Source organism: Laedolimicola intestinihominis (assembly GCF_040096155.1).
Taxonomy (GTDB): domain Bacteria; phylum Bacillota; class Clostridia; order Lachnospirales; family Lachnospiraceae; genus Laedolimicola; species Laedolimicola intestinihominis.
This window is the reverse complement of sequence record NZ_JBBMFE010000010.1, coordinates 57672-115342: the sequence shown is the minus strand read 5'-3', so window position 1 is coordinate 115342 and position 57671 is coordinate 57672. Positions and strand designations below refer to the sequence as shown.

Below are 57671 nucleotides of genomic sequence, written 5' to 3'. Positions count from 1 at the left end.
CCACAAAGTAGACACGCAGATACAATACTGCTTCTTCCAATATATCGGCAGGGGTTTGTAATCCGCTCATCATGAAATGAGAAAAGCAAAAGCCAAAGACACCAAGGACAACGCTTAAGATCAAAAAGCTGATCAGGGACGTTGACACAATGGTTTTCATTTTACCATAATTTTTTGCACCAAAATAGCGGCTTACAAGCACACCTGCGCCCACACCAGCACCAAGCGCCACACAAATAAAAACATTGGTCAGTGCAGCACAAGCACCAACAGCCGCAAGTGCCGAGGAGCCAACAAATTGACCAACTATTATGGAATCGGCCATATTGTATACTTGTTGAAAAAAACTGCCAAGGATCATCGGCATCGCAAAAACAGTCAGCGCTTTAAGGGGTGGATCTGTGATCAAATATTCATCTTTCGACATGATTATATTCCTTCCAAAAATCGTTTATCGCAAATTTTATCGTAAGTCAAGAAATTAGTGCAACATTCAAACGGCATCTTTGCGATATGCAATTCACCGCTGTTGCATTATAAAGTTGAATTGCTATAAATAACCAACAATCAATGTAACGATTGCTGCCAAAATCGCTTTACCCATATAATCACACTCCTTTGTCAAATTCCGATAATATTATTTCCTCAAAACTGACAAATATGGATGAAATCCTTCAAAATGCCAGTTCCGGCAATGCTGATATCGGTATTTTGCCACAGGCCTGTTCAGATAAAAATCTTCTCTGCATCCCTTATCTTAAGGAGCAGCTCTATGTCTGTATCCCGAAAGAACACAAATTGGCAGAATATTCTCAGCTGAGTCTTTCACAGCTTAACGGTTTTAACTGCCTTCTTCGTGATGAAATCGGTTTCTGGACAAATCTGGTAAAGAGCAAAATGCCAGCATCCCGCTTTCTGATACAGACAGATGAATTTGAGTTTGAAGAATTGGTCAGGACTTCCACATTATTATGTTTTTCCAGCAGTAAAGCACCCGGCTCAGAGCAGACTCTGAAAGGACGGAAACGGATTCCCTTAACTGATCCTGAAGTAAATGTTACCTATCACCTGATTAGTTCCGCTAAGAGTACTATTTTACAATCTGTTTCGCCCACTTTTGAATTTCGTTATCAGAAGTAATCTGTTTTTCTTCATTAAAGCGTACATTGAGTCCCGCATGAACCGTTTTTTTTAGACATAAACCAATAAAATATAACACAAAATGCTAAAGCAAACACAACACCAAAAACATTTTGAATCACTCTAAGACTAACCGCTCCTTGTAGTCCATAAGTCTCTGCAGCAATGGCTAAAGCACCAAATGTGTTAAATACTGCCTGCCAGCCATATTGTGCTGAAAATCCTACACCGATTCCACCAAGAATTCCTATATATGCATAGATTGACGAAGGAAGCAGAAAATATAATACTGTAAAACATATAACACCTGCAATATTTCCGACAATCCTTTTACGGACTCTGTAGTGCATATCTTCCATAAACGGCAAAATCGTGGACATGGCCGCAATACCAGCCCACATTGCACGTGGCATATTACAAAGTTCTGCAATGCAAAGGACAATCGGTACGCATAAAATCTGACATATCTGCCATTTTGTTCTGGAAGAAGTGATATCAAATTCTTGTATCAGATCTTTCAGATTTCTTTTATAGGTTCTGTTTTTATGATTTCGATAAAATACGAAGCAGGTAAGTGCAGCACCTAAAGCCATTCCGACTAATCGCATCTGATAGCTTTTTCCCCTAACATCATAACCATATAGCAGCAGATACCCAAGAACCAATGTAGATTGATTAAACATGAATGGATTATGGCATCCGAACAGAATCAACACAGCCAGTGCCGCAATATTTAACAGCATTCCCAATACCGGTGAAAACTGATTTGCTAAATGCGGACATACAGTCATAATTACAAAGAACAAAGCCAAAAGCATCGTAGATTGTCCGGTGTGGATCCCCAGATCCGCATTCCGAAATACCATAAGGCATAATAAAACTACTACACCCACAATACTATTCTCATTTCCAAATAAGATACTGAAAATAGTAACAAATAAAAAACAAAATGTCATTGTAACAGCTATCTTTACCAAATATACCAGTATATGATATGATTTTTCTTTCACTGTTTCACTCTTTTTCAACAGGTTTTTAGAACCTGCCTGATTTAACTGCAACTCCTGATAAAATGTCATGTAATTCCTCCTCTATCTGTTTTTCTTAAACTTATATGGCCTCATCTTTCTGTATTGGAAGCTCTACAACAAATCTGCATCCACCATATTCACGGTTTTCTGCTTTGATTGTTCCTCCGGCACTATCTACAATCCGTTTCACAAGTGCAAGGCCGAGACCATTTCCTTCTGCTTTGTGAGAACCGTCTGCCTGATAAAATTTATCAAATATTCTGGTTTTCACATCATCCTCTATTCCCGGTCCTTCATCTTCCAGAATGAACTTAACAGAATCCTGTTCTTGTTTCAGAAACATCGTAATTGTCCCCTTTGAAGGGCTGAACTTAATCGCATTATCCAAAAGATTTATCCAGATATGCATAAAAAGTCCTTCATTTCCAGTATATTTAACTTCCTCCAATTCTACCTGAAAATCAATTTCTTTTTCTGTCCATTTTGTTTCCAATGAAAGAAATGCCTGGCGGATCTGTTCATCCAGACGATATTCTGTTTTTTTCATTGGTATATTCTGATTCTCTAACTTGGATAACAGCAAAATATTACCAACCAATCCGGAAAGTCTTTGGGTGTTAAATAAGATTTTTTCTACATATTCCTCTTGATCCGGAGACAGTTCTTCTCCCTGAAGCAGCATTGTATATCCTTCAATGGCATTAATCGGGGTCTTAAACTCATGAGAAACATTAGATACAAAATCCATCTGCAGCACCTCTGTTGCACGAAGTTCTTTTGTCATAACGTTAAAACTTTGATAAGATTCTCCAACTTCTGCGATACGGCTGTTCGTTTCCAAATGCTGTTCAAAATCCCCCTGAGAAACTTCCTTCATTGCTTTACTGAGTCTGGTAATTGGTTCCAGTAACTTTGCATTAATAAAGGAAGTGATCAGCCCTGCAATCAATGTATTGAAAATCAAAAGCCAGCCAAGCACAGGTATGCTGCTCGGCAGATTAAAAAAATGATTCAAAAAAGCAAATAATAAAGCAGATATGACTGTTGAAAATACAAGTGCCAGCCAGATTGCACCAGTCAGACAGGATCGGATCCGCAATCCTTTTTCTTTCTTTTGTTCCATTATTTTTTCACCACCTTGTATCCAATTCCACGCATTGTTACGATTTCAAAATCAGGGTTATCTTTAAAACGCTCTCTGATTCTTCCTATATGTACCTCTATCGTATGTGGGTCTGCCTCCGTCTCGTATCCCCATACTTCATCCATCAACTGTTGTTTTGTAAATGTTCTGCCTGGCGAGGCTGCAAGCTTATATAAAAGCAGGAATTCTTTTTTAGGCAAAACAAGACTTTCCTTATCAGTTGTAACCGTCATTGCATCATAATCAAACTCTGTTGAACCGATCACAATTTTGTGTTCATTCAGTATCTGTGCACGGCGAAGCAGTGCTCCAACTCTTAAAACCATTTCATTCACATTTACCGGTTTTACCATATAATCGTCACTTCCCGAAAGAAATCCCTGGCGCATATCATCAAAGGAACCTTTCGCAGTAATCATAAGTACTGGTATCTGATATCCTGCTGAACGGAGTTCCGACACCAGTTCATAACCATCCATAACCGGCATCATAATATCGGAAATGATCAGATCAATATACTCTTTATCCAATATTTCTAATGCCAGTGCTCCATCCGATGCACTTTTGACCTGATATCCATTCTTCTCAAGCACTTTTTGGAATAGCTGGCTTAATTCTTTATCATCTTCTACAATCAATATTTGAAACACGTTTTCCTTCCTCCTTATTAAAACAGATACCTTGCCCATCCAAGCAGATGCTGTACCAAAAGTACGTTTCTCTGACGCTTCTTTGTCAATTCAATTGGCTCTACATGATACGGATCACGATAGGTTCCATCTTCCAATACCTGTCGGGACACTCTTTCATATTCCATCATGCCTTCTTCCAACTGTTTATTAATCTCTTTGCTACGTATTACAAGCATCAGTTCCGTATCCAGATATGCACTTCTCATATCCATGTTAAAGGAACCGATTACGGATAGATCATCATCAATCAGGATGCTTTTTCCGTGGTAAGAATAGCCGCCTTCATACTCCCAGATATCAATTCCTGTATTTAAAATTCTGTTTCTGTTTCTCGCATAATCAGCAGAACCAAACGGATTTCCATTGTTGGCAACCGAATTGGTCATGATAGAAAAATCCGGAACTCTCTCCGCAATCTCTTTCCATGTATTATACATCATATCATTGCAAATAATATATGGTGTATGAATTTTCACGCGCTCTTTTGCATTTTTCATTAGTTCTCCCAGTTGATACCAGACTACTGGTTCCTTGGAACCTGTGTGGATAGGATTTGACACTAATGCAATCTTTTCTGTCTCAAAAGTTTCGTCCGTGTAATCGGTATCGCAGATTCTTTCCTTATTCTCTTCAAAATATTTCTGATAGCCGTTCTGCAGCTCTAAAACTGCGTTCCTTACAGATTTTCTATTTGCCAGTTTTTTATTGTCATGAAAATAACCACTGTCTTCTTGTTCCCATATCGTTTCAAAATACTCTAACAACTGGTTAACTGAATTTTCTTTCTCAGGTTCATCGCAAACCACTAACACGTCTCTGTCATAGTTCTTATGTCCCGGAAAATCACCCAGGAAATAATTGTATGTATTTCTTCCCCCAAGAATATATCTCTTTCCATCTGCAATCAAATATTTATCATGCATTCTACCCATCATTTTCCACGGTTTCAACGGATTGGCCTTATTATATAGTTTAATTTCAACATTCTCATGGGAAGATAATCCATAGAAATACGGATTTCCTTCCATATCAATCCAGCTCTCCATTCCATCTACTAACAGACGAATATGTACACCCCTGTCTGCCGCAGCATGCAGTGCTCCTAAAATCAATTTTCCACTTTCATCGGATTGAAATGCAAAAGTAGAAAGAATAATTTCCTTTTTTGCATTCTTGATCAAACGCACTCTTTGTAAAAGCGCTTCTGGATTCTTTTCTATGATTACTGCCCGTTCTGTATTTTCACTGCATTCGTTCCATGACCCATTTTTTGTTTCTTTTTTGGTTGTATTGGACACTTCCGGCTGCTTTTTATATGCAACGCAGATTCCGAGCAATTCATAAAAAGCCACACATAAAAAAATTGCCAGTATAACAAGAAGGATTTTACATGTTTTATACTTTTTCATTGTACATCACCTGATTCCTTTTTATTTCATACTTATACAATACATAGTCAATCTCAATTTAACCTCAACAAGGTTTGTTTTTTCATCCATGCAAAATCTTCTTTGTACAACAGACGGTTAGATATAGCAAAAACGGCCTTTCAAAAACAGTTAACTTCTAAATCAACTGTTTTTTGAAAGGTCGTTTCATCAGATTCTTATAGCAATCCAGCAAATAATCTCATAAATAATTGTCCCAGTCGCAAATATGCACTTCGTCCGGTTTGATATTGGTCTGTCACATCACGACATTCTCCCATCGTTCTTATCAGATCATTTTTTATTTCCACAACTGCCTGACAATCTGCCATAAAACAGCCGTTTTCAAAATGGTGATATAAACTTCGATAATCCAGATTAATTGTTCCACAGGTTGCCATACAGTCATCTGCCACACTCATTTTTGCATGACAGAAACCAGGAGTCCACTCATAAACACGAACACCATGTTTAACCAATCCATGATAAAAAGAACGAGTTATATTATAAATGAATTTTTTATCAGGGATACCAGGTGTGATAATTCTTACGTCTACCCCTCGCTTAGCAGCCAGACATAACGCATGCGTCATTTCATCTGTTATGATTAGATATGGAGTCATAAACCAACAATATTTTTCAGCTTTATTTATCATACTGATATAAACTTCTTCTCCTACTTGCTCATTATCCATAGGGCTGTCTGCATAAGGTTGAACAAACCCAGTTTGCTGTGCCGCATAATCATAGTGGAAAAGGTATTTACTAAAATCAGAATCATTAGCATCCTTATCACTTACTGCATTCCACATTTCCAAAAATGTCACCGTAAGCGACTGAACAGCATCTCCTTCTAAACGAATACCTGTATCTTTCCACTGTCCATACGGGTGTGTGTAATTAAAATATTCGTTTGCTAGATTATATCCACCTGTAAATCCGACTTTTCCATCAATAACTGTTATTTTTCTATGATCACGATTGTTCAAAAACAGATTTAAACCTGGCATAAACGGATTGAATACACGGCAATGAATTCCTATTGCCTCCATCTTTTTCACAAAATCTGTGCTAATAAAGCCTATAGAACCCATATCATCGTAGAATACTCTAACTTCCACACCTGCTTTTACTCGCTCTTCCAGAACATCTTGAATCTTATGCCATGCTTCAGCGTCTTCTATCGCATGATATTCCATAAAGATGAACTTCTGTGCTTTCTCCAAATCCTTAAGCTGTGCCTCTAATCCTTTCACTGCTTCATCAAAATACACAATATCCGTATTCTGATAGATTGGATACTGCGAATTTCTTTGTATGTAACTTGCTATATTTCCTGCTTTCGGAATTGTTTCTTTTATTCTGCTCAAACACTCCTGACTGTCCGGAAGCATTGGTAACAATTTGCTATCAATTTCTGCATATCGCTCACGCATTTTATGTGTGCCACCATTCAAACCAATCAACAAATACAGGCCTACACCCATAATTGGGAAAATTAGAATTAAAATGACCCAAGGCATTTTCATAGAGGATGTCTTATTTGATGCGTACAATCCCAAAACCAAGATCCCACTCAAAATCCTTGTAAATAAATTTATGATTTCTGCATATTCATTCAAGCGTGTTACGATAGTAATAATAAAAATCACTTCCAAAAGAATGCAGATTATGGAAAAACACAGTCGTTTTACCCCATTTTTTGTTTTTGCTTTGCCCTCTAAAGTATCTTGTTTCATATATATTCCACCTTCCTACTTGCTCAGTTTTCTCCCTAAATTTCGTGTAACATACCAATTTTGTCTTTTATTCTCTGCATTTCATTATCTGCTTCAATGATAGCTCTTGCAGAATGAAGTAATTCTTCACTTATCTCATCATAGCCAGGCATTTCTTCAATTTCTTTTTTATAGCGAAGTTGATGTTCCAATGTTGCCCAGAAATCCATACCATTGGTTCGAATCTGTAATTCTACACGCATAGGTGTTTTACCCTTAGCAAAAAATACTGGTATTTCAACAATCATATTCTTAACTTTTTCTCTTGAATCCTCCGGTACTTTCATGTACTCCCACATAAATGCTACCACATCGGCTGGCCTTATTTATATCATTTCACTCTTTTTTGAAATAGAACAACACCACAGCAACAACTCAAATCGACTTAAAATTCCAGACTATTCGCATTCAGCAAGAAATACTTCATTCCCATGATGACAAAACCTTCATCATTTCTCCAAGGCTTTTTGCTGCCATTTACAATGACGATCTTCTTGAAAGAGTCCGGGATATTACGCAGAGAATTGAACTCCTGCGTCTGTTTTTCTTCCGAAGTCATGTCATATGCAACCTGGATATAGTATCTCTGGTTTCCTTGATTCACCACAAAGTCAACCTCCAACTGCTTGCGAACACGTTTGCCCTCTTTATCCTTATCGAAGATATCCACGACACCCACATCAACATTGTAGCCACGGATCAACAGCTCGTTATAAACAATGTTCTCCATGATATGAGTAGGCTCCTGCTGTCTGAAATTCAGACGTGCATTTCTCAGTCCCAGATCCGTAAAGTAGTATTTCAGATTTGCACCGATATACTTTCTGCCCTTAATATCGTATCGGCTTGCCTTGGAAATCAAAAAGGCATCTGTCAAATAGTCGATATGCTTGGAGATGGTTTTATTAGCATAAGTCATCTGGCGCTCACTGGCAAAGGTATTGGCAATCTTTGAAGGGTTGGTCGGTGCGCCGATTGCAGATGCAAGCACATCAACCAGAATCCCAATCTCATCCACGTTCTGAATCTTATTTCTTTCAATAACATCCTTCAGATAGACATTTGCAAAGATGTTCTTCAGATAGTCCGCTTTCTGTCGTTCGCTCTGGAAACTTACGATCTGCGGCAATCCTCCGTAGATCATGTAGTCATCCCATGCATCATCATAATCGCCGTCATAGACAGAATAAAACTCTGCAAAGGAGAGAGGGTAGATTCTAATCTCATCACCTCTGCCACGGAATTCGGTCACAATGTCGCTGGACAGGAACTTGGAATTACTTCCGGTGACATACACATCAATATTACTCATGCGGAGCAGGCTGTTCAGCACTTCCTCAAATTGTGACATAAACTGCACTTCATCAAGAAACAGATAGTATTTGCCATCGTCTTTCATGGCATCTTTGATGTACTTGAAACACACCTTAGGATCTCTTAGTTCCTCATTTTCAATACCGTCCAATGCAATCTCAATAATATGATCAACATCAACGCCGTTCTCCAGTAAGTATCTCTTAAAGATGGTAAACAGCAAAAAGGATTTGCCACATCTACGAATGCCGGTAATCACCTTTATCATTCCATTATCTTTTCGCAGGGTCAGCTGCTGTAGGTAAGCGTCTCTTTTAATCTCCATCGTTACGCTCCCCCTTTCCGTGCATCTGCACACTTTTTAGTAATGAGATTCTATCACAGAGCGACGTGAATTTCAATATGTATTCCCATTTTATGTGCATCTACACACTTTTATGTAATGTTGATAAATATATTTTCAGATTTTTTTGATTGCAGTGTCTATAATCGACTACTCCAATCGTTATTATAGGTAAACAACAAAAAGAAGATGGTTTCGATGTTTTATTAAATATGTTCGTTAGTCTTTTACGTTGTATGAATGAAAGGGAGCACATTTTATGAAGGAGTCTTTCTTCTGGACTGCCAGCTGATGAAACTCCTCAGACAAGCATCATAGTTGGAAGTCATGAAGAGTTATATAAAGCATTAGAAAATGACAAGGTTGATCTGGTTCTAAGTGATCAGAGACGGGCATTCTCAGATTTATATAATAACGAAATACTCTCCGAGAGCCATATGTACATAGAAATTTCAAACCATAATCCTCTGAGCCGGCTGGAAATGATAGAAATCTCAGAACTAAAAAACATCCCCTGCATACTTGTAATCACTTCTGCCGGACAGCAGGAAGAAAAATCATATTATGAGGAGATTGTTGGAATAAAAGGAGAATACCTTTTCGCCGATTCCATTCAGGAGGCAAGACTTAAAATCATTACCGGACAGGGGTATATGCCTGTTACATGATACATCTCTATATTTTGTTTTTCACAAATCATTGCAATCTTCTCAATACTGCCACGATCGCTTGCTAAAACATTTCCAAAAATTACACTTTCAATGGATTTTTCTGGAAGGTCATAATACATTGCACTAGTCTTTTTCACTACTCTAACTTCTTTTTCATACTCCCATAAATAACTTTTGTCCTCTCTATACAATACCACATCCGGCATTTTATCATGAAGCGTAATTTCAAATCCCAGTTCTGTCAGCTTATTTACATTCTTCACTAAATCATTCGCAATAGTATCGCCCACATACAGACATTCTGAATAAGGAAGAATATGAGATGTGGCTGGAAGATACCTTGCGATTATTCAATGTTCCGATAGAAGATTTTATTCATTGAAAATAGAAATCACAAATTTTTAGAACCAAACTAGAACCACGACAAGAAAATTACACATTTGTAACCGAAAAAAGGCTTCCGGGGAAATCCCCAGAAGCCTTGATCCAGATAAGCGCCAAACCTCGAAAATGCCATGCATTTTCTCGGTCGCGGGCATTCGTTAAATGCCCGCATATTCAATAAAAAACAGCCCTTTTTGTGCAAGCACAAGGGGCTGTTTTTCATCGCCTATTCGGCGCTTATCTCATTGCTTTCGCGTAGATTACTCGATGATTGTAGCAACACGTCCAGATCCTACTGTACGGCCACCCTCGCGGCATTGGAATCGTGTTTTTTGTGGTGCTCACCGTGCTTTTTGTGGTTAAAATCGGTGTTTTTTCGCCAATTTAGTAGCTGGTATTTTTATTTGCCTGAGTTTTTGGCACCGTTTTGGCACCGGAAAGGGGCTGATTACACTTACAGACTGAAAGTTATAAACATCTTTGCAAATATACCATATCTCTTAACTGTACACCACACTCATAAATTGGGTGGTCATAATTGTTCGTAAAGAAATTCGGAATATTATGAGAACGGACAAATCCGCATTTTTCATAAAATGGTACGGTCAACGGACTGTCACCTGTTCCAACTTGCAAAACAGAATATTCATCTGCATATTTACTGGCAAGAAAATCAATTAGTGCTTTCCCATAGCCCTTTCCCTGATTTTCCGGATCGACTGCGATATTCTTGATTTCAAGTATTTCGTTACCTTCATCGGTGACAACACATTCAGCTTTTACATTACCATCTTCAAGTACATACATATTACCTTTTTCAAGATAGCGATCAACCATGCTCTCCTGTTCATCAGCTAATAGCAATAATGATATAAACTGCTTTTTATTTTCATTCACTTCTCTGATTTTCATATCCATTACTCCGTCAAACTTGAATTTTATCGTTCTTTCATACAATACACATAAGTCTGTACAATATTACGCATATAAATAAACTGATTATGTTTGCTCTATTTGTTTTATAGTTTGCATTTGCCGGATTTCATTTTTTTATTTTGTTATTTCAAGTAAAATCAAATACATGCAATGGGACAATAACAATAATAAGACTAAATAGTAAAGTCACTATCTTTAATATTTTACTTTTTTTCCAGAAAAAATAGTACATTGCAAACTGCAATATTATACTTATTGTAAAATAAAGTATCCACTTTAATTCCCATTGCACAATAGCTATTATTGATTCATAATCAAATTCAGTAAAAATTATGCACACAATAAATATCCAAAGAAAAAGTAAAAATACAATAAATTCGTATCCTGCTAATGCAAGTACTTTTTTTCTTATACTTGCATTTCGCATAAAAAAAACAACCCCAATAGATAATATACACAATAAAAATGTTCTATAATAATCCGAAAAAATTATTTCTGTTATCACATTCGTGTCTCCTATAAAAACTTCTGTTAAATCAGCACAATTTTTCAAATATTGATAGCAGCAATATTCCGATTTTACGCTCTCTGCAACTTCCCGACAAATTGGAATTTATCTAACTTTTCCTTGAAAGCCTAAATTCTTCAAAGCATCTTCTCCAAACTTTGCAAAGTCACCTTCTGCACCAAAAGAAAAGAAAGCTTCTTTACCACCAGTGGCAATAATATCTGCACTCTGATACCCCTGATACTCGGATAACATAATTACTAAACTGGCATAACTTCCTGTTCGTAAAAACCAGTTTTCAAAAATTAATAGTAGTGTTTTGGTGTCTCCTAATTCACGTATAATTTCGTCTTTGAATTCCACATTGGAGAACTTACGTTTATCAAATTCTTCTTTGATTTTATTTTTGATTTCATCTAATTCATATCGTTTTTTAGCATACATTTCGACTTTCTTGCTTGCCATTGAAAACGCTCCTTTCAAATTCCAGTTTATACACCCCTATTCTACTACAAAACCATCCTTTATGAAAGCCTCTTAATCTTCTCCCTGGCCTCATATAACTCCTTATCCTTCGCCATCAGGTATTGCAACAGAAAACTATAATCATCACCCGAAATCAGGCCACTGGCACCATATCCAATAATCAAACGAATGAATCGCTGCTCATTTTCCGGTAAAGAATCAAGAGTCTGCCAAAGCAGATAGACCTCTGTTGTCAGTTTTAATTCACTATCCATTTCTATATTTACCTCGCTTAAACTCATCTTTGACACTTAGTAAATGTCATTTGTATAGCAATCCTATCATACACTATAAGAAAAGTAAATGACATTTAGTAATTGTCAAAAGGTGAGCTATGTATAAGAACAAAATCGACAACATGAATAACCTCTCTGGTATTGCTATCCGTAATCTTCGTATAGAAAAAGGCTGGTCTCAACGAGAACTGGCTGACGCTTTGCAGCTTCTTGGCCTAGATTTGGACAAGAATGCTATCCAGAGAATTGAAGCCCGGAAACGGTTTGTCACGGATATTGAATTAACCTATTTTGCTAAAATCTTCGAAGTTGATTATTCCGTTTTACTGGATTCCCAAACAGAATGAAATCCCCCAGGACACTCTCCTGAGGGATTCTTCACTATCTGGCTCCTCTGCCACTACTACGATAACCTCTGTATTCTTCTCTCTCCTCCGTTCTTTTCTTTGCTTCCCGGAGCTGCATATCCACAAACCCTTTCACTTCTGTCCGTCTCCTCCATTCTTCCACCGCAGCCATATACCCTTTATACTCTTTTCTGGCTGCCTGATATTCCTGCATAAACTCCTGGACTGTTTCATATCCATGCTCCCGTACGATCCCGGACAGCCAGCGCTTCATGCTTGCCACCTGACGTTCCAATGAATCCACTTGCTCCTGCAGGCTTTTCCGCTCTTTTCGTTTGAATATTCCTGTCGCACTGACCAGTTCATTCCTTACCCGTCCCAGTTCAAGCTCCCTGTTGAAAATGGCTTCGTTCTGATCATCCAGCTTTCTTTGGATTGATTCAAGCTGTTGGTATTTGGCTGCAAGCGGGCTTCTTACCGGAAACTCCAGTCTTTCTTCTTTCGCCTCCGCTACTCTTTCCCTTACCCTCTCAATCAGCTCTTTCAGCTTGAAAACCGCCTCGAAAAGATATAGCAAAAACAGCTCTGGCCTTTTTCCTCTCCTATCAATACTCGCTTTTATCTCTTCCGAAATACACTCCCGCTTTATCTCCCGGATCTGCTCCTCTGCCGCTCCGCTGACCAATGCCTGATCCACCGTAGCATTCCACTCCTGCCCAGTATGCTCTCGGAATCTTACCTGCTATGGTAAGATATCCCTGCTGTGCCAGCTCGGTATTCATTCTCTTAACCAGCTTGTAGGCATGAGATTTTGAACAGTTTAGCTCCCTTGCTACATCTTCGACATTCATCATATACTTGTAATCTGCCATTCATTCTGCCTCCCTTCTCCGGAACGATTAAGGAAGAAGAAATCTATCCGACACTACCGGACGGACTGAACGGAGCCCTGGATGGCAGCCGTGTAAAAACATATCTGAAGAATTCTATGTTCCCGCTGATGTATCTTTTCGGAAAAAACAGTATGCCGGACGTAGATAATCTACTTACATCTTTTTATCAGCTCGACGACGAGGCCAGAAAAGAAGTCGTAGACACCATACAACTCAAGCTTCAATATCACCGAGATCCGGAACGGGCAGAGCAAATCAAACAGATCAATGGCTGGTAAAATACCACCCGTGGTTCTATTTTGGTTCTATAAAAGCACCGGAGTTTTGATTTTTGGCACCGTTTTGGCACCGCTCAGCTCTATTTTTACACATACGGACGTAAAAAAGGCTTCCGGGGAATTCCCCAGAAGCCTTGATCCAGATAAGCGCCAAACCTCGAAAATGCCATGCATTTTCTCGGTCGCGGGCATTCGTTAAATGCCCGCATATTCAATAAAAAACAGCCCTTTTTGTGCAAGCACAAGGGGCTGTTTTTCATCGCCTATTCGGCGCTTATCTCATTGCTTTCGCGTAGATTACTCGACGATTGTAGCAACACGTCCAGATCCTACTGTACGGCCACCCTCACGGATAGCGAATGTAAGACCCTGCTCCATAGCGATCGGGTGGATCAGCTCGATGGTCATCTCTACGTTGTCACCAGGCATGCACATCTCTGTACCAGCCGGCAGGTTGCAAACGCCAGTAACGTCAGTTGTACGGAAGTAGAACTGCGGTCTGTAGTTGTTGAAGAACGGTGTATGACGGCCACCCTCGTCCTTTGTCAGAACGTAAACCTGAGCGGTGAACTTTGTATGGCAGGTGATGCTGCCCGGCTTAACGATAACCTGACCTCTTTCGATCTCGGTTCTCTGAACACCACGAAGCAGAGCTCCGATGTTGTCACCAGCCTGAGCCTCGTCAAGCAGCTTACGGAACATCTCGATACCGGTTACAACGGTCTTACGAGTCTCTTCCTTAATACCAACGATCTCAACTTCCTCATTCAGATGCAGAACACCACGCTCAACACGGCCGGTAGCAACAGTACCACGACCTGTGATGGTGAATACGTCCTCGACCGGCATCAGGAACGGCTGGTCTGTAGCACGCTTCGGATCCGGAATCCAGGTATCAACTGCATCCATCAGCTCCATAACCTTGTCTCCCCACGGTCCCATCGGATCCTCAAGAGCCTTCAGAGCGGAACCCTGGATGATCGGAGTGTCATCTCCCGGGAACTCGTACTCGTTCAGCAGCTCACGGATCTCCATGTCTACCAGCTCAAGCAGCTCCTCATCGTCTACCATGTCGCACTTGTTCATGAATACTACGATGTAGGGAACGCCTACCTGACGGGACAGAAGGATGTGCTCCTTAGTCTGAGCCATAACACCATCGGTAGCTGCTACTACCAGGATAGCGCCGTCCATCTGTGCTGCACCAGTGATCATGTTCTTTACATAGTCAGCATGGCCCGGGCAGTCAACGTGTGCATAGTGTCTCTTCTCTGTCTCATACTCAACGTGTGCGGTAGAGATGGTGATTCCACGCTCTCTCTCTTCCGGAGCCTTGTCGATGTTCTCGAAGTCTGTAGCTGTGTTACCAGCAACACGAGCTGCCAGAACCTTTGTGATAGCTGCAGTCAGAGTAGTTTTACCATGGTCTACGTGACCGATGGTACCGATATTACAATGCGGTTTTGTTCTGTCAAATTTAGCTTTAGCCATTTTGATTGTCCTCCTTGAATTCATTCACCCTGAGGGTAAAAGTTGATTTTTTCCTGTTTCGATATTAAAACTCGGCTACTTCTGATTATATTTCATAGAGCCTTATTTTTCAAGCAAAATTTAGGAATTTTGCTTATTTCTTTACCGCAATCCGGCTAAAAATACCGGATTGCAGTTATTTTTATAATTATTTCTTAGCAGCAAGTACTTTCTCCTGGATATTCTTCGGTACCTGCTCGTACTTCTCGAAGAACATGGAGTAGTTACCACGGCCCTGAGTCTTGGAACGCAGGTCTGTGGAATAACCGAACATCTCTGCAAGCGGTACATATCCGCGGATCATCTTACCGCCGCCGATATCATCCATACCCTCGATACGTCCACGACGGCTGTTGATATCACCGATAACATCACCCATGTACTCCTCCGGAGTAGTAACCTCAACCTTCATGATCGGCTCGAGCAGTACCGGATTACCCTTCTGCATAGCCTCCTTGAAAGCCATGGAACCAGCGATATGGAATGCCATCTCACTGGAGTCGACCTCATGGTAAGATCCATCGTATACGGTAGCATGAACACCGAGTACCGGGAAGCCTCCCAGAATACCGGACTGTGCCGCCTCTTCGATACCTTCGCCGACTGCCGGGATGTACTCCTTCGGAATCGCACCACCGACAACCTGAGACTCGAATTTGAACAGCTCTTCTCCGTTGGCATCCATCGGCTCAAAGCGAACCTTACAGTGTCCGTACTGTCCACGTCCACCGGACTGCTTAGCGTACTTGCTGTCTACGTCAACAGCCTTGGTGAAGGTCTCCTTGTAAGCTACCTGCGGTGCGCCTACGTTAGCCTCTACCTTGAACTCACGCAGCAGACGGTCTACGATGATTTCCAGATGCAGCTCTCCCATTCCGGCGATGATAGTCTGACCAGTCTCCTGATCGGTATGCGCACGGAAGGTCGGATCCTCCTCTGCCAGCTTTGCAAGAGCCTCGCCCATCTTGCCCTGACCTGCTTTGGTCTTCGGCTCGATAGCCAGCTCGATAACCGGCTCCGGGAACTCCATGGACTCCAGGATTACCGGATGCTGCTCGTCGCAGATGGTATCACCGGTTGTGGTGAACTTGAATCCAACTGCTGCAGCGATATCACCGGAATATACCTTGTCCAGCTCTGCTCTCTTATTTGCATGCATCTGAAGGATACGTCCTACACGCTCCTTCTTCTGCTTGGTAGAGTTATATACATAAGAACCGGAATTCATGGTTCCTGAGTATACACGGAAGAATGCAAGCTTTCCTACAAACGGGTCAGCCATGATCTTGAATGCAAGTGCAGCGAACGGCTCATCATCAGAGGAGTGACGCTCTACTTCATTGCCTTCCATGTCGGTACCCTTGATAGACGGAATGTCTGTCGGAGCCGGCATGTACTCAATGATAGCATCCAGAAGCTTCTGAACACCCTTATTTCTGTAAGCGGTACCACAGCAAACCGGAACAGCGGTACACTCACAGGTTGCCTTACGAAGAACTCTCTTCAGATCCTCAACCGGGATAGATGCTCCCTCGTCCTCAAGGTACTGCATCATCAGGTCATCATCCAGCTCGCAGATCTTCTCGATCAGCTCCTGGTGATAGAGCTCTGCTTCGTCCTTCATGTCCTCCGGAATCTCTGTGATGGAGATATCCTCGCCCTTCTCATCGTTGTAGATGTAGGCCTGCATCTCGAACAGGTCGATGATTCCCTTGAACTCGTCTTCCTTACCAATCGGAAGCTGCAGACAGATGGCATTCTTGCCAAGTCTGGTCTTAATCATATCTACTGCATTGTAGAAATCTGCTCCCAGGATATCCATCTTGTTGATGAATGCCATACGGGGAACATTGTAGGTATCAGCCTGACGCCATACGTTCTCAGACTGCGGCTCTACACCACCCTTCGCACAGAACACGCCGACAGCGCCGTCCAGTACACGAAGGGAACGCTCTACCTCAACCGTAAAGTCTACGTGGCCCGGGGTATCAATGATATTGATACGGTTCTCTAATGCGCCCGGCTTCGGCTTGCAGTGCTCCTGCAGCGTCCAGTGACAGGTTGTAGCAGCGGAAGTGATGGTGATACCACGCTCCTGCTCCTGCTCCATCCAGTCCATGGTAGCAGTACCTTCATGAGTATCACCGATCTTATAGTTTACACCAGTGTAATACAGAATACGCTCTGTCAGTGTGGTCTTACCAGCATCGATATGAGCCATGATTCCGATATTTCTGGTTCTCTCCAATGGATATTCTCTTCCAGCCACGGGATTTTCCTCCTCAAATAATTAGAAACGATAGTGAGCAAACGCCTTGTTTGCCTCTGCCATCTTGTGCATGTCCTCTTTTCTCTTTACAGATGCGCCTGTGTTGTTGGCTGCATCCATAATCTCATTTGCCAGACGCTCTTCCATGGTCTTCTCACCGCGCTTACGGGAGAACATGGTCATCCAGCGAAGAGCCAGAGCCTGACGACGATCAGCGCGAACCTCGATGGGAACCTGGTAGGTCGCTCCGCCGACACGTCTTGCCTTTACCTCGAGAAGCGGCATGATGTTGTTCATTGCCTCTTCGAATACTTCCAGAGCCGGCTTTTCTGTCTTAGCCTCTACTCTTTCGAATGCTCCGTAAACAATTTTCTGAGCCACGCCCTTCTTACCATCCAGCATGATGTTGTTGATAAGCTTGGTGACTACCTTGTTGTTGTACAGCGGATCCGCTAATACATCTCTTTTCTGAGTATGTCCTTTACGTGCCACAATACTTCCCTCCTTAATACATGCTTACCGAATCTGTGATTCAGTAAGATTCACTCTTAATTCTCAGGTACTCACATGTGTCTTTCTACTTGTGTCGTGCACGGCAAATCTATATACGACCCGCAGCCTAAGGGACGATATTTCATTCCGGCAATATAGACAATTGTCTATCCAACGAATAGTTCTGTTACTGTGAACACTTGGCGAGGTACTTTCGAGCCTAGTGTGAACGTACACCCGGACACTTGGCGAGGTCTTTCCGAGCCTAGTGACCGCGGTGTTTCCTTATTCTGACACTGGCTGTACCCTTCTCTGTTCACAGCGTGTTACCTGTACTAGTTACAAAACCAAACGACCTTTAAATTACTTTTTTGCGTCTTTCGGTCTCTTGGCACCGTACTTGGAACGTGCCTGTCTTCTCTTTGCAACTCCTGCTGTATCCAGGGTACCACGGATGATGTGATATCTGGTACCGGGCAGGTCCTTTACTCTACCGCCACGGATCATAACAACACTATGCTCCTGAAGGTTGTGTCCTTCTCCGGGGATATAGCTTGTTACCTCGATACCGTTGGAAAGACGTACTCTGGCGATCTTACGAAGAGCAGAGTTCGGTTTCTTCGGGGTAGCGGTCTTTACTGCGGTACAAACGCCACGCTTCTGCGGTGCGGATGTATCAGTTGCTTTCTTCTTCAGAGAGTTGAATCCTTTCTGAAGGGCGGGCGCTGTAGACTTCTTTACAGTTGTCTGACGTCCTTTTCTAACTAACTGGTTGAATGTTGGCATTCCTTTCACCTCCTGTGATGAGTGGCAGGCAATGTTGCCGGCCCTGTCAGGCTGCTGTGTCGGTAATTCGACTGTTTCAGGCGCGCAAAAATACTATACGCTTTTCGCGCACACTAGATTAGTATAATAAGAAAAACCCCCTGTGTCAAGGGGTTTTTCTGTAAAAAAACATTGGATTTTCGGGGCATTTTTGGGTATTTTTTCAGAGTTCATAGCGCTTTCCGGTACCGTCACCGAACACCGGTACCGGCAGCCCGTCGCCCGCCGTCTCGCAGATGTGCTGCGCGTTTTTTCGCCAGCTCTCCGTATCCTTATCGGGACGGGGTAGATGAATCGCCAGCACATCTCCCAGTTCCAGATACCGGGTTATCAGCCGCCTGGAGGAGGGCAGACCCATCAGTGGAAATGGGCCAATCAGCCAGTCGATCTTCTTCGACCAGACCGCTGTCCTTTCATATAGAATCTTTTCAGGCCTGGCGTCCCCCGGCAGCATCAGATGCTTTCCTCCAGCCTCCAGAAGGCAGACCAGATTCTGGATATCCGCAAACCGGTCGCCCATGTGAATGCTGTTGAACAGGGTCAGGCGCATACCCGGCAAGGTCATGACCCGGTATTTCTGCTCGGACGCGGCCACAGCCGTCAGCCGTCCCGCCTCCGGCTCCAGCGCCCGGATCCGCCGAATGGTCTCCTCCGTGGAAATGATGCGGAGATCCGGATTCATTTTCAGGGCCTCCGCCACGTCCTCCGGGCAGAAATGATCCGCGTGCTCATGGGTAAATACCAGCGTTCCCAGCTTCTTTTCCCGGATATCCCGCAGAAGCTCCTGCCGAATCGCCTCCGGCGTGTCAGGGTAAAGCCCGCCGGGCTGCCTTGCAAACACGTCGAAGCCGATGGCCGCGCAGCCCTTTTCTTCTATATTAAGAACCCGTATTACTACGCCCGCATTTCCCGTGTGCCAGGCTGTCATTTTCGTTCCCATCATTCATTCCGCCGTATCTTTAATTCATAAGTGCTTCCCTGATAATCTCACATACCGTGGGATGCGGGAAAATCGTCCGTCGAACCTGTCTCAGCGGAAGCTGCAGGTCAATCATCAGCGCCAGCGCATAGATATACTCCGACGCGTAGGATGACATCAGCGCCGCCCCGATAAGCGTTTCTTTGTTCTTATCCACAATCAGCTTGCAGATACCGTTGCTTAAGCCGTTCTCCGCCACATGGCGTCCGCTGAAATTGATGGATACCTTTTTCACCTCATAATTCCGGCCTGACGCCTTCGCCTGCTCCTCGGACAAACCTACAAAGGCCGCCTCCGGACTGGTGTAAACCACGCCGCTGATCGCATCATAGCTCATGGCGTCGTCCTCGCCCAGGATATGGTTCACAGCCACTTCGCCTTCCCGGTAGCCCACATGGGCCAGCATGACCTTGCCGTTCACATCGCCGATAGCATAGACATGCGGCACGTTGGTCTGCATATGCTCATCTGTCACGATGGCTCCCCGCTCGGTCTGTACGCCCAACTCCTCCAGGCCCTCGATCTGGCTGTTGGCACGACGGCCCACGCACATCAGAGCCTTATCATAAGCTGCCAGCTGAAGCCTTCCGTCCTTTTCATAAGTCACGACTCCGCCTGCCAGCTTTTTCACTCCGGAGGACAGATGGAAGGTCACACCCTTTTTCTCCAGCTCCTTCTGAAGCAGTTCGCTGACCTCCCGATCATTGCCGCCCAGGACCTTATCCAGCATCTCGATCACGGTTACCTTCGCTCCAACCTCCTGAAAATAAGCCGCCATCTCAAAACCAATGACTCCGCCTCCCACGACCAGAAGCTTCTTCGGGATCTCCTTCATATCCAGGATCTCGTCGCTGATCATGACCGTTCCGTCCGCCATACCTTCTTTCACACCTTCGATAGGCGGTACTGCAGGAGTCGAACCGGTAGCCAGAATCAAATTCTCCGCTGTATAGGTCTCTTCTCCTACGAACACCGCAGGTTTTCCATCCAATCTGCCAAGCTTCGCTGTTCCGTTTACTACTTTTACCTTGCTGCGGCGAAGGGCACTGCCTACGCTCTGCACCAGCATTTTTACAACCTCGTCTTTTTTTTCCACTACTGCAGCCTGATCCACGTGAACCGGACCCTCCGCCGTTACACCGTACGCTTCTCCGGCCCCCGATGCGTAATGGTACATTTTTCCCGCGTAAAGAAAGGTTTTTGTCGGGATACATCCCACATTCAGACAGGTTCCTCCCAGGCTCTTCTTTTCCACCAGCAGCACCTTCTTTCCATGGTGAGCTGCGTACTCAGCGCTGTTATACCCGGCCGGACCGCCGCCAACAACAATGACATCAAAATTCTGCATACCTCTTTTCCTCCTTGTTTTCGCTGTCGCATTGCATGTTACCCGTCCAAACCTTCAAAGGCTTCCGCCTTCCTGCCATATCCCGATTATACCTTTCGCCCGCGAGATTGTCAATTTTTTATCATGCATTTTCTTTAAATTTTGATAACCATACTTTCCCGGTGGAGTTGTCTTAAATTTCTGAAATTTCTTTTGTGGCAATAATGTCTACACCTGTCTCAGCCACGTCCGCCAGAATCACGTTACCGATCTGCACCGGGGCCTCCGCGGTCACGTTCTTCAGAGCCCGCATACAGGCCTGTACCTTCGCTTTCGGGATGTCGGTCCGCGTCTTCACCGACAGCATTTTCTCACGGCCGCCCCGAACCGGAATGATCGTCGTCACGGTGCGGGTGGGGTTCGTCACCTCTTTTTCGGCGTACTGCGCGCCCCGCTTACAGTGGTTGCCCTCCACCAGCGTCACCCGGCCAGCTTCCAGGCGGACGCGTAAGGAACATCCTTTCGGGCAAATAATACAGGTCAGGCGCCGCTCCTCTGTCTGTTTTATAGAAACCGCTGCGTTTTTCCCGGCCTCCGCCGCTTCTTCGGATACGGAATCCACCAGACCGTGGACATGCAGCACATTGCCGCAGGCGAAGACGCCGGGGATGGTAGTCTCCAGCTTCTCGTTGACCACCGGACCGTGGGTAGCCGGATCCATTCTCGCGCCCAGTTCCCGGGTCAGCTCATTTTCCGGGATCAGGCCCACAGAGAGAAGCAGGGTGTCACAGTCGTATTCCTGACCGGTGCCCGGAATGGGCTTGCCCTGTTCGTCCACGGCGGACACGGTCACGCCGCTGACCCGCTCCCTGCCTTTGATATCCACCACCGTATGACGCAGCAATAGCGGAATATCGAAATCCTCCAGACACTGGACGATGTTCCGCTGCAGGCCGCCGGATTTCGGGAGAATCTCAACCACAGCCTGCACCCTGGCTCCCTCCAGGGTCAGGCGGCGGGCCATGATGAGGCCGATGTCGCCAGATCCCAGGATCACGATTTTCCGGCCGGGCAGAAAACCTTCAATATTTACCAGGCGTTGGGCGGTTCCTGCTGTGTAAATTCCAGCGGGGCGAAAGCCCGGAATATTCAGAGCGCCCCGGGGGCGCTCCCGGCAGCCCATGGCCAAAATCACCGCTTTTGCCTGAACCTCGAAAAGTCCATCCTCCCGGTTCATGGCCGCGACCCTTTTGTTCGGCATAATATTCAGCACCATGGTTTGCAGCTTATAAGGAATCTGAAGTTCCTCGACTTTTTCGATATAGCGGGCCGCGTACTCCGGTCCGGTCAGTTCCTCCTGGAAGGTGTGAAGGCCAAAACCGTTGTGGATGCACTGGTTCAGAATGCCGCCAAGCCGATCTTCCCGTTCCAGAATCAGGATATCTGCTACGCCATTTTCCCGGGCTGCCAGAGCCGCCGCCAACCCCGCCGGGCCGCCGCCAACGATAACGATATCATAAGTCTGCATGATAAATCCTCCCTTCCTATAAGCTGTCCTTATTCTGACCACAGAGCAGCGTGGACGCGCCGCCCCGCTTGGTGATCTGCTCCAGCGGGATGTCCAATTCCCGGGACAGAAGCTCCATGACCCGCGGTGAACAGAAGCCGCCCTGGCAGCGGCCCATGCCCGCCCTGACTCTGCGCTTAACTCCGTCCAGGGATCGCGCGCCCAGAGGCCGATGAATCGCGTCCAGAATTTCCCCTTCGGAAATGTGTTCGCAGCGGCAGACGATATGTCCATATGCCGGATGCCGACGAATCCATTCCTGCCGTTCCCCGTCGGGAAGCTGCGTCGGATTCATAATGCCCTTTCTCCGGGAAATAAAATGTTCTTTCTCGGACAACTCCAGCTTTGACCGCACGATCTCCGCCACCATTTCACCGATGGCCGGGCTGCTGGTGAGACCGGGCGATTCGATGCCGGCGCAGTCAATGAAGTTCTCTGTACCCGGGACTTCACCGATGATGAATTCATGGCCGTCCTCGTGGGCGCGCAGACCCGCGAAGGAGGTGATAACATTTTTATAAGGAATCTCCTTTACGTAGCGGCCGGCGTTTTCCAGCACCTGAGCGAGGCCGTCTGCAGTGGTGTTCGTGGCCTCCGGATCCGCCACATCAATGGCAGTAGGGCCTAACAGCAGATTGCCGTGGATCGTAGGGGACACCAGGATACCTTTTCCATATTTGCCAGGCAAGGGGAAAATGGTATGGTTTACATGGGACCCGGTGGTTTTGTCCAGGAGACAGTAATCACCGCGGCGCGGCGTGATGTGGATCTTCCCGGAGCTTATCATGTTATGTAAACTATCCGCATAGACACCTGCTGCATTGACCACCAGACGGGTCTCATAGGAGCCCTGGCTGGTATGCAGAATCCAGCCGCCGCCCTGCCTCCGTTCCAGGCTTTGTACTTCCGTGTCAAAATGAAACTCCACACCGTTCATGGCCGCATTTTCCGCCAGGGCGATGTTCAGGCCGAAGGGACAGACAATGCCCGCCGTGGGCGCATAGAGAGCCGCATAGGTCTCCTCCGACAGGTTAGGCTCCATCTGCAGCAGTTCGTCGTGGTAAATGATACGAAGATCCGGGACGCCGTTCGCCTGTCCCCGGTCGTAGAGTGCCTGAAGGCCCGGCATGTCTTCCTCGGAGAGACAGACCACCAGGGAACCGATGCGCCGGAACGGGATATCCAGATCTTTTGCCAGATCGCCCATCAGCGCATTGCCGCGCACGTTGAGCTTTGCCATCAGACTGCCGGGCGCGGCGTCATAGCCGGCGTGGACGATGGCGCTGTTGGCCTTGGAGGTGCCGCAGCAGACATCCTCCTCCTTTTCCAGGACGCAGACGCGGGCCGCGCAGCGGGACAGCTCCCGGGCGGAGGCTGCGCCGGAGACGCCCGCGCCTACTATGATTACATCGTACATAGATACTCCTTTCTATTTTGTGCATATTTTCGCACATACAGATATCTCCAATAGAGCAAAAAAGGAACCCGACAAGCTCCCGCACCCTCATGCGTTCTTCCTGTCAGGTTCTCTTCTTTTATCCCAATTTTGTTTTCTTATAATCTTTTTACCCGCCAACGTAATTCTATCATTTTCCATTTACCACGGAATTGCCGCATACAACGCCACCGCCGCAATCGCACCGAGAATCGGCCCCACCAGCGGCACAATGCCGTAGTCCCAGTCGGAGCTTCCCTTTCCTCGAATGGGCAGCACCGCATGGGCCAGTCTCGGCCCCAGATCCCGCGCCGGGTTGATAGCGTATCCGGTCAGACCTCCCAGGGACATACCGATGGAAACAATGATACCGAAGACGATGAATTTACCAAGGCCATCCGTCAGTCCGGGCACATTTCCCATGCCCTTGATGGCAAAGACCAGCACAAAGGTGCCGATGGCTTCGCTTAAGATATTCAGGCCACGGTTCCGGATAGACGGCGCGGTGCAGAATACGCCCCGCTTGACGGCTGCGTCGTCGGTAGCGTCAAACTGGCCCTTGAACAGCAGATAGACCAAACACGCGCCTACGAAGGCTCCCGCGAACTGGGCGATGATGTAGCCGGGTACCATAAACCAGGCGAAGCTGCCGTCGATGGCCAGCGCCAGGGTCAGGGCCGGGTTGAAGGACGCGCCCGAGGCTGCCCCGAAGATACAGGCCGGAATCATGACCGCCAGGCCCCAGGCAAAGGTAATCTGGACGCTTCCCGCGCCCTTCATACCGGATTTATTGAGTGTCACATTGGCTACCACGCCGTCACCCAGAAGGATGAGCAGCATGGTGCCGAGGAATTCTGCGATATATGGCAGCATAAGATACCCTCTCTTTCATGGGCGCTCCGCCCTGCGAAGCGCCATATCAGTTTCATTGATTTGTTCACGCCCTTCGCTTTCGCAGTCGTTCACCTTATGTAAACCATAAACTTTTCAGTCTGTCTAATCCTCTTTTGCCCAGCCGTAAGCGTATTTCACAGCCTTTTTCCAGCCCTTAATCTTCTTCTCCCGCTCTTCCGCGCCGATCTGCGGCTCAAAAATCGCGTTGATGGCCCAGTTCTTCCGTACATCTTCCTTATTTGCCCAGTAGCCTACCGCCAGACCGGCCAGATATGCCGCGCCCATGGCCGTAGTCTCCACGCAGCTTGGACGGTTCACCGGAGCGCCAATAATATCCGACTGAGTCTGCATCAGGAAATCATTGGCGCTGGCGCCGCCGTCCACTTTCAGCGCAGACAGCTTAATGCCTGAATCCGCCTCCATAGCCACCAGCACGTCATTGACCTGGTAAGCCAGGGATTCCAGGGTTGCACGGATGATGTGGTACTTATTTACGCCGCGGGTGATGCCCACGATGGTGCCCCGGGCGTACTGATCCCAGTAAGGTGCGCCTAACCCAGTAAACGCAGGCACCACATAGCAGCCGTTGGTATCCGGCACCTTTTTCGCCATATACTCGGAATCCGGTGCGGAATCGATGATACGAAGCTCATCCCGCAGCCACTGAATGGCCGCGCCTGCCACGAAGATGGATCCTTCCAGGGCGTAATTTACCTTGCCGTCCAGGCCCCAGGCGATGGTGGTCACCAGCCCGTTGTCGGAAAATACCGGTTTCTCTCCTGTATTCATCAGCATGAAGCAGCCGGTTCCGTATGTATTCTTGGCCTCGCCCGGTTCAAAGCAGGTCTGTCCGAACAGAGCCGCCTGCTGGTCGCCCGCCGCGCCCGCAATGGGAATCGAACCGCCCAGGAAGGATGGATCCGTCTGACCGTACACACAGCTCGACGGTTTCGCCTCGGGCAGCATACCTCTGGGGATACCAAGCTCTGCCAGAATCTCATCGTCCCACTGCAGGGTGTTAATGTTGAACAACATGGTTCGGGATGCGTTGGAATAGTCTGTCACATGTACCGCGCCTTTGGTCAGTTTCCAGATAAGCCAGGTCTCCACGGTTCCGAAAAGCAGTTCGCCCTTTTCGGCCCGCTCTCTGGCTCCATCCACATGGTCGAGAATCCATTTTACCTTGGTTCCGGAAAAGTAGGCATCAATAACCAGCCCCGTCTTCTTCCGGAATTTCTCAGTCAGTCCTTTCTCCTTCAGGGAGTCGCAATACTCGCTGGTCCGACGGCATTGCCACACGATCGCGTGGTAGATAGGATCTCCCGTCTTCTTATCCCAGACAATGGACGTCTCTCTCTGATTGGTAATGCCGATGGCCGCGATGTCCGCCGCCGTGGCTCCGATGCGGCTCATGGCCTCCACGGCTACGCCCAGCATGCTTGCCCAGATTTCGTCCGCGTCATGCTCCACCCAGCCGGGCTTCGGAAAATACTGCTTGAATTCCCGCTGTGCCACGCTGCACATTTCTCCCCTTTCGTTGAACAGGATACACCGGTTGCTGGTGGTTCCTGCGTCCAATGCCATTACATACTTTGCCATAGTTTTCCTCCTTCAGGTTTCCTTGCTTCTATTTGCATCCTATGAAACTATTGTCTCACTTATTAATCATTTTCCGAATCCTGAAAATATTTTTGAAGCGCCTCCTTCGACAGTCCTTCACCGATGACAATCAGAATTTCCTGCCCCCTGGAAATGGGCTTTAACAGTGTCTCCCGGCGAGTGGCGTTAAGCTCCAGCCATCCATCCCCTACCGGCAGAAAGCCTTTAATCCGGAAAATATGTCCGCAGGCTCGATCCGCGAATACGGCGTGTACAGCCCCTAAAAGTTCCTCTTCGGTCATTTTCACATGCATAAAAAAGAAGGAATCAAAGACCTCCTCCTGCTGCGGCGCCTTGCAGTAATCAGACATCTGATAGCCCGCGCGCATCAGCCGTTCGAAATCTTCGTCTGTAAATTCAAACCAGTTGCTTCGTATTATCTCATTATCCAGCTGCCTGCTGCATCCGACTTTTTTAAGTGCCCGATTCAGGTGCGCCACGGTCGCGTCCATCTCCGCCGCACTGGCCTCCCGGGCCCGGCTTAAGAGCACCGCTCCGGCGTCCGCCGCCTCGGCAGCCAGCAGATAATCAGCCGCATCCGACAATTCCTGCGGCAGCTTCGCGTCCACGATGGCAAATACATTTCCTATCTCGTACCAGCGATCCAGAGGCTCCTCATGGAGAGCGTCAAAGAATTCATCCACGTCGTAGATACCCGAGGGCTCCACCAGCACCCGGTCATAGCCGCTCATGCCCATGGCGATAAGCTTGGTCTTGAATCGGCGTCTGTGGCAGTCTTTATCACAGCCGCCCGAAACCATTTCCAGCTCGCAGTTGTCGCCCTCCAGATCCTGAAGCAGCATCATGTCCACGTTCACCGCGCCGAAATCATTTTCCAGGATGCCGATGTTGTAGCCCTTTTTTATCAGCCACTGGGCGTACTGGCGGATGAAGGTGGTCTTGCCGGAGCCTAAGAAGCCTGTGATCAAATCTATTTTTACCATACTGTCCTCATTTCCTATTCTGCAAAATATGTGTCCAGGCCGTCCGCGATACCCCGGGCAATCTTCCACTGGTAATCATCGGAAGCCATCTTCAGATCCTCTGTCGGATTGGTCATGTAACCCATCTCCACGATGGTGACCGGAACCTGACACCAGTTGATTCCGCTCATGGTGTCCGTCTCCCAGACACGCTCCCTCTTACATCCGGTGGAAGCGCACAGGGCGTCCAGAATATCGCCTGACAGCTTTTTACTCTGTGCCGCCAGTCCGCCGTTGTAGGGATTGGAAGCCGTCTGGCAGATGGTCATGGCCCCGTGAACCGACGAGTCGGTGGAACCGTTCGCATGGATGCGCACAAAAGCATCCGCGCCCGCCTCATTGGCCATCTGCGCCCGCTCGCTGTTGCTGATATTTACATCATTTTCCGTGCGGATCATCAGAACCTGATAACCGCGGTTTGTCAGTTCCTCTTCCAGCTTCAAAGCCACCTGCAGGGTCAGCTGATACTCTGCCAGGCCGCTGGCCGCTCCCGAAGTTCCGGAGGCCACCTTCGCCTTCGTCTTGCCGGCTCCCGGTCCGATAGGCTCCTGCCCGGAATTGCCGTGGGCCTGATGTCCTGCATCGATAGCGATCAGATAACCCGATGGCAGCGCATCCTCTGTCACCAGATAAGCGCTGGCCACATAGCAGGTTTCCCCGTCCAGAAGAATCTTCGTCCATTCTCCCTCTTCGCCGATTTTCTGAATCTCTTCCCGGCGATTCAACACCGCCACGATATCAGATTCCGTGCTGGCTTCGCTCCGCACATTGACACGACTGCCGGCATACATGGATACCGGTTCCGTCTCCTGCGTTTCTTCCGGCTCTGTTTCCTCCGGCTGTTCTTCTTCCGTCTTTTCTGCCGTCTCTTCTGCAGGCTCCTCTGTGTTCTCCACCTGTGTTACGGTTGGCTCCTCCTCTTTCCCGGATCCGCAGCCGAGCATTCCTGTCACCGCCAGATTCAGAGCTGCAACGCCAAGTATTATAATTAATTTTTTTCCTGTCTTTATCATAATTCACCTCATTTCCCAGTATAAAGCATTTTCCGTAATTCTTCTACTATTTTCACCACTTCTTGAATCTGCCGCAAAATCGTATTAAAATAGGATCGGCTTATGAAATAAAATTTCGCAATAACGGAGGATCTCTATGAAAAATATTACACTGGGCACTACCGGCATTACCGTTCCCCAGAACGCCTTCGGCGCGCTTCCGGTACAGCGCGTGGACATGGACACAGCTGTGGCGATTCTGCGCCGCGCCTATGAGGGCGGCATGCGCTTCTTCGACACGGCCCGGGCCTACACCGACAGTGAAGAAAAGCTGGGCAACGCCTTCGAAGGCATACGCGACCGCATCTACATCGCCAGCAAGACCATGGGCCGCACCCCGGAAGCCTTCCGGGAGCAGCTTGACACCTCTTTAAAGCTCCTGAAAACCGACTATCTGGACATCTACCAGTTCCACTGTGTCGACCAGTGCTACCGTCCCGGCGACGGTACCGGCATGTACGAGTGTATGCTGGAAGCCAAAGAGCAGGGCAAGATTCGTCATATCGGCGTCACCGCCCATAAGCTTGGCGTGGCAAAGGAATGCATCGAATCCGGGCTTTATGAGACTCTGCAATACCCCTTAAGCTACCTCTCCTCTGAGAAGGAGCTCAATTTGATTCAGCTTTGTAAAGAACATAACATGGGCTTCATCGCCATGAAAGGGCTGGCCGGAGGCCTCATCAATAACTCCCGGGCTGCCTTTGCCTTCATGTCCCAGTTCGACAATGTGCTTCCCATCTGGGGCATTCAAAAAATGACCGAGCTGGAAGAGTGGCTTTCCTACATGGACGAGCCGCCCGCCCTGAACGCGGAGATCACTGCCTTTATCGAGAAGGAAAAAGCGGAGCTGAACGGGGAATTCTGCCGCGGCTGCGGCTATTGCATGCCCTGTCCCGCCGGCATTCTCATCAACAACTGCGCCCGCATGTCCCTGATGGTCCGCCGCGCCCCTTCCGCCAGCTGGCTGAGTCCCCAGTGGCAGGAGAACATGAAGAAGATCGAAGACTGTCTACACTGCAACCAGTGCATGGCACAATGCCCCTACGAGCTGAACACGCCGGAGCTGCTTCAGAAGAATTATGAAGATTATAAGAAGATTCTGGCCGGGGAAGTGAAAGTGAATTAAGTAGTTTCCATAAAATCAGGAGGAGTTTCTTTATACAAAACTCCTCCTAATTTATTAAAATTCAATCCCTTCCACCGCCTGCAACACGGCTTCTCTGTTCTTTTCATGCAGATATACCGGATTCAGGCGATTCTTTCGATATTGTAGATAACTGTTCTCCGCTGATTAAACCCGATTTCAAAATCAGCCACTCGAAAGACTCTGGAAGATACAACTTGATATTTCTATGATTACGTGTCCATTTATACAACGCATTCATCTCCGGTTTCACCGGAAATGCCTCCACATCTGTATATATCCGGTTATCTCAAATTCATAATGTAATCTGTTATTTTGAACAAATAATGATTCGTTTTTTCATATCTTCTCAATTTTTCACCTACAGAATCTGCCGCCTACAGTTCCTTACGGATACTTCGTAACAAAAAAGGAGCTCACAGTCTCTACTATGAACTCCCTATTTATCCATCCTCTCCTGGCCTATCACGCCGCTTTCTTCAGTTCCTTCCTCCAGCTGTGCGTCACGTAAAAATAATAAGGCACCAGCGGAATCAGCGCGGAAATCCATGCCGCAGGATCCGACAGACAGACGCCCGCAAAGCTGGCCTTTCCGGCTACCAGCAGTACGATCCCTGTCCGGGCAACCAGCTCGAAGACACCGCCCAGCATCGGCACCAGGCCATAGCCCAGACCCTGCAGGGTATTCCGGTACAGAAAGATGCTGCCCAGGAACGGATAGCACCAGAATACCATACGAAAATACAGCACCGCCACATCGATAACCTCTGTCTCCGAAGCGCTGACGAATAAGAGCGTCATATATTTACTGAAGAAAAATACCAGCGCCATGGCAAATACACTGTAAATCAGAATCATAACCTGGGTACAGCGCACGCCCTCCTGCACGCGCTCCTTCTTGCCCGCGCCCCAGTTCTGTCCCACATAAGTGGCAATGGTGGCGCCAAAGGCCACATAGACGGTCGCTATGATATTCTGGAGCTTGCCGCCCGCAGAGAAGCCCGCCATATAAGTCTCTCCATATACGTTGACCGCGCCCTGCACGATGATGGTTCCAATGGCCGTAATGGAAAACTGAAGCGCCATGGGAATACCCAACGCCAGCAGTCTTCCACAGGAATGCAGTGAAAACGCAAAGTTCTCTTTTTTCAAATGCAGAATCGGATAACGCTTTACAATATAGAAGAAACACAATACCGCGGAAATCCCCTGGGCAATGACAGTCGCGTAAGCACAGCCCTCTACGCCCATACCGCCATAAATGATAAAGGCCACGTCCAGCCCCACATTGATGATTGCGGAAATAATCAGGAAATACAGCGGCGATTTGGAATCTCCCAGCGCGCGCAGGAAGGCCGCCAGCGCATTGTAGGCCGCCGTCACAATCAGGCCCGCATAAATAATTCCCATATAGGCTTTTACATCCGGCATGATCTCGTCCGAATAATTCATCAGCCGCAGAATTGGCACATTGGCTGCTCCCAGTCCCACCGTCATCAGCACTGCGAAACCGATGGACAGGTAGACGGACATGGCCACATAATGGCGCATCCGTTCATATTCCTTTGCGCCAAACCACTGGGCCACCAGAATCGCAAAGCCACTGGCCAGACCGTTCAACCATCCGGTCACAAAGAACATCAGAGAACCCGTACTCCCAATCGCTGCCAGGGCCCGCACGCCCAGGAACTGGCCGGCGATGATGGAATCGGCCACGTTATAGAACTGCTGGAACACATTGCCCAGAAACATGGGCACCATAAAATGGAGAATCAGCTTCACGGGGCTTCCCACCGTCATATCATGCATTTTTCCGGCTGTATTTTCACTCATTTCCAAAACTCCTCACATATTACAAAACTTCGTAACTGTTCAGTACCTGACCAGTTACAAAACTTCTATCTATGGCTACGGCTTCACATTATAACATGGGTGCCTTTAAAAATACAGCTTTTTTCGCTGATTTTGCAGTTATTTTTTCTGCTTTCTTGACACTCCGGGGCCTTTCCGATACTATTAGCTTATTACTCAAGGAGATGGTATCTTCCATGCAAATGACCATTGAAAATACATACGATAATCTGAAATCCAGCCTGGACGATCTGGAGCTGATGCTGCACCAGATGGTCCGGATTGACCGCGCCCGGGATGTACACGAGCTGCACGATTCCATTCAGAATCTGCTGCAGGCCATGGGCGACTATACAAAGGCCGACCGGGTCTTTATTTTTGAATTCCGTGACGCTCTGCATATCTATCGCAACACCTATGAATGGTGCGCTCCCGGAATCACGCCGCAGATCGATAACCTGCAGACCATAGAGCCATCCGATATTCCCGTCTGGCAGGCGGCCTTTGAGCAGGGAGAAAATATCGTTATTCCGAATTTGGAGGATGTTCGGGACACGATGCCCGGGGAATATGAAATTCTGCGGGTACAGGACATTCACAGTGAGATTTCTTTCCCTATCTTCAGTAAGGATGCACTCATCGGCTTTCTCGGGCTGGATAACCCAACCATCGAAGGTTCATACCGTTTCATCAACCTGCTGGCGGTCGTCGGAAGTCACCTGGGCGGCGCCTGGGCCAATTTCCGTACAAGCGCCCTGCTGGAGCAGAGCCAGTCGGATCTGCGTGACAGCATGCAGGCTTTGCAGAAGGATCAGCAGGTACTGGAAGCTCTGTGCCGGGACTACACCTGTGTATACACGCTGGATCCTGTGACGGATCGCATCGAGCTGGTACAGGTAGACCCCAATGCCAACGCACAGCTGGTTCTGGCTGCCCTTCAGACCCGCCAGCTTTCTCACCATGAGATCATTCACGCCTATTACCAGAATTTTGTCGTCAAGGCTTCCGCCCGGGATTTTCTCACCCGGCTGGATGGCCGCGCGCTTCAGGAAGAGCTGAACCGGAAAGAACGTGTCATTTATCGTTTTCGCGCTCTGCCAAATTCTGCCGGACAGGAATATTTTGAGCTGCAGGCCGTGAAAATCAACACCAAGAACAACCCTTACCGTATCCTTGTGGGCTTCCATCATATCGATGATATTGTAAATGAGGAGCTTCGGCAGCAGAAGGAGCTGGAAACGGCTCTGGCATAGGCACGCCTGAACAGTGAGATTGTGTCTGCCATCAGCAAGATTTACTTTTCTATCTATCGCATTGATTTGAACGCGGATATTTATGATGAGATTTCCAGCGGAGAAGAATTCCACCGGCTGACTGGTCTGTCCGGAAAGGCTTCCCTGAAAATGAAGGAGCTTTGCAATACCTTCGTCACCCATGAATACTATGATCGGGTCATGCTCTTTCTGGATCTGTCCACCCTGAAAGAACGTCTGTCCAGGGACGAGTCGGTGGGCATCGAGTATCTGGCCAAGGACGGCAACTGGCATCTGGCCCGCTTTATCGTCAAGAAGCGGGATGAGAACGGCCAGGTATCCCATGTCCTCTACACCACCCGCCTGATCAGCGACACCAAGCACCGGGAGCAGAACTGGATCGTCATTGCCGAAGCGGCCAATAAGGCAAATAAGGCAAAGACGGATTTTCTCTCCCGTATGGCCCACGATATCCGGACTCCCATGAACGCCATCATGGGCTTCACTTCCATCGCCCAGAATCAGCTGGACAACACGGAACGGCTGAAGGATACCCTGCGGAAGATTCAGATCTCCGGGCGCTATCTGCAGCAGATCGCGGACGACGTGCTGGATATCAGCCGCATCGAAAGCGGATCGCTGAAGCTGGATAATGTGGATACCAGCATTACCAGACTGTTTCAGGATACCGCAGACACAGCCCGGGAGATTCAGCCTGAAAAGCATCTGCAGTTCTTCTGTGACGCCCATGACATCGCTTACGAACACGTCCTTGGCGATCCGCTGCATCTACAGCAGATCTATATGAACCTTCTGTCCAACGCGATAAAATATACGCCTGAGGGCGGTGAAATCCATTTTGAGATTTATCAGGAGCTGCTGCCCCATAACCATCAGCTGAACCTGATTTCCATTATCCGGGATACCGGCATCGGCATGTCGCCGGAATTTATGAAGGAAATGTATTCCAAGTTTTCCCGGGCTGTGGATACCCGGGTCAATAAGGTGCGCGGCAGCGGATTGGGGCTGACCATCGTGCGGGAGCTGATGGAGTTGATGCAGGGAACCATCCATGTGCATAGCACGCCGGGCGAAGGAACCTGTTTTAAGCTCACCATTCCGCTTACCTATCTGGATCCCGACGCAGAGCCTGACAAAATCGGACAGAAAAAAGCCCCGGCCGGAGAACTCTGCAAAGGTATGCATCTTCTCGTAGCCGAGGACAATGATTTAAATTATGAAGTGGCGTCCGAGCTTCTGGCTCTCCGCGACGTCACCTGCGACCGGGCCGAGGACGGCGCCATCTGTGTGGAGCGGTTTAATACAGCTCAGCCCTTCACCTACAACGCCATTCTCATGGATATTCAGATGCCTGTCATGGACGGACTGGAAGCCACCATGGCTATCCGCACACTGGAGCATCCCCAGGCCAAGTCCATTCCCATCATCGCCATGACGGCCAACGCGTTTACCGATGATGTGAACAGCTGTATGGCGGCCGGTATGAACCGGCATATGTCCAAGCCGCTGAATATCGACGATTTACTGGAAGTTCTCGCTTCCTACCGCAATTAAATCAAAAAACAATTAAAGCACTTCCACCTGACACATTTTCATGGTGGTCAACGCCGCCTCGTGGCTTGCGGGTGTCACGCCCGCACAGCAGGCGGCGATTACTTTCACCGGAGTCTCCGGCAGATACGCCTTGATGAGCAGTGCGTTGGATACCACACAGATATCCGTACACAGGCCAATCAGGGTCACCTCCAGTTCTTCCTTTTCCGCCAGCTTTTCGATTTTTTCCGCCAGCTTTCTGGAGCCGAAGGTGGGCTTATCGATGATCTCTGCTTCGCCCAGAGCCTTCGCCACCTTTTCGTTAATCTCCCAGCCCTTTGTTCCCTTTACACAGTGAACCACCGGAAGCTTTCTTCCTTCCTGGGTCTCCAGATAATTCTCCGGATGGGTATCTCTGGTAGCGAATACATCTTTCACATCGTATTTTCCAATTTCATCCACTACGTTATCTACAATCTGAACGGCTTCCGCTGTTCCCAGACTTCCGTCAATGAAATCATTCTGCATATCTACTACAACCAGTAATTTCCGCATGCTAAATTCCTCCAAAATACAGTTTTTCATATCCAAGCAGGCTGCACAGCCGGGTCATATAGGGCTGCTCAATTCGTGCTTTCTTCAATACCTCTTCCTGGGCGAAGACCTCTTCCCGGGTTCCGTCAGCCAGTACCTGGCCGTGGGCCATGACAATGACACGCTCGAAATTCTCCGCCACGAAATCCATATCGTGAAGAATGGCCAGCAGCATGTTCAGCACGTTGAGACTGATTCTCACTGCGTACAGAATGCCCTCGTTCACGTCGTAAAGCGCCGTCAGCTTCTTCGGAAGTCCCTTCAGAATCGCGTAACGGACGCCCAGATTGTCCGGAAGCTTCAGATGCGGCATCAGTTCCATATGCTACTCCCTCTTTCTTCTCTGTCTGTTGTCTGCATTGAACATAAAAATAGCACTTTACAGGTGTCTTGTCAACTGTAAAGTGCTATTTAAAAGGGCTGCCCGGAATTTGGACAGCCCTTTTCGCTATTTATCAAGGCATTTTTTCAATTCTTCCACAGTCGCCGCAATCCTCGCTGCGCCTGCTTCCGTGAGCTCCTCCCGGCTGCCATAGCCGTAAAGCACGCCGATGCAGGGAAGGCCGTTTTCTCTGGCTCCGCGGACGTCATTTTCCCGATCGCCGACCATCACAGCCCCGGACAGATCATAGCTACCCGCCTCTATAGCATAGCGGAGCACATCCGCCTTCTCCACCCGGTTTTCGTCCATACTGGCTCCCGCAATCCGATCGAAATACTGTGCCAGCCCGAAATGTTCCATAATCTGAACCGCAAACTCTTCCGGCTTGGAAGTAGCAACGACCAGCTTCCGTCCGGCGTCTTTCAGATACGCCGCCAGTTCCCTGATGCCGGGATACACGGAGTTCTCAAACATTCCCTTTTCCACATAGTACTCCCGGTAATATTCAATACTTTTTTGGCACTGCTCTGGCGTAAAGTTATAATATTTCGCAAAGGATTCCGCCAGCGGCGGACCTACAAATGCATTTAACACGCTGTAGTCCTCCACCTTGATATTCCATTTATTCAGGGCATACGCCACTGAATGAGTGATACCCGGGCCGGAATCTGTCAAGGTTCCATCCAAATCAAAGAAAATCGTCTGATACATGTTATTCTCCTGTGTCGATCTCATCCGTGTCATCACTTTCTCCGGTATCAATCTCGCCAACTGCCGCGGAACCGTCTGTTGGCGGCTGATTTACCGCGCCGATTACATTGCCCGGATGCAGGCTGCAGGGCTTCGCTACCAGCGGGGAACCGGATACGCTGTTATCTTCCGGAACCAAGGTAATAACCCGGAACTCATGTACCGGGCACGCGTCTGTGGCCAGAGCGCCGCTCTCCACGCAGGCCTCACCGATTACATGAACGTCACAGTACTCCGTAGGCACAGTTCCCTCCGCAAAGTATTCTGTTTTCACCATACCGTCACAGATGCCGGGAATCGGAAGCTTACCGGACGCCGCGCATACAGTGGCGCTGGTTACAGAAGACGGTTTCGGAAATCCGATATCGGACTGTCCCTCGCTTAATCTGGACATCACTGCCTTCCAGATCTTTTTGTGGTAACCGGTCTCTCCCTTCTTACTGGAGAGCTCATGGTTATTATCATAGCCGGCCCAGATACCCGCCGTGTAATAAGGCGTGTAGCCTACGAACCAGACGTCGCGGTTATCCGATGTCGTACCGGTCTTACCGGCAACGCTCATGCCGCCGAAGTTCACGGCTTTACCGGTACCCGTGGTCACTACATCCTGCATGGCGCTGGTCAGAAGCCATGCGGTACTATCCTTCAGGACAGTTCTGCTGTAAGCTTCCGTATTATCAATCAGGACATTACCGTCGTGATCGGTAATCTTTGTGTAGAAAACCGGCTTTTCATAGACACCGCCGTTGGCGATGGTTGCGTAAGCAGCAGTCAGTTCCACGTTCTTGACGCCATTCGTGATACCACCCAATACCATAGCCTGGGTGTAATCGTTCTTGCCATCCTTCAGCTCTTTCTGCATGGTGGTAATACCCATATTTTCCAGGTAATTAATGCCAAGCGCCGGAGTGATATCCGTAATCGTCTTCACAGCTACGATATTCATAGACTGCTCAATACCTCTCCGGAGAGAAGTCCAGCCCTGATAATTCTCGCCGTTCCAGTTCCGGACCGGACGTCCCTTGCCGCCGTCGTAATTATAGGGTGCGTCATACTGGGTAGTCGCCAGCGTCATACCCGCGGAATCCAGCGCTGCCGCGTAGGCCGCCACCACCTTGAAGGTAGAACCGGGCTGACGGGTCGTATCTGTGGCACGGTTCAGGGACAGGCTCTCGGTCTTCTCGCCACGGCCGCCTACTATTCCCTTCACATAGCCTGTGGACTGATCCATCACAACCATGGAGATCTGCGGCTGGATGGTCATATTGATAGTTTCGTAGATCTTATCGCCGTCCTCGACAATGGATTCCTTGTATGCGTCAATGTGCGCCTGGGCGTCCTCTTTGCTGTCAAACAGCAGTTCGAAATTCGAAGACTCATTTTCCTTGAAATACTTCTCCATCATTTCTTTGCTGTAATTGGTCTGCGTGCCGTCCGGCTTCACCACAGTCAGCGCATACTCCAGACCTATCTTGGCACCTGCCGGATAGTTATCCTCATTGGATGTCTCCTCATCCATAATCTTCTGGACTTCCGGATCCTGCGCGGTCTCGATGGTCAGGCCGCCGTTGTATACCAGATTATAAGCCTGCTGGGAGGTGTATCCCTTGACCTCCTGCAGATCGTTGATCACCTGCGCAATGGTCGCGTCCACATAATAGGAATAGACGCTTGCGCTGCTCTTGGTCTCATTGGTGGTCTGAATGCGGTCATAGACGTCATCCGCCATGGCCTCCTGATATTCTTCCTCGCTGATATCACCGCATTTTTTCATATCATTCAGTACAATCTCACGCCGCTTGGCATTCTCCTCCGGATCTGTAACCGGATTGTACTTGGTGGGGCTCTTGGTGATACCCGCGAGAACCGCAGCTTCAGAGACACTCAGTTCGCTGACGTCCTTATTGAAATAGCGGTTGGCTGCCGCCTGAATACCCAGAGTATTCTGTCCTAAATTGATCGTATTCAGATAGGCTTCCAGAATTTCATCCTTGGTCATGATCTTCTCAAGCTCCAGAGCCAGATACTGCTCCTGCAGCTTACGCTCAATCTTCTCCACCAGCGTATCCTCACTCATGAAGTCAAAGACACTGTTCTTCAGAAGCTGCTGGGTAATGGTGCTGGCGCCTTCGGTTTTCCTGAAGCCGCTGGCGATCCCCTTCATGCCTGCTCTGATGATACCCTTCAGGTCAATGCCGTTATGCTTATAAAATCGCTCGTCCTCTACATCTACAAAAGCTTTCTGCACATGCTCCGGAATATTGTCAATATCCACCCAGACACGGTTGGATCCCGCTGTGATAAGCTCTGCCATTTTATTTCCATCAGAGTCTACCATGACGGACTTGTATCCTCTCGGAATCACACTGGTGCTGTCAATATCCGGCGCATTGTCGATGACTCCCTTGACGATTCCGATTCCGGCGCACAGACCGATCACACCTGCTGCCAGCAGGCAAACCAGAAATGCTTTTATAAAAATTACGCTGGCCTTTTTACCGGCCTTCGCGGACTTGGAGTGCATAGACTTCTGCTTTTTCGAAGTACTGCGTTTCCCGTAATTCATGTTTTATCCTCCTATACATCCAATCATTATATCAAAAAGTAATGTCAGAATAAAGAGTTATTTGAGAAATTCACAGTTTCTTAAGCATTTCCCCGCGTCTGTCCCTTGTGCGGAGACGCCTGTTTATATTATAATAATATACACTGTAAAAATTTAATATCTGTGACAGCTTTCGACATTCTTTTTTCAGGTATTCCTGTATAATTTTTGAAAACCCGGCACAGCCCGACGCAAAGGAGATTATCATGCAAAAAGAATACCTGATTGAAACCCGTTCTGTCACAGACGAAAAAGGAAACCTGCTGCACCTGAAATATTATCTGATAGAGGAAGAACGGCCCGTATCACCCGCCCCGCTCTATCGGATCTGCATTAAAAAATCACTGACGGAGTATCCCGGAGTGGAGGAGGCGGAAAGCACGCCGCCCGTATCAGCTTCAGAAAGCCGGGCCCGGGAAATGCTCCGAAGTCTAATAAAGAATGCAGTGACGCCCGTATGTCTTCTGGAAATCGTGGACGATATGATGTCTCTGGAGAGCGGACAGGCTTCCTGAAAGGAAGTAACATGTCAGAAACATACCGTTTTGCATATGAGGGCGGTGTGGGTGAGCTTGTGGAAAAAAAATCTCGTTTTATCGCCACAGTAACCCCCGTCACCTCTGAAGAAGAAGCCCTTCGCTTCATCGAACAGACAAAGAAAAAATACTGGGATGCCCGTCATAACTGCACAGCCTTCACCATCGGCAGCCGCCACCAGCTGACCCGCTGCAGCGACGATGGCGAACCGGCCGGAACCGCGGGCCGTCCCATGCTGGACGTCCTCTTAAAAGAAGATATTCACAATGTGGCCGTTGTCGTAACCCGCTATTTCGGCGGCACCCTGCTGGGCACCGGCGGACTGGTGCGCGCCTATTCCGGGGCGGTTCAGGAGGGACTCCGAAGCTCCGTGATTCTTACCCGTCAGTCCGGCGTACGACTGGAGATCCGCACCGATTACACAGATCTGGGTAAAATTCAGTATCTGATGGGGCAGGAACAAATTCCGACCCTCGCTTCCGATTATACCGATTCCGTCTATCTCGAAGCCCTGGTGCCTGTCAGACAGCTGGAGTCTTTTTGCAATGCCCTGACGGAAGGAACTGCCGGAAAAGTATCGCTCACAAAAGGAGACCCCTGTGATTACGCCCTGAATGGCGGCGAATTGCTTCTGCTTGATAAGGGGGAGCCTGTATGAAGACCTTTTCCCCCCGGTTCCGAAAAGCACTCCCGGTTCTTCTGATTACTGCCGCCCTGGCGCTCTCACTCTCTGCCTGGGGACTCTGGAAATACCGCTTCTTCCGGCTTGAAGCTCCTCGGAAACCGCTCTGTATCAATGAGCTCTCGGTTTCCAGCCTCGCCACGCAGGTCGGCGGTTCCACGATATACGAGGATTACATCGAGCTCTACAATCCCAATAATAATACAATTTCCCTGGACGGACTGTATCTGTCTGATACCTCCGACTACACGCTGGCCCCGCTGCCCGATGTTACCATCGGCCCCGGCGCTCATCTCTGCATCTACGCCGCAGGGCAGGATGGCTCCGTGCCTGAAGGGCAGCTTTCTGTCCCTTTCAGTCTCTCTGAAAACGAAACTGTCTCACTGACACGTTTGGAGGAAAATACAGCCGGTACAGCATCCGCCGTTTTGCTGGATACCGTCTACATCCCCGATTCTATGAAAATCGGAGCTGTCTATGCACGCACGGAAGACGGCGGAGAAATCTTTGCCCAGATGAGACCCTCACCCGGGACTGCCAATCAGGAGGCTGCCCTTGTACTCGAAGATCCCACATTTTCACAGCCAAGTGATTTTTATGAAGACGCGGTTTCTCTGCAAATCAATTCTTCCAGCGGCACTACGGTTCATTATACGCTGGACGGAAGCGACCCGACGACGGACTCTCCCCTCTACAGCGGCTCGTTGACACTGATGGATCCCAGCTCTCATTCCGATCGCTATGCCTCCCGCACTGATATCACCGAAGAAGATAGCGGATACCTGCCACCGGATTCTCCGGTCGATAAGGCTGTGGTGCTGCGCGCCGTCGCTTTTGACGCCGCCGGTAATTCCAGCAATATCACTACGGCCACCTATTTTATCGACTTTGATCAGAAGGATGGGTATGAAAATGCTGCTGTGCTTTCTCTCGTGACGGATCCGGACAACCTTTTTTCTTCTGAAACCGGTATTTACGTCCGCGGCGCCCTGTATGATGACGCCATGGAAGCCGGACTCATTTACAACGGCCTTCCATGGACCTATCTGACCGAATACACCAACTATTATCTGGAAGGCGCAGAAGCTGAACGCCCGGTCTATATCCAATTCTTTGACGCCTCCCGGGAAGAGACGCTGGCTCAGGACTGCGGTATACGGATTCGCGGCAATGAATCCCGTCATTTCCCGCAGAAAAGCTTCTCCCTGTACGCCAGAAGCCGCTATGGTTCCTCTTCCTTTTCGCCTGTTTTCTTTGATACGGGCATTTCCTATCCGAATCTGATACTGAACTCCGGCCGTCAGCTGAAGAAGATCTTTTTCTTTTCCCTGGTGGAAGACCGCGATACGGCCATTCAGCAATATACTCCCTGCCAGGTCTTTCTGAACGGCGAGTATTGGGGCATGTATTACCTGATGGAAAAATATTCCTCCGAATACCTTGCAGGACATTACGACGTAGCTCCCGACAATACCCTGCTCGTCAAGGATACCCGCTATGTGGAAAATGGCAGCCCTCAGGATATTGCCCGCTACAAAGAACTCCGCACCTTTCTCGCGGAGCAGAATCTGGCTGATCCGGACGTCTATCAGGAGCTTCTCACCAAAATGGATATGCAGAGCTTCATCGACTGGATGTGTACCAACATCTACATCGCCAACACCGATACCAAGCCTCTGGGTGGAAATGTCCTCACCTGGCAGACACTCACACCGGAAAACGATGCCGAGGGTGACGGACGCTTCCGCTGGATGCTCTACGACCTGGACGACTCCCTGGCTGTCGGAACGGATCTGGCTGCTACCCCAGCCTACGCCTTCGACTCCTTCACCGGACATTCCGCTTACTCCGAGCTGGGTTTTCTGGACGATGATCCCTTGCCCGCCCTCATGAAAAATGAGGACTTCCGCCGCCAGTTTGTCCTGACCTTCCTGGACATGGCCAACGAGAGCTTCCGCTGGGAGCACGTAAAAGCGCTTCTGGAAAATCTTGAAGAACAGCATGCCTGGGCTGACACAGGCTGGATGCGCTGGAACACAGCTCCCCAGACAGGCACCTTCGAAGAACAGACCGCGGAGCTCCACACATTCTTCGAGCACCGTGCCGAATACATCATCCCGATGCTGGCCGAACATTTTGGCCTGCAAGGGCCATTAGTTGACATAACTTTATCTTCTGTTCCGGACAAGCAGGGCAGCATCAAACTGAATACCATCTCCCCGGATCTTTCCGAAACCGACTGGACCGGCCAGTACTACACCGATTATCCGGTGTCCTTACAGGCCCTGCATGCCAAAGGGTATCGGTTTGTGCGCTGGGAGATAGAAAATGGGGAGATTGTGTCGGGGGACTCGGAACACAAGAAGATAGAGGTGCAGTTGAACGCGGATACGCGGATCACTGCGGTATTTGAAAAGAAATAATTTAGGTTATGAGGCCCGAGGGGCAGGACAGGGACTTTGTAATTTCCAGTGTACAGCGTTTTAGCGGACTGCGTGGGGCACCTGCGGACCTCAAGTCCGTGGGTGGCACACACTGTCCGATAAACGATGAACACGGAAATTACCAAGTCCCTGCCCGTCCGTCTTCTATACCTTACTTCACATTAAACGCCTTAATTCCCGGATAAACCGCTGATTTACCCAATGCCTCCTCGATACGCAGCAGCTGATTGTACTTCGCCACACGCTCACTTCTGCTCGGCGCACCCGTCTTAATCTGGCAGGTATTCAACGCAACCGCCAGATCTGCGATCGTCGTATCCGCAGTCTCGCCGGAACGATGGGAGGTAACAGCCGTATAACCAGCCTTATGAGCCATCTTGATAGCTTCCAGCGTCTCAGACACAGAACCAATCTGGTTCAGTTTGATCAGAATAGAGTTACCGCAGCCCATCTCAATTCCCTTAGACAGACGCTCCGTATTGGTCACAAACAGGTCATCGCCAACCAGCTGTACCTTGTCGCCCAGACGGGCCGTCAGCTTCTGCCAGCCTTCCCAATCCTCCTCATCCAGACCATCCTCGATCGAAATAATCGGATACTTTTCGCAAAGGTCAGCCCAGTGCTCAATCAGCTGCTCCGCCGTAAATTCTGTACCGGCCTTCGGCAGCTTGTAAAAGCCCCTGCCCTTCTCGCTCTTCCACTCAGAAGAAGCCGCATCCATTGCAATCATGAAATCCTTACCCGGCTCGTATCCGGCCTTCTTTACGGCCTCCAGAATCGTCTCAATAGCCTCTGCGTCAGATTTCAGTGCCGGAGCAAAACCACCCTCGTCACCGACGGATGTGGCCAGCCCTCTCTCTTTCAGGATAGACGCCAGCGCATGGAATACCTCCGCACACCATCTTAGGCACTCCTTAAAGGAAGGCGCGCCCACCGGCATGATCATGAACTCCTGTACATCCAGTCCGGAGGACAGTGCATGGCAGCCACCATTTACAATATTCATCATCGGCACCGGCAGGCGATTGCCATTGATGCCGCCCAGGAAACGATACAGCGGCATATCCAGAGCTGCTGCTGACGCACGGCAGGTCGCGATGGATACGGCCAGAATCGCGTTTGCACCCAGCTTGGACTTGTCCTTCGTGCCGTCCGCCTCGATCATGGCGCGGTCTACGGCGTAGATGTCAGAAGCATCCAGGCCTTTGACTGCCTCATTGATAATGGTATTGATGTTCTCTACGGCCTTTGTAACGCCCTTTCCCAGATATCGGCTTTTGTCACCGTCACGCAGCTCCAGCGCCTCAAATTCACCTGTAGAAGCCCCGCTGGGAGCGGTTCCGCGCGCTACGGTGCCATCTGCCAGAGTTACCTCAGCCTCTACCGTCGGATTTCCTCTGGAATCCAGAATCTCTCTTCCCACAACCTTCTCAATCTGTAAAAAATCCATTTTGATAATCTCCTTTCAATATGAATCTCTTTTCGGGCAGAACACCGGAAGATGCAAGGGAGCCACCCGATACATCTTCCCAGTCTCATGGACACAGGAAGGATAATCCAATTCTTCCCAAAGGAGTCTGCCTGATTTATTCACATGCAGTTAGTGTTGTCTAACTCCATGTATCGTAACAGATTCCATTTTTTAAGTCAATGCGCGGATGCCCTTTTCTCATAGTATTGACAAAGATTATCAAATTATTTACTTTGAAAACATCGATTCAAATTTCTGAAACGAAAGCAGCTGCGTGAACAAATAAAAAACAGCAGTCGAATCACATGGGATCCGGCTGCTGCTTTCTTATCTCTCTTTCTTTATCTCTTAATCTGTCCGTAGTAAGCATTCGCACCGTGCTTTCTCAGGAAATGCTTGTCCTGGATAACCTGCGGTGCAGGCTGTACTCTGGCATTCAGGATCTCGGTGCGGCATGCCATCTTGGCAACCTCTTCGAGAACGACTGCGTTGTGTACTGCGTTGGCTGCGTCGGTTCCCCAGGTGAACGGTCCATGGTTGGTACACAGAACGCCCGGTACGTGCATCGGATCGATGCCTCTCTCGTTGAAGGTCTCGATGATAACAAGGCCTGTGTTCTTCTCATACTCACCGTTGATCTCGTCAGCGGTCAGGCTTCTTGCACAGGGAATCTCGCCGTAGAAGTAGTCTGCGTGAGTGGTTCCGTAGCAGGGAATGCTGCGGCCTGCCTGTGCCCAGGAGGTAGCCCACGGAGAATGGGTATGTACCACGCCTCCAATCTTCGGGAATGCCTTGTACAGCTCCAGATGGGTCGGTGTATCGGAAGACGGATTGTAATCGCCCTCTACTTTATTACCGTTCAGGTCGATAACTACCATATCTTCCGGCTTCAGCAGATCGTACTCAACTCCGCTGGGTTTGATTACGAAAAGTCCTTTTTCACGGTCAATTCCGCTGACATTTCCCCATGTATAGGTGATGAGTCCTCTTCTCGGAAGCTCCATATTTGCTTCGTATACCTGTTTTTTCAGTTCCTCTAACACGATTTTTCCTCCTTGAAAATAATACTGTGGACCGCGCTTAGTCGTTTTCTTTCTGATCCAGAAGCTTACGCATGGCAGAATTTGCAAAATGCAGGTCTGCCTTCCAGTCTTCCTTGCCCAGATACCAGAACTCCGTTACATAACGGCGTACGCCCATCTCCCATGCGGTGTCAATCATCGCCGGAAAATCTACCTGTCCCTCTCCGTACATCATGTCGCGGAATTTACCCGGAACAGTTTCTTTCAGATGCATAGCAACCACATGACCGTCGCAGCTTCGAAGATCTGCAAGTACATCGGTTCCGTAAGTGATTGCTGCATTATTGATGTTACCACAATCCGGATATACATTCAAGTAAGTGGAATTAATCTTGTCCAAATATTTCATGGACTTTTCACAGGTATTCATGAACTCGGTCTCCATGGTCTCAAAGCCCATGAGTACGCCTGCTCTGGCTGCCATCCGGGCAGCCTTCTTAAGGTTCCGTCCGAAACGCTCTACGGTCTCCGGTGTGGACTCGTCGTAATATACGTCGTAGCCTGCCAGCTGAATGATGCGGACGCCCAGGTCGTCTGCCAGCTGAATAGCCTTCTCCATGATCTCCAGGCTTCTGGCCTCTGTCGCCGGGTCGCTGCTTCCCAGCGGGTATTTCCGGTGACCGGACAGACACATGCTGCGAATGGGCAGACCCACCTCATACATGGTCTTTACCAGCTCCAGGCGTTCTTCCTTCGTCCAGTCCAGACGGGCCAGCTTCGTGTCGGTCTCATCGATACTGATTTCCACGAAATCGTAGCCTGCCTCTTTGGCCGCCTCCAGCTTCTCTTTCCAGGTCAGCGTGTTCGGCATGGCTTTCTCGTATAATCCAATGCTATATGCTTTCATAATATTTCCTCTCATAGGGAGAGCCCTTACAGGCTCTCAATCTCATAAAACGCGATTTCGTCAATCTCACGGTTGGTGGACAGGATACCCAGCTTGTTGCCCGGTTTCTTGTATACACGGGTATTTGCCGGTCCTACGTTATGATCCAGCACTTCCAGAACATAATCCTTGCCGTCATGGTAGCATGCCATCAGGTCGCGGTCGCCCTTACGGTTGCCGATGATCGCCATGCCCTTGCCCAGGATCTCCGCACCCCAGATACCGTGCAGAAACTCATAGGAGCCCTCAAAGGTTTTCACGCAGGTATACTTGCCGTCTGCCTTCTTGTAAATCTTGATGGTGTCGCCGTGGAACGGTGTCATTACCAGCATCTCATCCTCGCCGTCTCCGTCGAAATCAGCGAAGGTCATATCGCTGGCCGGATCCTCTGTCAGAGTTTCTACGGTCCACTCGCCGTCTTTTTCAGCAGGCGGTGTTACCTTGAAGATGCCGTTCTCGGTTCCCACGATACCGCTCATGACGCCGTCCTTCTCTACGCGGCAATAGCCATGATTCTTCAGCAGATCCTCCTTCAGCGGAACCAGCTTGATCTGGTTGTTCTCGTTGATGTCGCTTAAGTCATTCGGAAGCTCGCCGACCCATACCTTACCCGGCATACTCCAGTCGTCCTTGAACTCATGACCGGACTTCAGCGCGCAGGCAATGATGTAGTTTACGCCGCCTCTGGTCAGGATATCGAAACGATGTACGAAGGGCAGGTCTACGATGGTCTTTACTACCCAGTCATTCTTTCCCTTCGGGGAAGCCAGAATGATCTTTGCCTCCTTGGAATCATTCGGTGAATAGAATTTATGGGTAGCAAGGAACTCGCCGTTGCTTCCCGGAATCTGAACCATAGTCATAACTCCGCCCGGCTCGTCCCATACGGTCTCCTCCAGGTTTCCATCCAAGTCAAACAGCAGGCACTTGTTTACCTTCTCTGCTGCTACCAGCATATGCTCTGTTCCGTTGTAGGTCAGCGGACAGATAGAATAGCATTTCTCAAGCTCATGTGTTTTAATCTTATTTACCTTCATTGTCACAATCTCCTAATCTGTAACTGTTCAGTACCTGACCAGTTACCTAATCTACTTGATATACCCAGGTTCCCATTTCTCGAAATTCACAGACCATCTGCGCCGGGGCATTTACGTCCGTGATAATATTTTCTATCTTCTCCGGCGGACAGGATACGCCTCCGGTTCTGATACCGAATTTGGAGCTGTCTGCCAAAATATAGGTCGTTCCAGTCACTCTCTGAAACATCATCTGATTCAGGTTTACCTCGCTCATCATCTCTGTCACCATACCGATATCCGGACTGATACCCGTACATCCGACAAAGCACTTTTTCGCGGCCACATAGGCCAGACTGTTCTTGGTGAAATCACCCACCATGGCGCCCTTCTGATAACGGAGTTCTCCGCCCAGAAGCACAATGGTCGCCTGGGAGGGATTCTCTTCGTTGATAATATTTCCATTATTTGTAATGATCGTTACATTCCGGCTGGTGATATATTTTACCATAGCAAGAGCTGTGGAGCTGGTATTCAGAAGAATACTGTCTCCATCCTCCACCAGACCGGCCGCATACCTGGCAATTCTTTCCTTTCGAAGCTCCCGGCTGTTCTGGCGCGGAACCTCCGCATTTCCTGTACGCGCTCCTCCGTAGAAACGCTCCAGCAATTTATGTTCTTCCAGATACTGGAGATCGCGTCGAATCGTCAGAGGTGATACCTGCAGCTGCTCCGATAAGCTGTTTACAGATACATCTCCACCATTCCTCACGGTCTCCAAGATTCTCTCTCTTCGACTGTTTACAATTGAACGGCTTATTTTCACGACGCCACACTCCTTCTCTCTTATTTACCCAAAACTCAAAAGCGCCTCCCCGCGGCCTTCCAGCCACAGGGAAGCGCCCTCGTTTTAGTTATTACTCAAGCGGCACTCCGGATGCTTTCAGTTTTTCTTCCATCTCTGCCTGGGACATTACGTTCTTCAGACCGATTACATGGACACCCTTTGCTTCTGCTTCCTTGAACATAGAGATGAAGTTCAGCGGGCAGAATACTACATCAAACTGAGTTGCGGAGCTCTTTCCTTCAGAAAGAGAGCAGTGATGCAGCTTTCCAACCTTGATACCCAGAGACTTTACAACCTTCTCTGTAGTCATCTTCATCATCAGACTTGTTCCGGCGCCGTTTGCGCAGCAAACCAAAATGTTCAGCATTGTTGTTTCCTCCTATCGGATTAACTTGTATATTTGACGAATCTTTATTCAGCCTTCTTAGCCTTCAGCTCTTTGTATGCTTCCCAGTCCTCAGTCATCAGGAAGTAGCCTTCCTTGTCAGCTCTGTACTGCAGCTGCGGGATAGCCAGCAGGGCAACGATTACGATTGCCAGACCTGCGTAGCTTAAGTACTTCATCAGAACTGTGAATACCGGCCATACAACTGCCCAGTCCCACATACCAAGGTATCCGCCGTATGCTGCCATACCTACCCAGCCTGCGATTAATGCAGAACCGAATACCTGGCACAGACCGGAGATAAACGGCAGGATAAGTGCTGCCTTCAGACCGCCCTTGTTATTAGCATACACCGCGATGGTCGCATTGTCAAAGAAAACAGGTACGAATCCGGCAATTACCAGTACCGGGCTCTTCAGAAGAATCAGAGCGCCGATGGCAAGGAACTGTCCAAGAGCACCAGCCAGGAATCCAAGCGGTACTGCGTTCGGAGAACCGAAACCGTAAGATACTGCACAGTCTACTGCCGGTACGGAACCCGGGAGCCACTTATTGGCAATACCCTGGAAGGAATTGGTCAGCTCTGTTACGAAGGTACGAACACCCAGCTGCAGGATTGCCAGATATACTGCGAAGTTCAGGCAGACAGTCAGGATATAGAACAGGAAGCTCTGTCCTTCCTTCATGAATCCGGCCTCAGTCAGATAATCTCTGCCAAGAATCAGAAGGATTGCTCCAAAGAATACAGTCATCAGGATTGCGGTACATACCATGTTCTCATTGAAGATGGACATAAAGCCCGGAAGCTCGATATCCTCCAGCTTCTTGGAAGCCTCTTTGCCCTTCTTTACATCGCGCTCATGCATCTTGCCTGCGATCCAGGAGAACAGTGCCACTCCCATGATCTGCTGATGTCCAAGACAGAAGCCTGCGCCGTCTGTCAGCTCCTGGGTCGGCTTGATGGTCAGGTTGGAGCCTACTGCCCAGTACAGACCAAGTACGATTGCCATTACCACCAGAAGCGCTGTGTTATTGGTAGCCAGTCCCGGCAGTGCAAACAGGATCAGCCAGTAAGCTGTGGAAGCCTGCTGTACCTGTACGTGACCTGTGGTAAACAGGGAACGAAGCTTTGTCACCTTACTGAAACGAACCAGTAAAATATTGATGATAAACGCAATCAGAAGAAGCAGCATAACCTGTGAAAAGGGCTTTCCAAATACTTCCTCCACACCTGCGGTTACCGCGTTCTGTCCGAAATACGGGTCGATAACCATAGCGTCCAGATTGAAACGATCCTTCAGACCTACCAGCACCGGACGGAAGTTACTTACCAGTCCGCCGGAACCTGCTGCCAGGATCATGTAACCTACGACTGCCTTGATGGTTCCGCCAAGTACATCATACCAGGGTTTCTTCAACAGTACATAGCCAATCAGTACAATCAGGCCGATCATCCAGGCCGGCTGCTGCAGAATGTTCGTAGCAAAATACGACCATGCTCTCATTAAAATATCCATAACTCTTTTCCTCCTACATTTTCCCCTTTATGATAACTGCAGCCCGACCTCACGGGCCGCAGTCAGGTTCTTACTTGTCCAGATACTTCTCCTGAAGCTTCAGCAGATCCTCGGGCCCCTCAGCCTTCAGAAGCTCTGCTACCAGCTCCTCGTTCATCAGCATCTCGGACAGACGCATCATATTATTCAGATGCTGATCCGGGTTGCAGGATGCCAGTGTGAAGAACAGCTGAGCGTCCTTTTCCGGGTCGTTTGGGTCAAAGCTGACCGGCTTCTCCAGCTTCATGAAGCCGATGGCCGTCTTATTGACTCCGACTGCGCCCTCCTGGGAATGCGGCATCGCGATGTTCGGCATGATTACGATATACGGACCGTACTTGCGAACGCACTCTACGATGTCATGGGCATAATTGGATTCTACCGTTCCGTCTGCCTCCAGAGACTTGCAGCTCATGATGATAGCGTCTTCCCAGTCCTTTGCTTCCTTGGCAAACAGATAATGCTTCTTTTCTACAAACTCTCTTAACATAATCCTCTTCTCCCTTATTCCAAAGCTTACAGACAGGAACGGAACGGAATGTTCTGGGGATGCTCGAAGCAGTCCTCAAAGCCTCTTCTGTGATGATAGTAAATCTTATCCTTGTCCTGGGGATAGGTGTACTTTCCGCCTACCTGCCAGAAGAACGGATGGAACTTATACTCGTTTCTGTCCTTCTTGAAATCATACAGAACCTTGATCTCGTCGCAGTCAGCCTGGAAGTTGGTCCATACGTCCCAGTGAATCGGAACAACAACCTTACACCGCAGGTTCTCTGCCATACGAAGGATATCGATGGATGTCATCTTATCCTGCATACCGATGGGGTTCTCACCGAAGGAACCAAATGCAACATCGATATCATAATCCTTACCATGCTTTGCAAAGTAAATGGAGAAGTGAGAGTCACCGGAGTGATAGATATTTCCGCCCGGAGTCTTAACCAGGTAGTTTACTGCCTTATCATCCATATCGGTGGGGCAAACGCCTGTCAGCTCTTCTCTGTTCTCGCTGGTATCATCTGTGGTAACGATACAGGTACGGTCAAAGCTGTCCAGAGCAACAATCTCCAGGTCCTTGATCTTGATGGTGTCGCCCGGCTTCACAGTAATGCAGCGGTCTTCCGGAACGCCCCATTTTACCCAGGTCTCTACAGATTTCTTCGGTCCGATGAAGGGTACCGGAATCTCTTTTCCGTTCTCATCGGTCGTAGTCATTCCGCTCTGGATAACATGTGCTGCCCACTCTGCAGACATATGATCCTGATGGTAATGGGTTGCCAGAACTGCGTCCACATGCTTGAAAGCAAACGGGTCAATGACGAAGGGTACGTTTCTCAGGTTCGGCTGCATCAGACGTCCGCCGCACATATTTGCCATCTGATGGCCTGGCTTCATCTTGTTGTCGCCATGGGTTCTCTTACCGTTTCCGCACCACAGGTCGATGGTGATATTGGTGTCAGCCGGTGTCTTAAACCATACGCCGGTACATCCCAGCCACCACATAGCCACGTTTCCGGGAGCTACAACCTCGTTCTCGATATCTTCTACGAGCCAGGTTCCCCACTCCGGGAAGGTGCTTTTGATCCAGCTGTCTCTTGTCATTTCACTAATCTTGGACATTTCTCAAATCTCCCTTTCTTTGCTTAACTTTATGTTTTTTGATTCCTTATTTCCTATGGGTTTATCTTACATGACGGTGAAATTTCTTTCAAGTATTTTTATGAACATTTTGCATATTTTATGCTCATTTTATGTCTGTTTTGATACTTTTGTCGTATTAAACAATTTTTATATGTCTATTGTACAGTTATGTAAACATAGATTTGGCACTTTGTATAGAATATTGATAATTTATGAATTTTTTGAACGTTTTAGTTTTATGTATTTCCTCCTGTTTATCTATTTTTACCTATTTTCGAAAGCTTTCACACATTTTTACGACAAATTTGAACGCAAAAAACCCGGTCGTAAAAATCCGACCGGGTTTCGCTTTGCAATTTATTTCACTTTTCTGTCAGGATCTCCATCGCCTTCTGCAGCTGATTGTCCTTCTCCTCCGGTATCACCACTTCATTGGCTACAGCCGGATCCAGTTCCACCTCCACGTCTGGCGCAATGCCGATTCCGTGGATGTTGTTGCCGTTTGGCGTGTAGTACTTGGAGACGGTCAGCTTCACGGCGGTGCCGTCGCTTAAGGGGTAGATCTTCTGGACAATACCTTTGCCGAAGGTCTGAGTACCCACCAGGGTACCGATGCCATAATCTTTGATGGCTCCGGCAAAGATCTCCGAAGCGCTGGCGCTGTTGCCGTTTACCAGGAGAACCAGCGGTTTGTCGAAATAGTTTTCCACATCAGATTTCATCTCATCCCGGTTGCCGTATTTATCCTCCGTGTATACAATCAGGCCCTCCGGAAGCAGACGATCCAGCATGCTGCAGGCACTGGATACCAGGCCGCCGCCATTATTACGGAGATCGATGATGAGAGCGGTCTCACCCTGATTTTCCAGGTCATCCAGGGCGGCCAGAAACTGATTTACCGTCACGTCGTCGAAGCTGGTCACGGAGATATAACCAATATTGCCATCCAGCAGCTTATGAGCTACGGTAGATATCTCGATCATTCTGCGCTCCACATCGAAGGTCAGATAATCGCTCTCCCCTTCCCGGGCCACAGAGATCGGTATGGTCGTGCCCTCGGCTCCTTTTACTTTGGAGACCACCTTGGTCAGATCCTCACCGGTTACCTCCTCATCATCCACCCTGTAGATCACGTCGCCCGGAAGCAGCCCCGCTTCCTCCGCAGGCGATCCCTCGAAGACACGGGTAATGGTAATGATACCGGTGGTCATGTTCTGGCTCATTTCCACGCCAATGCCATAATAGCTGCCATTAGTGGAGTCCATCAGACTCTGGTACTCTTCCTTCGTATAATAAGCGGCATAGGGGTCGTCAAGCCCCACGATCATGCCTTTATACAGATAGTTCTCTACCTGATCCGTGTCGATGTCATTCAGATAATAATTCTGAACCAGTGTCTCAATCTCGGTGATTTTATCCTCTACCTGACTGCTGGTCAGATTCAGTTCGCCACTTTCTGCTTTCTTTTCATCAGATGCTTTGGTAAGCGCATTGCTTCCGGCAAAGATACCGCCCGCCAACAGCACGGTGACGAGTATGCCCACGGCAAAGCCTTTGATAAACTGCTTTTTATTTTCCATAATTCCAGTATACGTCCTTATCTTTTGTCCCATGCATGCCAAAACGTCTCACGAGACGGTGCCTGCAAACAGTCATGATCATCCGCCCACGTATGCCGTTGGGTTTACATAACTTCCGTTCTTAATTACGCCGAAATGCAGGTGGTTGCCGGTGGAATAACCGGTGGAACCCACTGCCGCGATTGCCTGGCCTGCGCTGACGGTCTGGCCTGCGCTCACATACAGCGCAGAACAATGCATATATACGGTAGACAGACTGTTTCCATGGGAAATGACGATGTAATTGCCGGCGGAACTACTATAGGCCGCCGTGGTCACACGCCCGGAGGCTGCCGCTACGATCGAAGCTCCGTAGGATGCTCCGATATCAATGCCCTTGTGGTTGGTCGACGCGCCTGCTGTAGGCTGGGCACGATTGCCAAATCCACTGGTAATTCTCCGACTGCTGGGACAGGGCCATACGAAGCCGGAGGCTCCTCCATCACCGTCACTGGCCTGAGCGTTGGCTGCTGCCGCCGCCGCGATCTGCTGCTCAATCTGATCCAGAAGCTTCTGCTGCTTTGCCAAATCGGCTTTATACTCTTCTGCATTGCTGTTCTCGCTGTCGATCTGATCCTGATAGCTCTGAATCTGGGCTGTCTTGGTCTTGATCAGAGCGTCTACGGTCTTCTTCTGCTCGGAAGCCGCGCCCGCCATGGCGTCCAGCTCTTCCTTTTCAGATTCCAGCTCCTTTTTCTTCTCTTCCACCGCCTGTTTCTGGGCAATGTACTCCTCCAGCATATTCCGGTCGTAGGCCGTCATCTGCTCCGCATAGCTGGACTTATTCAGAAAATCCGCCATACTTTCGGAGGTAAGAAGCAGCTCCAGATAAGAAGGATTTCCATTTTCGTAAAGATACTGAATCCGTTTCTTCATATCCTCATACTGCCGGGCAGCTGTAGCTTCCGCTTCGTCAAGCTCTGCCTCAGCGGTCGAAATCTCTTCTTTTTTCACTTCAATATCCTTATTCAGCTTATCGATCTGCTTCGCCAGATCATTTGCCTCCTGATCAAGCTTGGAAATATAGGTTTCCAGATTACTCTTGCTATTTTCCAGATCAGAAATCTTTTTTTTCGTATTGCTGATGTCAGATTTGATATCCTTGATTTTATCCAACGTATCCTGCTTCTTATCTTCCAGATCGCCGGTATCGATCTGGTTCGCCGTAGCGGACACCCGCAGGTTCTCATTTGTGAAAATACAGCCAGCTGTAAGCGCAACCACAAGCAGCGCGCTTACCATACGCGTTCTTTTCATTCTATTTTTTATCCTTTTCTATGAGGCATTGTAACGGTTCAGTACCTGACCAGTTACGGAGCACTTACACCTTCAGATGCTTCCGAATCGTAAAGAAGCTACCGAAGAAACCAATGCCTACACCAAGCGCCAAGCCTACCGGAAGCAGAATCCGGAACATATCATTTACCGGAAGGAACTGCAGAAGTCCCGTCAGGGCATTAAATTTGTCTCCCACAAAACCCACCAGCTGTGTATACAGATAATACAGCAGCGTCAGCGGGAAGGCCGCGCCCAGAATACCGATGACAATACCCTCTACCACAAAGGGCGCCTTGACAAAACCGTTGGTGGCGCCGATCAGCTTCATGATCGCGATTTCTTCCTTGCGGACCGCGATACCGATAGTGACCGTGTTGCTGATCAGGAAGACCGATACACACAAAAGCAATATAATCACCGCGATGGAAATATATCCAATCAGCATATTGAAGTTTGTCAGAATATCCGCCACCTGCGCGGACTGGTTAATCTTGCGGACGCCTTCTACACTGCCCAGCCAGTCTACCAGGCTCTGCTGATCCTCCACATCATTTAAGTAAATCTCATAGTGAGCCTGGTTGGCCAGCGGATTATCGTCCGCAAAGCCCTCCGCCAGCTGAGGATTGTCCTTAAAGTAAATCGCCTTATACTGTTCCCAGGATTCCTCCGCGGATACAAAGACCGCCTCAGATACCTCATCCCGGGCCTGAATCTTCTCACCGATGGCCTGAATCTCCTCATCGGACAGACCTTCATCAAAGAACACAGTTACAGCCACGGATTTCTCCGCCTCCCTCACCATGTACTGGAAGTTCTCTACTACGCAGAAAAAGATTCCGAACAGGAAAATGCAGGCGGACATGGTCGCGATGGACGCAAGAGAGAACATTTTGTTACGCCAGATATTTTTCATGCCCTGCTTCAGGCAGTAGCCGATAGAACTAATTCGCATTCTGCTTGTACCCAGCGTTGCGCTCGTCACTGATAATGACGCCTTTGTTCATAACAATTACCCGCTTCTTCATCTGATCTACAATCTCCTGGTTGTGGGTCACCACCAGAACGGTGGTACCGCGCTCATTGATAGTCTCCAGAAGCTTCATGATTTCCCTGGAATTCTTCGGGTCCAGATTGCCGGTGGGCTCGTCGGCCAGAAGAATATTTGGCCGGTTCACCAGGGCTCTCGCCAGAGCCACACGCTGCTGCTCGCCGCCGGAAAGCTGCTTCGGGAATGACTTATACTTCTCCGCCAGTCCCACCAGGGACAGCATCTTCGGCACATTCTTGCGGATATCCTTGCTTGGGGTCGCGATAACCCGCTGAGCGAACGCGATATTTTCATAGACATTCCGGTCCTTCAGAAGACGGAAATCCTGGAACACCACGCCCAGCTTTCTGCGGTACTTGGGGATGGCCTGCGCTTTCATCTTATTCAGATTAATTCCATTTACCTTAATGGTTCCGGAGCTGGGATCCAGCTCCTTCAGAAGCAGCTTAATCAGCGTAGACTTACCGGAACCGCTGTTTCCTACGATAAAAACAAATTCGCCCTTGTCAATATGCAGCGTCACGCCGTTTAAGGCCTGCACGCCCGTGGCATAGGACTTTGTCACATTTTGCATGTCAATCATTTTTTCACTCCTCAGCCGAAGCTTAATAATCCATAGATTCCATGTACTTCATATACTTTACAACCATCAACGCGATCTTGAAGGTAATCGCGTCCTCAAAAACCCGCAGGTCAAGGCCCGTACTCTTCTGCAGCTTGTCAAGCCTGTACACCAGTGTATTGCGGTGGATATACAGCTGTCTGGATGTCTCAGACACATTCAGGCTGTTCTCAAAAAACTTATTGATGGTGGTCAGAGTCTCCTCGTCAAAATCATCGGGAGACTTGCCATCAAAAATTTCCCGGATAAACATCTTGCACAGCGGAATCGGCAGCTGATAAATCAGACGGCCGATACCCAGCGTACTGTAGGCAATAATATCCTTATCATCAAAGAAAATCTTGCCCACGTCAAGAGCCATCCGCGCTTCCTTGTAGGAACGGGACACTTCTTTAATTTCATTTACAATGGTGCCGTAAGCGATATGAACGTGCTCGTCGCCCTCGCTGTTCAGCAGATCACAGATCACCCTGGCCGTACGGTTCAGCTCCGGATACCCCTCATTATCCGCCAGCTCCTTGACCACAATGATATTCTTCTCGTCCACAGCTGTGATAAAATCATGGGACTTGGTGCCAAACAGTGTCCGCACATTTTCCAGGGAAGCCGTATCCTTCTCCCGACCCGTCTCAATGATAAAGACCGCTCTGCGCACCTCAGTCTGGATATGCAGCTTCTTGGCGCGGTTGTAGATATCCACCAGAAGCAGATTGTCCAGAAGCAGGTTCTTGATAAAATTATCTTTATCGAAACGCTCCTTATATGCAACCAGTAAATTCTGGATCTGGAAGACCACCAGCTTGCCAATCATATACGCATCCTCACTTCCGCCGTTCAGCAGAAGAATATATTCCAACTGCGTATCGTCAAAAATCTTAAAAAACTGGAAGCCCTGAATCACCTGGCTATCCGCCGGAGAATCAATGAAAGCAAGCACAGACCCTGTATAAGCGTCCGCCTCCGGAAAAGTAGACGCAAGAACTTTACCCTCGGTATCAATCACACAAAGATCGATCCGGGTAATTCCTTTGAGACCGTCAATCGTATTCTGCAGTACCTGATTCGAAATCATAACTCTCTCCGCTCCTTTTTTGCATATAGTTTTTGTATTTGTGCATATCGCCAGTCCTTCTCCCATCGCATATCTGGCAAAATTTACAAAAAAACACCCCTGTTTTCTCTAAAACATTAAATACCTAATCTATATATTAATGCAAAACTACAAAATTGAAAAGAGGAAATGCAAAATTTTTATGCATTTCCGCAATTTACCTTCATAAAATCCCCCAGAAATCCCCTATGCATAGTTCACAAAGAAGTATCCGGCAGTTCCCCCTTGCTTTTTCTTACTTCCTATGATAGTTTGAATCGTGGAAAGATCATATTGAAAGGGAATTAAAAAAATGACTGTAACCAGAAAAATGAAATTGCGGGACATTCTGCTCATCACCATCGGAACTGCCCTGATGGCCTTCGCCGTAGCGTCCGTCTTCGACCCGGCAAGCCTCATCACCGGTGGCTTCTCCGGTCTGGCCATTATCATCCGCCAGCTCACCGAAAAACTGGTGCCCGGCGGCGTCCCGCTGTCCGTCACCAACCTGATCCTGAACGTGCCGTTCATGCTGCTGGCTGTGAAGCTCAAAGGCCTCCGCTACCTGCTGCGGACAGGCTTCGCCACCGTCATGCTGTCATTCTGGCTGTCCGTCCTTCCGGTCATCCCCATCGCCGAAGGCGACCTGCTGCTGTCAGCCCTCTACGGCGGCCT

55 protein-coding genes and 1 pseudogene (2 of these 56 cut by a window edge) are annotated in these 57671 nt (G+C 48.4%); 10 read left to right on the top strand and 46 right to left on the bottom strand.

Annotated features, from left to right (window positions below):
• Positions 1-427, bottom strand: the start of a protein-coding gene (locus WMO29_RS11345) for an MATE family efflux transporter (RefSeq protein WP_349164857.1). The gene continues 917 nt to the left of window position 1, outside the view; 427 of the gene's 1344 nt are visible here — the first part of the coding sequence; the start codon lies at positions 425-427; the stop codon falls past the left edge of the window.
• 233 nt (positions 428-660) lie between these two features.
• On the opposite strand from WMO29_RS11345, the gene WMO29_RS11340 reads away from it, so the two are divergent.
• Positions 661-1140: a LysR family transcriptional regulator substrate-binding protein gene (locus tag WMO29_RS11340; RefSeq protein WP_349164856.1), complete on the top strand. Its 480-nt coding sequence runs from the start codon at positions 661-663 to the stop codon at positions 1138-1140.
• A 14-nt stretch (positions 1141-1154) separates the two neighbouring features.
• Here WMO29_RS11340 and WMO29_RS11335 read toward each other — a convergent pair whose 3' ends face one another.
• From WMO29_RS11335 to WMO29_RS11280, 12 genes and pseudogenes are all read right to left on the bottom strand, one after another.
• On the bottom strand, positions 1155-2219 hold the full coding sequence (locus WMO29_RS11335) for an FUSC family protein (protein WP_349164855.1): 1065 nt from the start codon (positions 2217-2219) through the stop codon (positions 1155-1157).
• Positions 2220-2250: 31 nt separating this feature from the next.
• Complete coding sequence (locus tag WMO29_RS11330) at positions 2251-3294, bottom strand: HAMP domain-containing sensor histidine kinase (protein ID WP_349164854.1); 1044 nt, start codon at positions 3292-3294, stop codon at positions 2251-2253.
• Positions 3294-4004 (bottom strand): response regulator transcription factor, encoded by a 711-nt coding sequence (locus WMO29_RS11325; protein WP_044024695.1) that lies wholly within the window; start codon positions 4002-4004, stop codon positions 3294-3296. Before WMO29_RS11325 ends, WMO29_RS11330 begins: the two co-directional genes overlap by 1 nt.
• Positions 3983-5416: a phospholipase D family protein gene (locus tag WMO29_RS11320; RefSeq protein ID WP_349164853.1), complete on the bottom strand. Its 1434-nt coding sequence runs from the start codon at positions 5414-5416 to the stop codon at positions 3983-3985. The genes WMO29_RS11325 and WMO29_RS11320 overlap by 22 nt, the downstream gene beginning before the upstream one ends.
• Before the next feature lie 197 nt (positions 5417-5613).
• Entirely contained in the window at positions 5614-7173 is a 1560-nt protein-coding gene (gene cls / locus WMO29_RS11315) for a cardiolipin synthase (RefSeq protein WP_349164852.1), read from the bottom strand.
• A 35-nt stretch (positions 7174-7208) separates the two neighbouring features.
• A pseudogene (locus WMO29_RS11310) lies at positions 7209-7463 on the bottom strand (RelA/SpoT-related domain-containing protein); the annotation flags it as partial.
• A gap of 134 nt (positions 7464-7597) precedes the next feature.
• Positions 7598-8851, bottom strand: coding sequence for an ATP-binding protein (locus WMO29_RS11305; protein WP_349164851.1), 1254 nt, complete (start codon positions 8849-8851; stop codon positions 7598-7600).
• Between the two features lie 631 nt (positions 8852-9482).
• Positions 9483-9857, bottom strand: coding sequence for a BsuBI/PstI family type II restriction endonuclease (locus WMO29_RS11300; RefSeq protein ID WP_349164874.1), 375 nt, complete (start codon positions 9855-9857; stop codon positions 9483-9485).
• 535 nt (positions 9858-10392) lie between these two features.
• A complete protein-coding gene (locus tag WMO29_RS11295; protein ID WP_435391151.1) occupies positions 10393-10842 on the bottom strand; it encodes a GNAT family N-acetyltransferase in 450 nt (149 codons plus the stop codon).
• Positions 10843-10987: 145 nt separating this feature from the next.
• Positions 10988-11365 carry a hypothetical protein gene (locus WMO29_RS11290; RefSeq protein WP_055039029.1) on the bottom strand — a complete coding sequence of 126 codons (378 nt, stop codon included), beginning with the start codon at positions 11363-11365 and terminating at the stop codon, positions 10988-10990.
• Positions 11366-11473: 108 nt separating this feature from the next.
• Positions 11474-11833: a DUF6054 family protein gene (locus WMO29_RS11285; protein WP_349164849.1), complete on the bottom strand. Its 360-nt coding sequence runs from the start codon at positions 11831-11833 to the stop codon at positions 11474-11476.
• Positions 11834-11892: 59 nt separating this feature from the next.
• Positions 11893-12108: a hypothetical protein gene (locus tag WMO29_RS11280; protein WP_186873835.1), complete on the bottom strand. Its 216-nt coding sequence runs from the start codon at positions 12106-12108 to the stop codon at positions 11893-11895.
• A gap of 119 nt (positions 12109-12227) precedes the next feature.
• Here WMO29_RS11280 and WMO29_RS11275 point away from each other — a divergent pair, with 119 nt between their 5' ends.
• Positions 12228-12476: a helix-turn-helix domain-containing protein gene (locus WMO29_RS11275; protein WP_186873819.1), complete on the top strand. Its 249-nt coding sequence runs from the start codon at positions 12228-12230 to the stop codon at positions 12474-12476.
• 34 nt (positions 12477-12510) lie between these two features.
• Here the strand turns inward: WMO29_RS11275 and WMO29_RS11270 are convergent, their stop codons facing one another.
• Positions 12511-13173 carry a hypothetical protein gene (locus tag WMO29_RS11270; protein WP_349164848.1) on the bottom strand — a complete coding sequence of 221 codons (663 nt, stop codon included), beginning with the start codon at positions 13171-13173 and terminating at the stop codon, positions 12511-12513.
• Entirely contained in the window at positions 13082-13348 is a 267-nt protein-coding gene (locus WMO29_RS16770; RefSeq protein ID WP_435391150.1) for a hypothetical protein, read from the bottom strand. The genes WMO29_RS11270 and WMO29_RS16770 overlap by 92 nt, the downstream gene beginning before the upstream one ends.
• A 116-nt stretch (positions 13349-13464) precedes the next feature.
• Between WMO29_RS16770 and WMO29_RS11260 the strand changes: the two genes are divergently transcribed.
• Positions 13465-13647: a hypothetical protein gene (locus WMO29_RS11260; protein WP_349164847.1), complete on the top strand. Its 183-nt coding sequence runs from the start codon at positions 13465-13467 to the stop codon at positions 13645-13647.
• A 297-nt stretch (positions 13648-13944) separates the two neighbouring features.
• Here WMO29_RS11260 and tuf read toward each other — a convergent pair whose 3' ends face one another.
• The 12 genes from tuf to WMO29_RS11200 form a co-directional block, all read right to left on the bottom strand.
• Entirely contained in the window at positions 13945-15138 is a 1194-nt protein-coding gene (tuf, locus tag WMO29_RS11255) for an elongation factor Tu (protein ID WP_349164846.1), read from the bottom strand.
• 187 nt (positions 15139-15325) lie between these two features.
• Entirely contained in the window at positions 15326-17446 is a 2121-nt protein-coding gene (gene fusA / locus WMO29_RS11250) for an elongation factor G (RefSeq protein ID WP_349164845.1), read from the bottom strand.
• A 21-nt stretch (positions 17447-17467) separates the two neighbouring features.
• On the bottom strand, positions 17468-17938 hold the full coding sequence (gene rpsG / locus WMO29_RS11245) for a 30S ribosomal protein S7 (RefSeq protein ID WP_178038305.1): 471 nt from the start codon (positions 17936-17938) through the stop codon (positions 17468-17470).
• Positions 17939-18301: 363 nt separating this feature from the next.
• Entirely contained in the window at positions 18302-18724 is a 423-nt protein-coding gene (gene rpsL / locus WMO29_RS11240; protein ID WP_158363525.1) for a 30S ribosomal protein S12, read from the bottom strand.
• A 202-nt stretch (positions 18725-18926) separates the two neighbouring features.
• The gene (locus WMO29_RS11235) at positions 18927-19706 is read right to left on the bottom strand and encodes an MBL fold metallo-hydrolase (protein WP_349164844.1); all 780 of its coding nucleotides are present in this window, start codon (positions 19704-19706) and stop codon (positions 18927-18929) included.
• Between the two features lie 16 nt (positions 19707-19722).
• Positions 19723-21090, bottom strand: coding sequence for a dihydrolipoyl dehydrogenase (gene lpdA / locus WMO29_RS11230; RefSeq protein ID WP_349164843.1), 1368 nt, complete (start codon positions 21088-21090; stop codon positions 19723-19725).
• A 172-nt stretch (positions 21091-21262) separates the two neighbouring features.
• Positions 21263-22597, bottom strand: a complete 1335-nt coding sequence (locus WMO29_RS11225) for an FAD-dependent oxidoreductase (protein WP_349164842.1) — start codon at positions 22595-22597, stop codon at positions 21263-21265.
• A 16-nt stretch (positions 22598-22613) separates the two neighbouring features.
• The gene (locus WMO29_RS11220) at positions 22614-24053 is read right to left on the bottom strand and encodes an NAD(P)/FAD-dependent oxidoreductase (RefSeq protein WP_349164841.1); all 1440 of its coding nucleotides are present in this window, start codon (positions 24051-24053) and stop codon (positions 22614-22616) included.
• Between the two features lie 180 nt (positions 24054-24233).
• The gene (locus WMO29_RS11215; protein ID WP_349164840.1) at positions 24234-24944 is read right to left on the bottom strand and encodes an MIP/aquaporin family protein; all 711 of its coding nucleotides are present in this window, start codon (positions 24942-24944) and stop codon (positions 24234-24236) included.
• Positions 24945-25067: 123 nt separating this feature from the next.
• Complete coding sequence (gene glpK, locus WMO29_RS11210) at positions 25068-26564, bottom strand: glycerol kinase GlpK (RefSeq protein WP_349164839.1); 1497 nt, start codon at positions 26562-26564, stop codon at positions 25068-25070.
• A 62-nt stretch (positions 26565-26626) separates the two neighbouring features.
• A complete protein-coding gene (locus tag WMO29_RS11205; protein WP_349164838.1) occupies positions 26627-27568 on the bottom strand; it encodes a GTP-binding protein in 942 nt (313 codons plus the stop codon).
• Positions 27569-27582: 14 nt separating this feature from the next.
• Complete coding sequence (locus WMO29_RS11200; protein ID WP_349164837.1) at positions 27583-28620, bottom strand: N-acetylmuramoyl-L-alanine amidase family protein; 1038 nt, start codon at positions 28618-28620, stop codon at positions 27583-27585.
• A gap of 136 nt (positions 28621-28756) precedes the next feature.
• Here WMO29_RS11200 and WMO29_RS11195 point away from each other — a divergent pair, with 136 nt between their 5' ends.
• Positions 28757-29785 (top strand): aldo/keto reductase, encoded by a 1029-nt coding sequence (locus WMO29_RS11195; RefSeq protein ID WP_349164836.1) that lies wholly within the window; start codon positions 28757-28759, stop codon positions 29783-29785.
• Positions 29786-30268: 483 nt separating this feature from the next.
• Here the strand turns inward: WMO29_RS11195 and WMO29_RS11190 are convergent, their stop codons facing one another.
• Positions 30269-31636, bottom strand: coding sequence for an MATE family efflux transporter (locus WMO29_RS11190; RefSeq protein WP_349164835.1), 1368 nt, complete (start codon positions 31634-31636; stop codon positions 30269-30271).
• A gap of 215 nt (positions 31637-31851) precedes the next feature.
• Between WMO29_RS11190 and WMO29_RS11185 the strand changes: the two genes are divergently transcribed.
• Positions 31852-32907 (top strand): GAF domain-containing protein, encoded by a 1056-nt coding sequence (locus tag WMO29_RS11185; RefSeq protein WP_349164834.1) that lies wholly within the window; start codon positions 31852-31854, stop codon positions 32905-32907.
• 21 nt (positions 32908-32928) lie between these two features.
• The gene (locus tag WMO29_RS11180) at positions 32929-34482 is read left to right on the top strand and encodes a hybrid sensor histidine kinase/response regulator (protein ID WP_349164833.1); all 1554 of its coding nucleotides are present in this window, start codon (positions 32929-32931) and stop codon (positions 34480-34482) included.
• A 12-nt stretch (positions 34483-34494) separates the two neighbouring features.
• Here the strand turns inward: WMO29_RS11180 and WMO29_RS11175 are convergent, their stop codons facing one another.
• From WMO29_RS11175 to WMO29_RS11160, 4 genes are all read right to left on the bottom strand, one after another.
• Positions 34495-35016, bottom strand: a complete 522-nt coding sequence (locus WMO29_RS11175; protein ID WP_349164832.1) for a cysteine hydrolase family protein — start codon at positions 35014-35016, stop codon at positions 34495-34497.
• Between the two features lies 1 nt (position 35017).
• Complete coding sequence (locus WMO29_RS11170) at positions 35018-35377, bottom strand: hypothetical protein (RefSeq protein WP_349164831.1); 360 nt, start codon at positions 35375-35377, stop codon at positions 35018-35020.
• Positions 35378-35503: 126 nt separating this feature from the next.
• Positions 35504-36148, bottom strand: coding sequence for an HAD family hydrolase (locus WMO29_RS11165; RefSeq protein WP_349164830.1), 645 nt, complete (start codon positions 36146-36148; stop codon positions 35504-35506).
• Between the two features lies 1 nt (position 36149).
• Entirely contained in the window at positions 36150-38753 is a 2604-nt protein-coding gene (locus tag WMO29_RS11160) for a transglycosylase domain-containing protein (RefSeq protein ID WP_349164829.1), read from the bottom strand.
• 245 nt (positions 38754-38998) lie between these two features.
• Between WMO29_RS11160 and WMO29_RS11155 the strand changes: the two genes are divergently transcribed.
• Genes WMO29_RS11155 through WMO29_RS11145 form a run of 3 tightly spaced genes read left to right on the top strand, consistent with a single transcriptional unit; the run spans position 38999 to position 42434 of the window.
• On the top strand, positions 38999-39307 hold the full coding sequence (locus WMO29_RS11155) for a DUF6514 family protein (RefSeq protein WP_349164828.1): 309 nt from the start codon (positions 38999-39001) through the stop codon (positions 39305-39307).
• Between the two features lie 11 nt (positions 39308-39318).
• Complete coding sequence (locus WMO29_RS11150) at positions 39319-39987, top strand: YigZ family protein (protein ID WP_178038319.1); 669 nt, start codon at positions 39319-39321, stop codon at positions 39985-39987.
• Positions 39984-42434 (top strand): CotH kinase family protein, encoded by a 2451-nt coding sequence (locus WMO29_RS11145; RefSeq protein WP_349164827.1) that lies wholly within the window; start codon positions 39984-39986, stop codon positions 42432-42434. The genes WMO29_RS11150 and WMO29_RS11145 overlap by 4 nt, the downstream gene beginning before the upstream one ends.
• A gap of 172 nt (positions 42435-42606) precedes the next feature.
• On the opposite strand, the gene eno is transcribed toward WMO29_RS11145, so the two are convergent.
• From eno to WMO29_RS11075, 14 genes are all read right to left on the bottom strand, one after another.
• Complete coding sequence (gene eno / locus WMO29_RS11140; protein ID WP_178038323.1) at positions 42607-43905, bottom strand: phosphopyruvate hydratase; 1299 nt, start codon at positions 43903-43905, stop codon at positions 42607-42609.
• A gap of 362 nt (positions 43906-44267) precedes the next feature.
• Complete coding sequence (locus WMO29_RS11135; RefSeq protein ID WP_178038324.1) at positions 44268-44969, bottom strand: L-ribulose-5-phosphate 4-epimerase; 702 nt, start codon at positions 44967-44969, stop codon at positions 44268-44270.
• Between the two features lie 37 nt (positions 44970-45006).
• Positions 45007-45855 carry an L-ribulose-5-phosphate 3-epimerase gene (locus WMO29_RS11130; RefSeq protein WP_349164826.1) on the bottom strand — a complete coding sequence of 283 codons (849 nt, stop codon included), beginning with the start codon at positions 45853-45855 and terminating at the stop codon, positions 45007-45009.
• 26 nt (positions 45856-45881) lie between these two features.
• Positions 45882-46931 carry a hypothetical protein gene (locus WMO29_RS11125; protein ID WP_349164825.1) on the bottom strand — a complete coding sequence of 350 codons (1050 nt, stop codon included), beginning with the start codon at positions 46929-46931 and terminating at the stop codon, positions 45882-45884.
• A 46-nt stretch (positions 46932-46977) separates the two neighbouring features.
• A complete protein-coding gene (locus WMO29_RS11120; RefSeq protein ID WP_349164824.1) occupies positions 46978-47736 on the bottom strand; it encodes a DeoR/GlpR family DNA-binding transcription regulator in 759 nt (252 codons plus the stop codon).
• A 91-nt stretch (positions 47737-47827) separates the two neighbouring features.
• Positions 47828-48124, bottom strand: coding sequence for a PTS sugar transporter subunit IIB (locus WMO29_RS11115; protein WP_349164823.1), 297 nt, complete (start codon positions 48122-48124; stop codon positions 47828-47830).
• A gap of 44 nt (positions 48125-48168) precedes the next feature.
• Positions 48169-49659, bottom strand: a complete 1491-nt coding sequence (ulaA, locus tag WMO29_RS11110; protein WP_349164822.1) for a PTS ascorbate transporter subunit IIC — start codon at positions 49657-49659, stop codon at positions 48169-48171.
• 70 nt (positions 49660-49729) lie between these two features.
• Entirely contained in the window at positions 49730-50188 is a 459-nt protein-coding gene (locus WMO29_RS11105; protein WP_158363505.1) for a PTS sugar transporter subunit IIA, read from the bottom strand.
• A gap of 26 nt (positions 50189-50214) precedes the next feature.
• Complete coding sequence (gene ulaG / locus WMO29_RS11100) at positions 50215-51318, bottom strand: L-ascorbate 6-phosphate lactonase (protein WP_349164821.1); 1104 nt, start codon at positions 51316-51318, stop codon at positions 50215-50217.
• Positions 51319-51701: 383 nt separating this feature from the next.
• Positions 51702-52919, bottom strand: coding sequence for a S41 family peptidase (locus tag WMO29_RS11095; protein WP_178038330.1), 1218 nt, complete (start codon positions 52917-52919; stop codon positions 51702-51704).
• A 78-nt stretch (positions 52920-52997) separates the two neighbouring features.
• Entirely contained in the window at positions 52998-54215 is a 1218-nt protein-coding gene (locus tag WMO29_RS11090; RefSeq protein WP_349164820.1) for a murein hydrolase activator EnvC family protein, read from the bottom strand.
• Positions 54216-54279: 64 nt separating this feature from the next.
• Positions 54280-55188, bottom strand: a complete 909-nt coding sequence (gene ftsX / locus WMO29_RS11085; RefSeq protein WP_178038332.1) for a permease-like cell division protein FtsX — start codon at positions 55186-55188, stop codon at positions 54280-54282.
• On the bottom strand, positions 55178-55867 hold the full coding sequence (ftsE, locus tag WMO29_RS11080) for a cell division ATP-binding protein FtsE (RefSeq protein ID WP_178038333.1): 690 nt from the start codon (positions 55865-55867) through the stop codon (positions 55178-55180). The genes ftsX and ftsE overlap by 11 nt, the downstream gene beginning before the upstream one ends.
• A gap of 22 nt (positions 55868-55889) precedes the next feature.
• Positions 55890-56978, bottom strand: a complete 1089-nt coding sequence (locus tag WMO29_RS11075) for a helix-turn-helix domain-containing protein (RefSeq protein WP_178038334.1) — start codon at positions 56976-56978, stop codon at positions 55890-55892.
• Positions 56979-57309: 331 nt separating this feature from the next.
• Here WMO29_RS11075 and WMO29_RS11070 point away from each other — a divergent pair, with 331 nt between their 5' ends.
• Positions 57310-57671, top strand: partial view of a YitT family protein gene (locus WMO29_RS11070; RefSeq protein WP_349164819.1) — the start only. 502 nt of this gene lie beyond the right edge of the window; the window shows 362 of its 864 coding nt (coding positions 1-362); it begins with the start codon at positions 57310-57312; the stop codon falls past the right edge of the window.

Bases quoted from the DNA above. Each gene is read 5' to 3' on its own strand.
- WMO29_RS11340 (WP_349164856.1), top strand. From the start codon at position 661: ATGGATGAAATCCTTCAAAATGCCAGTTCCGGCAATGCTGATATCGGT.
- WMO29_RS11335 (WP_349164855.1), bottom strand. From the start codon at position 2,219: ATGACATTTTATCAGGAGTTGCAGTTAAATCAGGCAGGTTCTAAAAAC.
- WMO29_RS11330 (WP_349164854.1), bottom strand. From the start codon at position 3,294: ATGGAACAAAAGAAAGAAAAAGGATTGCGGATCCGATCCTGTCTGACT.
- WMO29_RS11325 (WP_044024695.1), bottom strand. From the start codon at position 4,004: ATGGGCAAGGTATCTGTTTTAATAAGGAGGAAGGAAAACGTGTTTCAA.
- WMO29_RS11320 (WP_349164853.1), bottom strand. From the start codon at position 5,416: ATGAAAAAGTATAAAACATGTAAAATCCTTCTTGTTATACTGGCAATT.
- cls (WP_349164852.1), bottom strand. From the start codon at position 7,173: ATGAAACAAGATACTTTAGAGGGCAAAGCAAAAACAAAAAATGGGGTA.
- WMO29_RS11305 (WP_349164851.1), bottom strand. From the start codon at position 8,851: ATGGAGATTAAAAGAGACGCTTACCTACAGCAGCTGACCCTGCGAAAA.
- WMO29_RS11295 (WP_435391151.1), bottom strand. From the start codon at position 10,842: ATGGATATGAAAATCAGAGAAGTGAATGAAAATAAAAAGCAGTTTATA.
- WMO29_RS11285 (WP_349164849.1), bottom strand. From the start codon at position 11,833: ATGGCAAGCAAGAAAGTCGAAATGTATGCTAAAAAACGATATGAATTA.
- WMO29_RS11280 (WP_186873835.1), bottom strand. From the start codon at position 12,108: ATGGATAGTGAATTAAAACTGACAACAGAGGTCTATCTGCTTTGGCAG.
- WMO29_RS11275 (WP_186873819.1), top strand. From the start codon at position 12,228: ATGTATAAGAACAAAATCGACAACATGAATAACCTCTCTGGTATTGCT.
- WMO29_RS16770 (WP_435391150.1), bottom strand. From the start codon at position 13,348: ATGGCAGATTACAAGTATATGATGAATGTCGAAGATGTAGCAAGGGAG.
- WMO29_RS11260 (WP_349164847.1), top strand. From the start codon at position 13,465: ATGTTCCCGCTGATGTATCTTTTCGGAAAAAACAGTATGCCGGACGTA.
- tuf (WP_349164846.1), bottom strand. From the start codon at position 15,138: ATGGCTAAAGCTAAATTTGACAGAACAAAACCGCATTGTAATATCGGT.
- rpsL (WP_158363525.1), bottom strand. From the start codon at position 18,724: ATGCCAACATTCAACCAGTTAGTTAGAAAAGGACGTCAGACAACTGTA.
- WMO29_RS11235 (WP_349164844.1), bottom strand. From the start codon at position 19,706: ATGATGGGAACGAAAATGACAGCCTGGCACACGGGAAATGCGGGCGTA.
- lpdA (WP_349164843.1), bottom strand. From the start codon at position 21,090: ATGCAGAATTTTGATGTCATTGTTGTTGGCGGCGGTCCGGCCGGGTAT.
- WMO29_RS11225 (WP_349164842.1), bottom strand. From the start codon at position 22,597: ATGCAGACTTATGATATCGTTATCGTTGGCGGCGGCCCGGCGGGGTTG.
- WMO29_RS11220 (WP_349164841.1), bottom strand. From the start codon at position 24,053: ATGTACGATGTAATCATAGTAGGCGCGGGCGTCTCCGGCGCAGCCTCC.
- WMO29_RS11215 (WP_349164840.1), bottom strand. From the start codon at position 24,944: ATGCTGCCATATATCGCAGAATTCCTCGGCACCATGCTGCTCATCCTT.
- glpK (WP_349164839.1), bottom strand. From the start codon at position 26,564: ATGGCAAAGTATGTAATGGCATTGGACGCAGGAACCACCAGCAACCGG.
- WMO29_RS11205 (WP_349164838.1), bottom strand. From the start codon at position 27,568: ATGGTAAAAATAGATTTGATCACAGGCTTCTTAGGCTCCGGCAAGACC.
- WMO29_RS11200 (WP_349164837.1), bottom strand. From the start codon at position 28,620: ATGATAAAGACAGGAAAAAAATTAATTATAATACTTGGCGTTGCAGCT.
- WMO29_RS11195 (WP_349164836.1), top strand. From the start codon at position 28,757: ATGAAAAATATTACACTGGGCACTACCGGCATTACCGTTCCCCAGAAC.
- WMO29_RS11190 (WP_349164835.1), bottom strand. From the start codon at position 31,636: ATGAGTGAAAATACAGCCGGAAAAATGCATGATATGACGGTGGGAAGC.
- WMO29_RS11185 (WP_349164834.1), top strand. From the start codon at position 31,852: ATGCAAATGACCATTGAAAATACATACGATAATCTGAAATCCAGCCTG.
- WMO29_RS11175 (WP_349164832.1), bottom strand. From the start codon at position 35,016: ATGCGGAAATTACTGGTTGTAGTAGATATGCAGAATGATTTCATTGAC.
- WMO29_RS11170 (WP_349164831.1), bottom strand. From the start codon at position 35,377: ATGGAACTGATGCCGCATCTGAAGCTTCCGGACAATCTGGGCGTCCGT.
- WMO29_RS11165 (WP_349164830.1), bottom strand. From the start codon at position 36,148: ATGTATCAGACGATTTTCTTTGATTTGGATGGAACCTTGACAGATTCC.
- WMO29_RS11160 (WP_349164829.1), bottom strand. From the start codon at position 38,753: ATGAATTACGGGAAACGCAGTACTTCGAAAAAGCAGAAGTCTATGCAC.
- WMO29_RS11155 (WP_349164828.1), top strand. From the start codon at position 38,999: ATGCAAAAAGAATACCTGATTGAAACCCGTTCTGTCACAGACGAAAAA.
- WMO29_RS11150 (WP_178038319.1), top strand. From the start codon at position 39,319: ATGTCAGAAACATACCGTTTTGCATATGAGGGCGGTGTGGGTGAGCTT.
- WMO29_RS11145 (WP_349164827.1), top strand. From the start codon at position 39,984: ATGAAGACCTTTTCCCCCCGGTTCCGAAAAGCACTCCCGGTTCTTCTG.
- eno (WP_178038323.1), bottom strand. From the start codon at position 43,905: ATGGATTTTTTACAGATTGAGAAGGTTGTGGGAAGAGAGATTCTGGAT.
- WMO29_RS11130 (WP_349164826.1), bottom strand. From the start codon at position 45,855: ATGAAAGCATATAGCATTGGATTATACGAGAAAGCCATGCCGAACACG.
- WMO29_RS11125 (WP_349164825.1), bottom strand. From the start codon at position 46,931: ATGAAGGTAAATAAGATTAAAACACATGAGCTTGAGAAATGCTATTCT.
- WMO29_RS11115 (WP_349164823.1), bottom strand. From the start codon at position 48,124: ATGCTGAACATTTTGGTTTGCTGCGCAAACGGCGCCGGAACAAGTCTG.
- ulaA (WP_349164822.1), bottom strand. From the start codon at position 49,659: ATGGATATTTTAATGAGAGCATGGTCGTATTTTGCTACGAACATTCTG.
- WMO29_RS11105 (WP_158363505.1), bottom strand. From the start codon at position 50,188: ATGTTAAGAGAGTTTGTAGAAAAGAAGCATTATCTGTTTGCCAAGGAA.
- ulaG (WP_349164821.1), bottom strand. From the start codon at position 51,318: ATGTCCAAGATTAGTGAAATGACAAGAGACAGCTGGATCAAAAGCACC.
- WMO29_RS11095 (WP_178038330.1), bottom strand. From the start codon at position 52,919: ATGGAAAATAAAAAGCAGTTTATCAAAGGCTTTGCCGTGGGCATACTC.
- WMO29_RS11090 (WP_349164820.1), bottom strand. From the start codon at position 54,215: ATGAAAAGAACGCGTATGGTAAGCGCGCTGCTTGTGGTTGCGCTTACA.
- ftsX (WP_178038332.1), bottom strand. From the start codon at position 55,188: ATGCGAATTAGTTCTATCGGCTACTGCCTGAAGCAGGGCATGAAAAAT.
- ftsE (WP_178038333.1), bottom strand. From the start codon at position 55,867: ATGATTGACATGCAAAATGTGACAAAGTCCTATGCCACGGGCGTGCAG.
- WMO29_RS11075 (WP_178038334.1), bottom strand. From the start codon at position 56,978: ATGATTTCGAATCAGGTACTGCAGAATACGATTGACGGTCTCAAAGGA.